At 72.3% G+C, this 57,671-nt stretch carries 45 protein-coding genes (1 of these 45 running past the window's edge); 15 read left to right on the top strand and 30 right to left on the bottom strand.

Features of this window, described 5'->3' with window-relative positions:
- Nucleotides 1-867: the 5' portion of an aldo/keto reductase gene (locus ACZ4FV_RS00225; RefSeq protein ID WP_465321460.1), read on the bottom strand. Its footprint begins 105 nt before the window's first position; 867 of the gene's 972 nt are visible here — the first part of the coding sequence; the start codon lies at nucleotides 865-867; its stop codon lies beyond the left edge, outside the window.
- 170 nt (nucleotides 868-1,037) lie between these two features.
- Here ACZ4FV_RS00225 and ACZ4FV_RS00220 point away from each other — a divergent pair, with 170 nt between their 5' ends.
- On the top strand, nucleotides 1,038-3,185 hold the full coding sequence (locus tag ACZ4FV_RS00220; RefSeq protein WP_395869322.1) for a RecQ family ATP-dependent DNA helicase: 2,148 nt from the start codon (nucleotides 1,038-1,040) through the stop codon (nucleotides 3,183-3,185).
- 201 nt (nucleotides 3,186-3,386) lie between these two features.
- Nucleotides 3,387-4,049: a hypothetical protein gene (locus ACZ4FV_RS00215; protein WP_402229427.1), complete on the top strand. Its 663-nt coding sequence runs from the start codon at nucleotides 3,387-3,389 to the stop codon at nucleotides 4,047-4,049.
- Between the two features lie 13 nt (nucleotides 4,050-4,062).
- On the opposite strand, the gene ACZ4FV_RS00210 is transcribed toward ACZ4FV_RS00215, so the two are convergent.
- The 7 genes from ACZ4FV_RS00210 to ACZ4FV_RS00180 all read right to left on the bottom strand — a co-directional run bounded on the left by ACZ4FV_RS00210 (nucleotide 4,063) and on the right by ACZ4FV_RS00180 (nucleotide 12,296).
- Entirely contained in the window at nucleotides 4,063-4,431 is a 369-nt protein-coding gene (locus ACZ4FV_RS00210; protein ID WP_395869326.1) for a hypothetical protein, read from the bottom strand.
- 96 nt (nucleotides 4,432-4,527) lie between these two features.
- Nucleotides 4,528-5,112 carry a hypothetical protein gene (locus ACZ4FV_RS00205; RefSeq protein WP_395869328.1) on the bottom strand — a complete coding sequence of 195 codons (585 nt, stop codon included), beginning with the start codon at nucleotides 5,110-5,112 and terminating at the stop codon, nucleotides 4,528-4,530.
- A 231-nt stretch (nucleotides 5,113-5,343) separates the two neighbouring features.
- Entirely contained in the window at nucleotides 5,344-7,911 is a 2,568-nt protein-coding gene (locus tag ACZ4FV_RS00200) for a TerD family protein (protein WP_465321459.1), read from the bottom strand.
- Between the two features lie 165 nt (nucleotides 7,912-8,076).
- Nucleotides 8,077-8,985 carry a DUF2510 domain-containing protein gene (locus tag ACZ4FV_RS00195; RefSeq protein WP_402229433.1) on the bottom strand — a complete coding sequence of 303 codons (909 nt, stop codon included), beginning with the start codon at nucleotides 8,983-8,985 and terminating at the stop codon, nucleotides 8,077-8,079.
- Between the two features lie 77 nt (nucleotides 8,986-9,062).
- Nucleotides 9,063-9,743, bottom strand: coding sequence for a ribonuclease HII (locus ACZ4FV_RS00190; RefSeq protein ID WP_395869594.1), 681 nt, complete (start codon nucleotides 9,741-9,743; stop codon nucleotides 9,063-9,065).
- Between the two features lie 321 nt (nucleotides 9,744-10,064).
- On the bottom strand, nucleotides 10,065-11,561 hold the full coding sequence (locus ACZ4FV_RS00185; protein ID WP_402229436.1) for a hypothetical protein: 1,497 nt from the start codon (nucleotides 11,559-11,561) through the stop codon (nucleotides 10,065-10,067).
- Between the two features lie 210 nt (nucleotides 11,562-11,771).
- On the bottom strand, nucleotides 11,772-12,296 hold the full coding sequence (locus tag ACZ4FV_RS00180) for a winged helix-turn-helix transcriptional regulator (RefSeq protein WP_395869336.1): 525 nt from the start codon (nucleotides 12,294-12,296) through the stop codon (nucleotides 11,772-11,774).
- 121 nt (nucleotides 12,297-12,417) lie between these two features.
- Here ACZ4FV_RS00180 and ACZ4FV_RS00175 point away from each other — a divergent pair, with 121 nt between their 5' ends.
- Nucleotides 12,418-13,794 carry an MFS transporter gene (locus ACZ4FV_RS00175; protein ID WP_465321458.1) on the top strand — a complete coding sequence of 459 codons (1,377 nt, stop codon included), beginning with the start codon at nucleotides 12,418-12,420 and terminating at the stop codon, nucleotides 13,792-13,794.
- Between the two features lie 70 nt (nucleotides 13,795-13,864).
- Nucleotides 13,865-15,481 (top strand): DUF2339 domain-containing protein, encoded by a 1,617-nt coding sequence (locus ACZ4FV_RS00170; RefSeq protein ID WP_402229440.1) that lies wholly within the window; start codon nucleotides 13,865-13,867, stop codon nucleotides 15,479-15,481.
- 69 nt (nucleotides 15,482-15,550) lie between these two features.
- Here the strand turns inward: ACZ4FV_RS00170 and ACZ4FV_RS00165 are convergent, their stop codons facing one another.
- Nucleotides 15,551-16,144, bottom strand: a complete 594-nt coding sequence (locus ACZ4FV_RS00165) for an LOG family protein (RefSeq protein WP_395869342.1) — start codon at nucleotides 16,142-16,144, stop codon at nucleotides 15,551-15,553.
- Nucleotides 16,145-16,502: 358 nt separating this feature from the next.
- Between ACZ4FV_RS00165 and ACZ4FV_RS00160 the strand changes: the two genes are divergently transcribed.
- The 3 genes from ACZ4FV_RS00160 to def all read left to right on the top strand — a co-directional run bounded on the left by ACZ4FV_RS00160 (nucleotide 16,503) and on the right by def (nucleotide 19,564).
- Nucleotides 16,503-17,057, top strand: coding sequence for a hypothetical protein (locus tag ACZ4FV_RS00160; protein ID WP_395869344.1), 555 nt, complete (start codon nucleotides 16,503-16,505; stop codon nucleotides 17,055-17,057).
- A 155-nt stretch (nucleotides 17,058-17,212) separates the two neighbouring features.
- Entirely contained in the window at nucleotides 17,213-18,832 is a 1,620-nt protein-coding gene (locus ACZ4FV_RS00155) for a hypothetical protein (RefSeq protein ID WP_395869346.1), read from the top strand.
- Between the two features lie 54 nt (nucleotides 18,833-18,886).
- Nucleotides 18,887-19,564 (top strand): peptide deformylase, encoded by a 678-nt coding sequence (gene def / locus ACZ4FV_RS00150; RefSeq protein WP_395869348.1) that lies wholly within the window; start codon nucleotides 18,887-18,889, stop codon nucleotides 19,562-19,564.
- A 129-nt stretch (nucleotides 19,565-19,693) separates the two neighbouring features.
- Here the strand turns inward: def and ACZ4FV_RS00145 are convergent, their stop codons facing one another.
- Nucleotides 19,694-22,546, bottom strand: coding sequence for a vitamin B12-dependent ribonucleotide reductase (locus tag ACZ4FV_RS00145; RefSeq protein WP_402229447.1), 2,853 nt, complete (start codon nucleotides 22,544-22,546; stop codon nucleotides 19,694-19,696).
- 118 nt (nucleotides 22,547-22,664) lie between these two features.
- Nucleotides 22,665-23,159: a transcriptional regulator NrdR gene (nrdR, locus tag ACZ4FV_RS00140; protein WP_395869352.1), complete on the bottom strand. Its 495-nt coding sequence runs from the start codon at nucleotides 23,157-23,159 to the stop codon at nucleotides 22,665-22,667.
- A gap of 629 nt (nucleotides 23,160-23,788) precedes the next feature.
- On the opposite strand from nrdR, the gene lexA reads away from it, so the two are divergent.
- The gene (gene lexA, locus ACZ4FV_RS00135) at nucleotides 23,789-24,499 is read left to right on the top strand and encodes a transcriptional repressor LexA (RefSeq protein WP_402229620.1); all 711 of its coding nucleotides are present in this window, start codon (nucleotides 23,789-23,791) and stop codon (nucleotides 24,497-24,499) included.
- Between the two features lie 95 nt (nucleotides 24,500-24,594).
- Here lexA and ACZ4FV_RS00130 read toward each other — a convergent pair whose 3' ends face one another.
- From ACZ4FV_RS00130 to ACZ4FV_RS00090, 9 genes are all read right to left on the bottom strand, one after another.
- Nucleotides 24,595-26,637: an ATP-dependent DNA helicase gene (locus ACZ4FV_RS00130; RefSeq protein ID WP_402229449.1), complete on the bottom strand. Its 2,043-nt coding sequence runs from the start codon at nucleotides 26,635-26,637 to the stop codon at nucleotides 24,595-24,597.
- 108 nt (nucleotides 26,638-26,745) lie between these two features.
- Nucleotides 26,746-27,696, bottom strand: coding sequence for an SGNH/GDSL hydrolase family protein (locus ACZ4FV_RS00125; RefSeq protein WP_465321457.1), 951 nt, complete (start codon nucleotides 27,694-27,696; stop codon nucleotides 26,746-26,748).
- Between the two features lie 117 nt (nucleotides 27,697-27,813).
- Nucleotides 27,814-28,671, bottom strand: coding sequence for a carbon-nitrogen hydrolase family protein (locus ACZ4FV_RS00120; protein ID WP_395869357.1), 858 nt, complete (start codon nucleotides 28,669-28,671; stop codon nucleotides 27,814-27,816).
- 87 nt (nucleotides 28,672-28,758) lie between these two features.
- Complete coding sequence (locus tag ACZ4FV_RS00115) at nucleotides 28,759-30,621, bottom strand: IucA/IucC family protein (protein WP_395869359.1); 1,863 nt, start codon at nucleotides 30,619-30,621, stop codon at nucleotides 28,759-28,761.
- On the bottom strand, nucleotides 30,545-32,014 hold the full coding sequence (locus ACZ4FV_RS00110; protein WP_465321456.1) for a lysine N(6)-hydroxylase/L-ornithine N(5)-oxygenase family protein: 1,470 nt from the start codon (nucleotides 32,012-32,014) through the stop codon (nucleotides 30,545-30,547). Before ACZ4FV_RS00110 ends, ACZ4FV_RS00115 begins: the two co-directional genes overlap by 77 nt.
- Nucleotides 32,011-32,688 carry a GNAT family N-acetyltransferase gene (locus ACZ4FV_RS00105; protein WP_395869363.1) on the bottom strand — a complete coding sequence of 226 codons (678 nt, stop codon included), beginning with the start codon at nucleotides 32,686-32,688 and terminating at the stop codon, nucleotides 32,011-32,013. The genes ACZ4FV_RS00110 and ACZ4FV_RS00105 overlap by 4 nt, the downstream gene beginning before the upstream one ends.
- 28 nt (nucleotides 32,689-32,716) lie before the next feature.
- Nucleotides 32,717-34,513: an IucA/IucC family protein gene (locus ACZ4FV_RS00100; protein WP_395869364.1), complete on the bottom strand. Its 1,797-nt coding sequence runs from the start codon at nucleotides 34,511-34,513 to the stop codon at nucleotides 32,717-32,719.
- A gap of 151 nt (nucleotides 34,514-34,664) precedes the next feature.
- On the bottom strand, nucleotides 34,665-36,230 hold the full coding sequence (locus ACZ4FV_RS00095; RefSeq protein WP_395869366.1) for a pyridoxal phosphate-dependent decarboxylase family protein: 1,566 nt from the start codon (nucleotides 36,228-36,230) through the stop codon (nucleotides 34,665-34,667).
- Nucleotides 36,227-37,795, bottom strand: coding sequence for a diaminobutyrate--2-oxoglutarate transaminase (locus ACZ4FV_RS00090; protein WP_402229460.1), 1,569 nt, complete (start codon nucleotides 37,793-37,795; stop codon nucleotides 36,227-36,229). The genes ACZ4FV_RS00095 and ACZ4FV_RS00090 overlap by 4 nt, the downstream gene beginning before the upstream one ends.
- A 211-nt stretch (nucleotides 37,796-38,006) precedes the next feature.
- Between ACZ4FV_RS00090 and ACZ4FV_RS00085 the strand changes: the two genes are divergently transcribed.
- Nucleotides 38,007-39,089 (top strand): trypsin-like serine peptidase, encoded by a 1,083-nt coding sequence (locus ACZ4FV_RS00085; protein ID WP_395869370.1) that lies wholly within the window; start codon nucleotides 38,007-38,009, stop codon nucleotides 39,087-39,089.
- Nucleotides 39,090-39,190: 101 nt separating this feature from the next.
- Here the strand turns inward: ACZ4FV_RS00085 and hflX are convergent, their stop codons facing one another.
- From hflX to miaA, 6 genes are all read right to left on the bottom strand, one after another.
- Nucleotides 39,191-40,696 carry a GTPase HflX gene (gene hflX, locus ACZ4FV_RS00080; protein ID WP_395869372.1) on the bottom strand — a complete coding sequence of 502 codons (1,506 nt, stop codon included), beginning with the start codon at nucleotides 40,694-40,696 and terminating at the stop codon, nucleotides 39,191-39,193.
- A gap of 224 nt (nucleotides 40,697-40,920) precedes the next feature.
- The gene (locus ACZ4FV_RS00075; protein ID WP_395869374.1) at nucleotides 40,921-41,634 is read right to left on the bottom strand and encodes a DUF4097 family beta strand repeat-containing protein; all 714 of its coding nucleotides are present in this window, start codon (nucleotides 41,632-41,634) and stop codon (nucleotides 40,921-40,923) included.
- 224 nt (nucleotides 41,635-41,858) lie between these two features.
- On the bottom strand, nucleotides 41,859-42,602 hold the full coding sequence (locus ACZ4FV_RS00070; protein ID WP_395869376.1) for an SCO6745 family protein: 744 nt from the start codon (nucleotides 42,600-42,602) through the stop codon (nucleotides 41,859-41,861).
- A gap of 111 nt (nucleotides 42,603-42,713) precedes the next feature.
- Complete coding sequence (gene dapF, locus ACZ4FV_RS00065; RefSeq protein WP_402229464.1) at nucleotides 42,714-43,568, bottom strand: diaminopimelate epimerase; 855 nt, start codon at nucleotides 43,566-43,568, stop codon at nucleotides 42,714-42,716.
- Between the two features lie 128 nt (nucleotides 43,569-43,696).
- Nucleotides 43,697-45,484, bottom strand: a complete 1,788-nt coding sequence (gene ggt, locus ACZ4FV_RS00060) for a gamma-glutamyltransferase (protein ID WP_395869598.1) — start codon at nucleotides 45,482-45,484, stop codon at nucleotides 43,697-43,699.
- 99 nt (nucleotides 45,485-45,583) lie between these two features.
- Nucleotides 45,584-46,492: a tRNA (adenosine(37)-N6)-dimethylallyltransferase MiaA gene (gene miaA / locus ACZ4FV_RS00055; RefSeq protein WP_395869380.1), complete on the bottom strand. Its 909-nt coding sequence runs from the start codon at nucleotides 46,490-46,492 to the stop codon at nucleotides 45,584-45,586.
- Nucleotides 46,493-46,725: 233 nt separating this feature from the next.
- Here miaA and ACZ4FV_RS00050 point away from each other — a divergent pair, with 233 nt between their 5' ends.
- Nucleotides 46,726-47,217: an antitoxin gene (locus ACZ4FV_RS00050; RefSeq protein ID WP_402229466.1), complete on the top strand. Its 492-nt coding sequence runs from the start codon at nucleotides 46,726-46,728 to the stop codon at nucleotides 47,215-47,217.
- 104 nt (nucleotides 47,218-47,321) lie between these two features.
- Here ACZ4FV_RS00050 and ACZ4FV_RS00045 read toward each other — a convergent pair whose 3' ends face one another.
- Nucleotides 47,322-48,041 (bottom strand): class III extradiol ring-cleavage dioxygenase family protein, encoded by a 720-nt coding sequence (locus ACZ4FV_RS00045; protein ID WP_395869383.1) that lies wholly within the window; start codon nucleotides 48,039-48,041, stop codon nucleotides 47,322-47,324.
- A 61-nt stretch (nucleotides 48,042-48,102) separates the two neighbouring features.
- Between ACZ4FV_RS00045 and ACZ4FV_RS00040 the strand changes: the two genes are divergently transcribed.
- Nucleotides 48,103-48,690, top strand: a complete 588-nt coding sequence (locus tag ACZ4FV_RS00040) for a histidine phosphatase family protein (protein ID WP_395869385.1) — start codon at nucleotides 48,103-48,105, stop codon at nucleotides 48,688-48,690.
- A 7-nt stretch (nucleotides 48,691-48,697) separates the two neighbouring features.
- Here the strand turns inward: ACZ4FV_RS00040 and miaB are convergent, their stop codons facing one another.
- The gene (miaB, locus tag ACZ4FV_RS00035; RefSeq protein ID WP_395869387.1) at nucleotides 48,698-50,176 is read right to left on the bottom strand and encodes a tRNA (N6-isopentenyl adenosine(37)-C2)-methylthiotransferase MiaB; all 1,479 of its coding nucleotides are present in this window, start codon (nucleotides 50,174-50,176) and stop codon (nucleotides 48,698-48,700) included.
- Between the two features lie 68 nt (nucleotides 50,177-50,244).
- Between miaB and ACZ4FV_RS00030 the strand changes: the two genes are divergently transcribed.
- A complete protein-coding gene (locus ACZ4FV_RS00030; protein WP_402229472.1) occupies nucleotides 50,245-51,246 on the top strand; it encodes a TAXI family TRAP transporter solute-binding subunit in 1,002 nt (333 codons plus the stop codon).
- A 211-nt stretch (nucleotides 51,247-51,457) separates the two neighbouring features.
- A complete protein-coding gene (locus ACZ4FV_RS00025; RefSeq protein WP_465321453.1) occupies nucleotides 51,458-53,374 on the top strand; it encodes a bifunctional serine/threonine-protein kinase/glutamate ABC transporter substrate-binding protein in 1,917 nt (638 codons plus the stop codon).
- Between the two features lie 30 nt (nucleotides 53,375-53,404).
- Here ACZ4FV_RS00025 and ACZ4FV_RS00020 read toward each other — a convergent pair whose 3' ends face one another.
- Nucleotides 53,405-54,820 carry a sensor histidine kinase gene (locus ACZ4FV_RS00020; RefSeq protein ID WP_395869393.1) on the bottom strand — a complete coding sequence of 472 codons (1,416 nt, stop codon included), beginning with the start codon at nucleotides 54,818-54,820 and terminating at the stop codon, nucleotides 53,405-53,407.
- Between the two features lie 36 nt (nucleotides 54,821-54,856).
- Complete coding sequence (locus ACZ4FV_RS00015) at nucleotides 54,857-55,534, bottom strand: response regulator transcription factor (protein WP_395869395.1); 678 nt, start codon at nucleotides 55,532-55,534, stop codon at nucleotides 54,857-54,859.
- 226 nt (nucleotides 55,535-55,760) lie between these two features.
- Between ACZ4FV_RS00015 and ACZ4FV_RS00010 the strand changes: the two genes are divergently transcribed.
- On the top strand, nucleotides 55,761-56,537 hold the full coding sequence (locus ACZ4FV_RS00010; RefSeq protein WP_395869600.1) for an amino acid ABC transporter ATP-binding protein: 777 nt from the start codon (nucleotides 55,761-55,763) through the stop codon (nucleotides 56,535-56,537).
- A gap of 136 nt (nucleotides 56,538-56,673) precedes the next feature.
- Nucleotides 56,674-57,624 carry a glutamate ABC transporter substrate-binding protein gene (locus tag ACZ4FV_RS00005; RefSeq protein ID WP_395869397.1) on the top strand — a complete coding sequence of 317 codons (951 nt, stop codon included), beginning with the start codon at nucleotides 56,674-56,676 and terminating at the stop codon, nucleotides 57,622-57,624.
- The last annotated feature ends 47 nt before the right edge of the window (nucleotides 57,625-57,671 follow it).

Here is a 57,671-nt window from a genome sequence, read left to right as displayed (position 1 = left end):
GGCCAGTTCGATCTCCGCCGCCGCCACGTTGTGCTCCAACTGCTCGATCGTGGACGCCCCAGGAATGGCCACCACCGGGCCCAGATGCAGCGTCCACGCCAACGCGATCTGCGCGGGCGTCGCGTCGTGCCCGACCGCCACCTCGCGCAGCAACTCCAGCAGCGGGCCTGCCCGGCGCAGGTTCTCCGGCCGAAACAGCGTGCTGCGCGCGCGGAACCCGGTCGGCCGGTTGTACTCGTCGTAGCGCGACCCGAGCAGTCCCCGGGCCAGCGGGGTGTGCGCGATCACCAGGCGCCGATTGCGCTCGGCCCACGGCACCAGATCGCGCAGCGGTCCGGGCGCCGCGAGGCTGAACTCGACCTGGTCGGAGAGCACCCGCCGGCCCAGCGCGTGCTCCGCCCGGCGCCACCGGGCGAGGTCGTGATTGCTCACCCCGACCTCGTCGACCACCTTCTCGTCCTGCAACGCGCCCAGCGCACTCATGACCGTGTCCATCGACACCAGCGGGTTGGCGACGTGGACCTGGTAGAGCGGGATCCGGTCCAGACCCAACCGGGCCATGCTGCGATACGCCCGGCCGCGCACCACCGGGGTCACCGGCAACACGGGCACGAACTTGGTGGCCACCACGACCCGGTCCGCGTCCGCCCCCAGCGCCTCGCCCAGGATGCGTTCGCCGCGCCCGAGCCCGTAGATCTCGGCCGTGTCGAACAGGGTCACCCCCAGTTCGAGGGCCCGGCCGACCAGCGCGTGGGCGGTCACCGACGCGTACGCGTCGCCGTAGCCCCACGCCCGGGAGCCGAACTGCCACGTGCCCAGTCCGATCCGACTCACCCGCGGGAATCCGTCCACTTCGAGGTAGCGCACGTCGCGCCTCCGTCGCCGTAGGGGTTTCGGTCCCTTCCACCATCGCGCGCCCGGCGCGCCCGGCCAAGGTCCCGACCCGGGCCCGCCGGCGGCGGTAGCCGATACGTTTATGCACAAACCACCTCCGCTTCCTTTTCGCGATGTCGCCGATGGCGGCTACAAAGGGAGACATGACCGAGGACCGCTCCACCACCCCCGACGCCCGCCTCGACACCACGACGGACCTGCGCGCCCGCGCCGACGCCGTGCTGCGGGACCTGGCCGGCGGCGACGCGCGGCTGCGCGAGGACCAGTGGCGGGCGGTCGAGGCCCTGGTCGCGCACCACCGCCGCGTGCTGGTGGTGCAGCGCACCGGCTGGGGCAAGTCCGCGGTCTACTTCGTGGCCACCGCACTGCTGCGCGAGCTCGGTGCGGGACCGACCGTGATCGTCTCGCCGCTGCTGGCACTGATGCGCAACCAGGTCGACGCCGCCGCCCGCGCCGGGATCCGGGCCCGCACCATCAACTCGGCCAACGTCGACGACTGGGACGCGGTGCAGGCCGAGGTGGCCGAGGGCAGCGTGGACGTGCTCCTGGTCAGCCCCGAGCGGTTGAACAACCCCGACTTCCGCGACACCGTGCTGCCCAAGCTGGCCGCCACGACCGGCCTGCTCGTGGTGGACGAGGCGCACTGCGTGTCCGACTGGGGGCACGACTTCCGCCCGGACTACCGCCGGCTGCGCACCCTCCTGGAGGAATTGCCCACCGGCGTCCCGGTCCTGGCCACCACCGCGACCGCCAACGCGCGGGTGAGCGCCGACGTGGCCGAGCAGCTCGACCCCGCGGGTGACGCGCTGGTACTGCGCGGCACCCTCGACCGGGAGAGCCTCTCGCTCGGCGTGCTGCGGCTGCCCGACCCGGCCGACCGGCTGGCCTGGCTGGACACCCACCTGCCCGAGCTGCCGGGCTCGGGCATCGTCTACACACTCACCGTCGCGGCGGCCGAGGAGGTCACCGCGTTCCTGCGCTCGCGCGGACACGCCGTCGCGTCCTACTCGGGCCGCACCGAGGACGCCGAGCGCCGGGTCGCCGAGGCCGACCTGCTGGCCAACCGGGTCAAGGCGCTGGTGGCCACCTCCGCGCTCGGCATGGGCTTCGACAAGGGCGACCTGGGCTTCGTCGTGCACCTGGGCGCCCCGCAGTCGCCGATCGCCTACTACCAGCAGATCGGCCGCGCCGGACGTGCCGTCGACCGGGCCGACGTACTGCTGCTGCCCGGGCGCGAGGACGAGGCGATCTGGCGCTACTTCGGCTCGCTCGGCTTCCCCGCCCGCGAGCAGGTCGAGCGCACCCTCGCCGCGCTGACCGGCGCCGGCCGCCCACTGTCCACACAGGCCCTGGAACCGCTCGTGGACCTGCGCCGCAACCGCTTGGAGTTGATGCTCAAGGTGCTCGACGTGGACGGCGCGGTCAAGCGCGTCCGCGGCGGCTGGATCGCGACCGGCCGCCCGTGGGAGTACGACGCCGAGCGCTACGCACGAGTGGCCGCGGCCCGCGAGCACGAACAGCAGTCCATGCGCGACTACCAGGCCGACGGCACCTGTCGGATGGAGTTCCTGCGCCGCTGCCTGGACGACCCGGGCGCCGCCCCGTGCGGGCGCTGCGACGCGTGCGCGGGGCCGCGGCACGACGCGCGGGTGGACCCCGCCTCGCTGGACGCGGCCCGCGCGGCGCTCGGCCGGCCGGGCGTCGAGGTGGAGGCGCGCCGGATGTGGCCCACCGGCATGGCGGTCGCCGGCGTCGAACTCAAGGGCCGCATCCCCGACGGCGAACAGGCCGCGGCCGGCCGGGCGCTCGGCCGCTCCTCGGACATCGGCTGGGGCAACCGGCTGCGCCCGATCCTGGCCCCCGGCGCCCCCGACGGGCCGATTCCGGACGCGGCGTTCGACGCCGTCGTCCAGGTGCTGGCCGCGTGGGGCTGGCAGCGCCGGCCCGGCGGCGTGGTGACCATCGCCTCGCACACCCGCGGCGCGCTGATCGACAGCCTCGGCGAACGCCTGGCCGCGGTCGGCAGGCTGCCCTGGCTCGGCCGGGTCGAGTACGCCCCCGGGGCGGGCGGCCCGGCGCCGCGCAGCAACAGCGCACAGCGCCTGCGCTCGATCGCGGACGCGTTCGTGCTGCCCGACGAGCTCGCCGAGCGGGTGGCCGCGCTCAACGCCCCGGTCCTGCTGGTGGACGACCGCACCGACACCGGGTGGACGCTCACCGTGGTGGCCCGGCTGCTGCGCCGGGCCGGCGCCGTCCAGGTGTTGCCCCTGGTGCTCACGATGGAGGGGTGACTTCGCGCCGGCGGACCCCGAACGGTCACGCGCACGTACCGAATGATCACCTGTACGTGTTGCCGAGTTCGCGGGCCTCACGCAAGAATCGACAAGGCGTTCTCTTCACATTCCCGTGCGGGCCCCGTCGGCGCCGCTCCGCCGCGAGCAACCCGTAGTCGGAGCGTGCGCCCGCTCTCCGTTCCGGACGGAAGGAGGACCGTGCACATCGCCACCACTGCCTCCGCCGCGCCCACTCGCACCGGCGCCGCGACCGCCGGCCCGTCCCGCTGGCTGGACCCCGAATCCTGGCGTGCGCGCGGGATCCCGCTGCTGCGCGACCCCCGAACGCTGATCAAACGGTTGTACGACCTGCACCGGCCGGTCGCCCGCACGGCGGTGGTAGCCGTCCTGGATCGGTCCGAACGCCCGGTGGCCAGCGCCTCCTTCGCCTTCGGCGAGGGGCGCACCGACGGCTGGCGGTGCCGCAACATGATCCTGGCGAACCTGCGCCTGATCGTCCCGGACGACCTGCGCCGGGGCACCCCGACACACACGACGGTGTTGGCGATCCACCGCGAGGGCGCGCGCGAGTGGGAGGCGGACGACGGCCGCTGGATGTGGGGGCTGCACGACGCGTGCGTGCTGCACGGGCTGCGCTGCGGCGCGTTCGCGGTGGTCGCGCGGGACGGCTGGCAGTTGGTGGCCGACGGGCGTTCCGGGCGCACCCCGGCGCTGCGCACGGGCCGCGACGGCGGTCCCGGCGGCAGTACGCCGATCAGGGCAGCGGGCATCGCCCCGGCCCGCCCCGCGGCTGGACTGCCGCACGTGCGTTACCTGCCGGAGGCGGGGCCCGCTCCCCTGGTCCGACCTTCCGCGTCCTGACGGACGCGTCCGATCAGGCGGTGAGGCCGCGCGCCGCGAGCCAGTCGACCAGATCGGTCGTGACCGTCAACGCGTGGTCCTGGACGAGCTCCGGGCTCTGTAGCCGAGTGCGCAGATGTTGCGCGTGGAACGGCTTTATCCCGGCGATCAACTTGCGCACCCCGAACACGTTGCAGAACGCCCGGTCGTCACCGGCCGAGAAGGCGCGGTCCCATTCCTGGCGTTCGGCCCCGATCAGGGTGATGTAGGCGTACCGGTTGAGATAGCCCGACAACATGTCGATGACGGTGCTACAGGCCCGGTACTGCTGTATTTTCAGCCGGTCCTCCTGGTCGCTGAGGAACCGGTCAAGGAGCTGCGCGATCGACGGCGATTCCGACATGGCAACGAACCGTAGCCGACCTTGGCGATTCGCGGGGCAGGGGGCCCGAGTTCGACCGGACCGGATACGGACGGGCCCCCTGCGTGCTACGACGTGCTATGCGACACCGGTGAGCGCCCGCACGCGCTCGATGTCGCCGCAGACCGTCACCGACGCCCCGGCGGTCAGCGCCGCGGTCAGGATCTTCGCGGCGTCGCCCTGGTCGGCGAATCCGTTGACCACGACGACGACCGCGGCCCGGCGCAGCGGACGCGAGGCGGGCAGCGACGCGTAGAAGACGTCCTTGCCCTCGTCGTACTGGCGCCAGTACTGCGCCGCGCCGAAGGTCTCCTCGTGCTGCTGCCACGGGTGCGGTCCACCCGTGGTCAGCACCAGGATCGACCCGGGCTCGGTGCCGGCCTCCAGGAGCGCGTCCACCGCGTCGTCTGCGGCGTCGAAGACGTTCTCCTCGGTCGCGGGGACCAGCGTGACGCGCGGCGCGGCCGGGGCGGGCCTCGCGGGCTTGCCGGGCTTCGTCGGGCCGGGTCCCGTGGCCGCGGTCGCCTGACGCGGCACGGCGGGCTTGGGCGGGCCCGGCTTCGGGCCCGGCCGAGGTCCGGGCTTGGGCACCGCGCCGGACGGGCGCGGCACGGACGGGGTTTCGGGTGCGGACTTGGCGTCCGCGGTGTTTTCGGCAGTCACCGGATTCACAGTCATGTCTGGGGAAGGCTCGGTTCGTTCGTGGCGGTACCGGGATGCCCGGCGGTGAGGAGACGCGGGGAGGGATCGGTGGAGTCCCGTTCCCCGGAGAACACGCGCGGCATGGTGGCAGTCCTATCAAAGCCGCGCGGGGCGTGCCCACCCAGGGTGCTCCTGGGGTGTGGCCCGGGCGTACGACGGCGCATCCTACGATGCCCCGTCAGCTCGGCCGGATCAATCGTCCACCACCACCCCGTGCTCGATCACCAAAGCTGCCAGGCCCTCCGCATAGCCCTGGCCGACCGAGCGCAGGCGCCAGGAGTCGCCGCGCCGATAGACCTCGGCCAGGATCATGACGGTCTCATCGCCTCCGCTCAACCGGAATTCGGCGAGTCGGCGGCAGGTCACAGGGTCGACGATACCGACGGTCACGGGTACCTGGGCGAAGGTGGTGCCACTCGTGGCGTCCAGCGCGAGCGCGACCAGGACTCGACTGCGGCCCGGAGGCAGCGTGGTGACGTCGATCTCGACCGAATCGGAGCCCGGTTCCACGTCGTTGGTGGTCCCGGTCTGCAACTTGCCGGCCAACCGCACGGCGCCGCTGGCGTGCACCGGTTGGTTGAAGAACACCAGGTCGCCGTCGTCACCCACTCGGCGGTCGTCGTCCAACACCAGGGCCACCGTGTCGCCGTCCGCCTGACCGGGCGCCCACCACGCCGCCTCGATCCGCACCGTGCCCGCGAACGGGCCCAGGTCCTCGATCGTGACGGCCTGGCCCCGGGTCAGCGCGCGCGGTGGCGCGTCCGCGGGCCGGGGCGGCACGACGGGCCGCGGCGGAACCGGCTCGGGCGTGGACGCGGGCGTCGACTCGGCGGCGGCCGGCGGCCGGTCCGGGACCGGCGGCACCGTCGGCATCGGCTGTGGCGGCGTCTCCGGGCCCGGCACCGGCGGCGGCGTGGTCGGCTGGGTGTCGTGCGTCGCCGGCACCTCGGGCGGCGGCGGGAGCACGTCCGGGACGGTGGCCTGGAGCACCTCGGCGGCCGAGGCCCCGGGCGCCACCGGCAGATCGGCGGCGGTCGGCGGCGGCGGGATGCTCGGCAGCGTGGCCCCGGTGCCCGGCACCGGAGCGGGCGTGGTGGCGGAGGCGGACCCGGACACCGGCGTGGCCGGCGTGGACTGCGCCTCGGTGACCTCGAACGCCTCGGTCGGCGCGAACGCCTCCGTGGGCGTGAACGCCTCGGTCGGCGCGGCGGCTTCGCCCGCGGTGAAGGCCTCGGTCGGCGCGAATGCCTCGGTCGGCAGCACGTCCGAGACGCCGTCCACGGGCGTGTCGTAGGGCCGGTAGGGACTGGGTGCGAAGGATGCGGCGGCCGGCGCCGAGGTGCCCGGCCGGGGCAGCAGGAAGCCACTGGTGGTGCGCGGCGCCCTGGGCACGGCGTGCGCGAGCGAGGCGGCGGCCACCTGGGAGGCCGCGTCTGCCGCGCTGCTGCGCCCACGCTCGAGGTCGGCGAGCAGCGCCAGGAACACCGGCTCGATCAGGACCCGGATGCCGCGCTGGCGCGCCCAGTAGGTCCGGTCCGCGGATTCGTCCGGGTCGGCCACCACGAGCACGTCCACCCGATCGTGGATGCCGGACGCCACGGACAGGTCGGCGCGGGCCATCCGGCGTTCCAACTCGCCCCGGGTGATCGCGAGATAGCCGTGGAAGAGCACCGCCAGACCCGACTCCAGCGGGCGCCCGCGGGCCAGGATGCGCGGCCCGCCGCGACCCTGCTCGACCGTGGATCGGGCCATCCCGACGATCTCGTCCAGCGCGATGCGCGGGATGCCCAACTGCGCGGCGACCCGGGTCAGGTCGGCCCGCTCCTCGCGGTCGACCGGTCCGGCCGCGACCATGGAAGCGGCCAGCGCGGTCACGTACAGCCGGTCCAGGTCCTTGCGCTGTTCCTCGGAAATGCCCAGGGACACCGCGAGTTCGGCCAGGTCGATGGCCTCCTGCGGGGTGATCACCCGGTCCTCCAGGGCCGCGTCGAGCACCGCGAGGTAGCTGTCCGGTCCCTCGCCCACACCGGTCGGCGGACCGTACGCGCGGGCCTTCTCCAGGTACGACACCGCGTCCCGGCGGCGCACCTGCTCGGCCTCCTCGCGCGCCCGACGGGCCATGTGCGCGTCGTCGCGGGTGAACACCCGCGACAAATCGGCGCTGCGGCGCGGCCAGTTCAGCGAGGCCGCCACGGTCCGGGCCTGCTGCCAGTGCCGGGCCTCGCCCGCGCCCTGGCGCAGGTAGTGCTCCAGCAGCCGCGCGGTGCCCATCGCCTTGGCCGCGGCGCCGTGCCCACTGTCCACCGGCACCTCGGCCGCCTCGCAGCACGCGAGCAGCGTGAAGCGCGGCGCCTCGGGCAGGTGGTGCGGCGCCTCGCGCATCGTGCACAGGGTGGTCAGCGGCGGCACGGTGGGCCGGCCCCGGCGTTGGAACTCGCGCTCGACGAAGCCGATGTCGAAGCGCGCGTTGTGCGCGACCACGACCCGTTGCCGGAACAGGTTCACCAACCACGGCGCGACCTCGGCGAACGTCGGGGCGCTGACCACGTCGTCGTCGAACAGGCCGTGCGCCTGGAAGTCGCCGGCCGGACCCTGCGGGTCGAGCAGGGTCGTGAAGAACTCGGTCACGCGTCCGTCGAGATCGCATTGCGCGACCGCGATCTCGATGATGCGATGTCGATGCGGGGACAAACCCGTCGTCTCCACGGCCACCACCGAGTAGCCGGGGCATGCGAGGCGATCACCGATGCGCACAGTCACCCCCCAATGATGATGTGCCCGATGCGGCCTCCTTCAGTCGCATCCCGGCAAGCCCGACCTGCGGCGCGCGCGTCCACGGTACGCGCTCGCGACCGATGCGGGGTACGGCGCGACCGATCGGGCGTACCGTACCGCTGGTGACGTCGCGTCAGATATGACGCAGGGTCAGGACGTACTCTCCGAGGGCTGCGGCGTACCGACCTTGATGCCCTTGAGCACGGTGTCGAGCGTGGCCTTGTCCGGTGCCGAGGCGGAGATCTCCATCTTGAGCAGCACGCACGGGTATTCGCCGTCCGCGTTCTTCGCGTCGATCACCACCGCCTGTGCCCAGGCGGTGTCCGAGTCCAGGCTCAGGTCCTCGGGCTTGCCGCTGACCTTGGCCCGCAGCACGTAGCCCGGGTGACCGTCCACCGTGATCGGTTTGTCCAGTTCCATGGTTTCCACCTTGATTTTGCCCTTGCTTCCGGTCACCTCCTTCTTCAGGTCGGCGATCACTTCGTCCAAGGAGTCGGCCTTGTGGGTCACCAGCTCCAGGCCGGCCCGATAGCACTTGCGCTCGGCCTGCAGCTTCGTCTCGGCTCCGGACCCGCTGCGGGTCGCCGACTTGCTGGGACAGGGGCGCTCCACCGCCTGGTCCGCGGGCGCGTCGTCGGGGTCGGGGGCGACCCAGCCCTTGAACCTGGGCACGGTGAGTCCGGTGGTGGGGTCGGTGACCGTGCCGTCCGTGGCCGCCGACTTACCGCCGGAGCCGCCGTCGTCCCCGCTCAGGACCACGATCAGCGCGGCGATGATGCCGCCCACCACGACCAGCGCCAGCGCGGTCAGGCCGATCGCCTTGCCGCGACCGGGCCGGGCGGCGCCCGGCGGCGGGCCCATCGGCTGGTAGCCGCCGGGGTATCCGCCCTGGGGGTAGCCCGCCTGCATCGCGGCCGGCGGGGCGCCGACCGGCGGCGGCGGGATCTCGCCCTGCGCGCGGGCCCGGGTCGAGGCGGTCCACTGCGCGCCGTCCCACCAGCGCTCGGAACCGGGCGAGGACGGGTCTTCGTACCAGCCGGGAGGAATCGAGGCAGTCACCCGCGTGACGCTACAACCGGCCCGTGCGGCGCACGAGCGCCCCCCGGCAAATGTGACCGTTCGGAAACCGACGCCGATCAGCCCAGGTCGAAGCCGAGTTGGCCGTCGTCGACGAGCTCGACCCGGGGTCGCTTGAGGTGTCGCCACGCGGGCAGGTCGTCCCAGTACGCCCAGGACATCCGGTGGTGCGGCGTGGGGCCGTACTCGGCCAGCGCGGCGCGGTGCACCGGCGCCGGGTAGCCGGCGTTGCCGGCGAAGCCGTACTCGGGGTACCCCTCGCCGATCCCGGCCATCATGCCGTCGCGGTGCACCTTGGCGAGCACCGAGGCGGCCGCGACGCTGACGCACGACTGGTCGCCCTTGATCACACAGCGCACCGACCACGGCGCGCCGAGGAAGTCGTGCTTGCCGTCGAGCACGATCGCGTCCGGACGCACCGGCAGCGCGGTCAGCGCGCGTTCGGCGGCCAGCCGCAGCGCGGCGGTCATCCCGAGCGTGTCGATCTCCTCGGGGTCCGCGGTCCCGAACGCGTACGCGCGCACCCACGGGTCGACCGCGGCGGCGACCTCCTCGCGGCGGCGCACGGTGAGCAGCTTGGAGTCGGTGAGCCCGGCCGGCGGCACGGACAGGTCGGTGATCGCCGCCGCGACCAGCACCGGGCCCGCCCACGCGCCGCGCCCGACCTCGTCCACCCCGGCGATCACCTGCGCGCCCCGGGTGATCAGTTCGCGCTCGACGTCGTAGGTCGGCGGCGCGATGCGACCGGCGGGCTTGCGCGGCCCGACGACCTTCTTGCCGGCAACCTTCTTCGCGGCGACCGTCTTCGCGGCAACCTTCTTTGCGACGACCTTCTTCGCGGCAACCTTCTTGCCTGCGGCCTTCCTCGCCGCGAGCTTCCCGGGTGCCGCTCGCGTCCCCAGTGCCGCCGGCTCGCCGGCGACGATGCGCGCGGCGGCAGCCGTCCCTTCGACGATTTGCCGCGTGGTGGTCGTGTGCGCGGAGCCCGGATCGGCGTCGATCCCGGGTACGTCCGCGTGCTCGGTGCTCGACTCGTTCACCCCACCACCGTAGGTCAACGATCAGCGCCTGCCGACCACCGTCTCCCGCTCGCCGACGGCGATCGACACCGGCGGTCGGGGCTCGTAGTGGGTCGAGACGCCCGCCGCCGCCAAGCGCTCGCGCAGCGCCCTGGCCCCGGCCGACCCGGCGAGCGCGGCCTCGGCCGAGGCAATCGGGTCCAGTTCGGCGCCGAGGTGGTCGGTGACGGTGTCGGTGCCGGTCCAGGTCGGCCGCAGCCGGCCGCGCCCGGACTCGACCCACGCGCGGGCGAGCAGCGCGGCCAGCGCGTCGGCGGCGCCCTCGCCGTGCGCGGCGATCAGTTCGTCCCCCCGGCCCTCGACCAGCAGCCCCAGCACGCCGCCCAGGGTCACCGGGTACTCCACGCCCGCACGCCGCGCGGAGATCCCGAGCGCGGCCGCCCGACGGGCCTGGGCGAAGCCGACCACGTGCTCCAGGTACGCCTCCTCGGCCAGCTTGACCATGCCGTCCAACGCCGCGAACCCGCGCGGGCCCAGGTGCCCGTCGTCGTCGGTGACCAGCAGGTACGGGTGTACGTGCGCGAGCAGGCGAACCGGCTCGACCAGCAGCGTGCCGCCGGCCAGGTCGGTGCCCCCGGGGGTGCCCCGGCCGTCCGACGGCCGCGCGCGCAGCCGTTCGATCCGCGCCGCCGTCGCCGCGTCGGGCGCCGACTCGGCATCGCCGAGGGCGGCCCGGAAGGCCCGGAAGCCGGCGATCGGATCGCCGGGCACACAGCCCGCCTCGATCCCCAAAGTCACCAGGTCGTCCCGGAACCGGCCCCAGTCCGCCCGGACCACCGCGAGTTCGCCCAGCGCGTCCGTCACCGCCGCGGTGCCGTACGCGCGGGCCGCGGCCTGGTCCGCCGCGCGCTCCTCGAAACGCACCACGGGTGCGCACACCCGCTGGTAGAGCGCCGCGTAACCGGCCGCCGCGCGACCTCGGCGACCGCGCCCGTCGAGTGCCTCGGCCAGCCCGACCACCGCGTCCACCCCGTGGCACGCGATCCGGTCCGCGAGCGGCGGACGGCGCCGGCGACCGTGTCCGAGCGCGTGCGCGATCACCACCCGCAGCCGCCGGCCGGTCAGCACGTACGGCAGCGCGGTGCCCAGCACCAGATGACGGTGCAGCCAGGTCCCGGGGCGGCGGACCGCCCGCACCTCGCAACCCGCGCCGCCGGTCAGCACGATCCCGTCCGGCACCGGCACCCGCAGATCGGCGGCCACGTCCCGAACCAGTTCCCACAACACCGGCTGCGCCTCGGCGTCCACCGCGAGCCCGGCCGGAAGCCGGCGCGGACCGGCGAGTTCCACCAGCAGCGCGACCAGCGCGACCGCGCCGAGCGCCCACAACACGGCGGCGCCCGAGGTGAAGAACCGCCCGTGGTCGACGATCGCGCCGACCACGAACGTCACGAACAGGAGCGGCAGCGCGAGCACGACGTACAACACGCCCAGGAGCACCACTCCGGCGAGTGCGCGAAGCCCCGTCCCTGCGCCCATGGATCCCCCTCGAAGCGATGACTCACCCGTTCGAGGACGACCCTAGAGCCTGCCTCTCGGCAACCGCCGGATCCCGTCGCGATCCGGCCGCACCGGCCGGGGTATCCGATCCGGGCACCGGGTCCGGGTCGCCGCGTCGCCGGCGCGAAGCCCCGGTCGCGGGTCCGCCCGAGTCGCCCGAGTGCACGTCGCCGGCCCCGGATCGCCTGCTCAGGGCAGCAGCGGCTCCAGCAGCCGGTGCGGCACCCGCATCGCGCGGGTGACCGCGTCGTCGCGGTGCAGCAGGTCGGCGCCGGGGCCCGGGGCCACCTCGGTCTCGCCCGGGGTGACCATCGCCGCGCAGACCGCGCAGACCCCGTTCGGGTCCACCGTCCCGCCGCAGCCTCGGTGCCGGAAGATTCGGCAGACCACCCCGTTCTGCACGTGCTTCTCGCCCCAGCGGGCCATCGTGCGGATGATCGGCCACAGGTCGACGCCGCGTTCGGTGAGTACGTACTCGTCCCGCGGCGGGGACTCCTGGTAGCGGCGCTTGTCGAGCACCCCCGCGTCGACCAGCGTCTGCAACCGGCCCGAGAGCACCGCCCGCGGGATGTCCAGATGGGCGAGGAAATCGCTGTAGCGCCGGACGCCGTAGAACGCGTCCCGCACGATCAGCAGCGTCCAGCGCTCGCCGACGAGTTCCAGGGTGCGAGCGAGCGCACAGTCCTGCTGCCCGTAGTCCTTGCCCAAAGCCATACGAGCACTTTAACCCCGGGTCGGTTCATTCACCGAACCATTAAGTGCTACGTTCTCCGGGCAGCGTTGGTTCATTCAACGAACCGACTCGGCCAGGAGTCACGATCCGGGGAGCACCGCCATGTCCATCGCCACATCCACCGCACCGCGCACCGCGTACCGGCCATCCGCACCCGTCGCCGGCGGCGGCTCGCCCGGCGCGACCGTCCCGGTGGTGGCCCTGGGCACGCTGCTGCTGCTGGCCACCTACACGATGCCGATCGCGATCGTGCCGGACACCGTGCGCGACCTGCACGCGGGCCCCGGCGGCCCGGCCTGGATCCTCAGCGCGATCGGCCTGGGCCTGTCCGCGGCCCTGCTGATCACCGGCAGCCTCGCCGACGACTTCGGTCGCCGCCGGGTCTTCACCGCGGGCACGCTCGGCCTCGCGCTGGCCTCGGCGCTGACCGCACTGGCCCCCTCACTGCCGCTGTACGTGGTCGGACGCGCCCTCCAAGGCGTCGCGGGCGCGGCGATCATGTCCGCCGGGCTCGGCCTGCTGGCCCACAACCACCACGGCGCCGCGCGCGGCCGGGCGATGGCCGCGTACGGCTCCTCGATCGGCGCGGGCATGGTGGTCGGGCCGCTGATCGGCGCCGGACTGGCACTGGCACACCGCTCCGCGCCCTACTGGTTCACCGTCGTCGCCGCCCTCGCGGTGGCCGCGGTCGCCCGACGGATGCCCGAATCGCGCGCCGAGCACCCGCGCCGGCCGGACGTGTGGGGCACGCTGACCCTGGGTCCGGGTCTGATCGCGCTGACCGCCGCGCTGATCGAGGGCCGGCAGGGTTGGCAACGACCGGTCGTCGACACGCTGATGGTGATCGCCGTGCTCCTGCTCGCGGGCTACGTCGCGACCGCCCTGCGCGGCCGGGCGCCGATGCTGGACCTGCGCATGTTCGCCCGGCCCGCGTTCGCCGTCGCCACCTTCGGCGCGCTGATCACTGGCGTCGCGGTGATCGCCATCGCCGCCTTCCTGGGCACCGTCTTCCAGGGCACCCTGGGCCTGAGCGGCCTGGGCGCCGCGCTCCTGCTCGGCCTGTGGTCGGCCGCCGCCGCGCTCACCTCGTTCGCGTTCGGCCGGGTGCACGTGCTACCCGACGCCCGACACCGCTTCGCCGCGGGCCTGCTCGTCGCCGTCGTCGGCTTTCTGGGCCTGTACGGCCTCACCCCCGCCGACTCGTGGTCGCGCGCGGTACCGGGCCTGCTGGTCGGCGGCTTCGGCGTGGGCCTGGTCAACACCGCGCTGGCCCGCCTCGCGGTGGAGAGCGTGCCGGCCGACCGGGCGAGCATGGGCTCCGGCGCCAACAGCACCGCGCGCTACATGGGCGCCTCGATCGGCGCGGCGCTGGTGGTCGCCCTGGTCGACGCGGGCGGCATGGACCTGGCGATCCTGGTCGCGGTCGGCCTGGCCGTACTCGGCGCCCTCGTCACCCTCACTCTTCGCCAAAGCGAATAAACCCACAAAAGCACCTATCCCGGACACCCGCCGGCGACGTCGAGCGCCGCGTCTGGAAAACTCGGGTCATGTGACGAGCGATGTGCAGAGCCCAACGACGGAACGACCCGCAGCGCCGGCGGGTCGCCGTCGTTTTCGGGCACTCGGGAACGCGATAGTCGAACGTCCGTACCTGATCACCGCCGGCCTGATCGGCCTGATCATCGTCACCGGCGTGAACGGCCCCGACTGGCCGGCGCAGTACTTCCGGACCTGGCTGATCCGCGACCACGGCACCTACCTGTGGAACAACCAGTGGTACGGCGGCCACCTGCTGCCGGGCTACAGCATCCTCGCGCCGGTGATCGCCTCCAAGATCGGCACCGCGACGCTGACCGCGCTGTCCTGCGTGACGTCCGCGTGGGCCTGGGACAAGCTCCGGGTCGGCGGGAACGAGTTCGCCCGCCAGGTGGGGAGCTGCTGGTTCGCGGTGATGTGCAGCGTCGACTACCTGATCGGCCGCACGCCGTTCGCGCTCGGTGTCGCCGCGGGCATGCTCGCGATACTGGCCGCCCGCCGCCGGCACCCGCTCTGGGCCGGCTTCGCCGCCCTCCTGTGCGGCCTCTCCAGCCCGCTGTCCGGCGCGTTCTTGATGCTGGTCGCGCTCGCCTGGGTGCCCAGGGAGCGGGTCTGGCCGACCCGACTGTGCTTCTCCCCCGCCGCGATCGGCCTGGTCGCCGCGCTCGCGTTCCCCAACGAGGGGATGTTCCCCTTCCCGTGGTGGCGGTTCCTGCCGATCCTGGCGTTCGCCGCGGTCGGCCTGCTGATACTGCCCAAGGAGCAGCAGAGCGCCCGGCGATTCCTGTGGTTGTACGCGGCGACCGCGGTGATCTTCTTCTTCGTGCCGACCTCGCTCGGCGGCAACCTGGCCCGGCTCGGCGAGCTGACCGCGGGGCCCCTGATGGCGGTCGTGCTGCTCTCGGTCGGCCGGCGCCGGCTGGTGGTGCTGCTGGCCCTGCCGCTGCTGGTCTGGCAGTTCCAGTCCGCCGCGCTGGCCATCACGCACGACATCAAGGACTCGCCCGGCGAGAAGCCGCAGTACTACACGGGCATGCTCGAATTCCTGCAGAAGAACAACACCCACCCCGTGGGTCGGGTGGAGATCCCGTTCACCCGCGGGCACTGGGAGTCGGTGTTCGTCGCCGAGAAGATGCCCCTGGCCCGGGGCTGGGAGCGTCAACTGGACCGCAACTACAACGCGGTGCTCTACCAGAAGGACCTCACGCTCCAGGAGTACCGCGACTGGATCGACGACACGGGCGTGCGCTTCGTGGCGCTGCCGGACATCCCGATCGACCCCTCGGCGATTCCCGAGGCGGACCTGATCCGCAACGGCATTCCGTGGCTCAAGCCGGTCTACACGGACGGGCACTGGAAGATCTGGGAGGTGGAGAACGCGACGCCGATCGTGATAGGGCCGGGCGAACTGACCGAGCTGACGCCCAGCCGGTTCTCCTTCGACGCGCACACGGCCGGCACGTTCGTAGTCAAGATCCACCCGACGTTCTGGGTGACCCCCGACCGACCCGAGATCGTGATCAAGTCGACCGCGGACGAGTGGAGCGAGATCACCGTCGATCGGCCGGGCCCGGTCACGGTGTCCGCGCGCGACGCCAAACTCTTCAAGGGCATGGGCGGCAAACCCTGATCGCACCCTGATCCGGTGCCGCACCCGCGGACCGGTCCCGGGGCGGTCCGCGCGGACCGCCCCGCCGGCTCACGGCCTCGGCGGCGCCGCCGGGTCCAGGCCGCCCACCCACTTGGGCGTCGGGGCCCGCCACGCCTTCGCCTGGCCGAGCAGGTCCGCGCTGTCCCGCGCGACCAGCAGGGTCGAGCGCAGCTCCGGCTTGAGGAAGCCGTTCGCGGTCATCGTGTCCAGCGCGTCCAGGAGCGGGCGCCAGAAGTCGCCCACCTCCAGCAGCGCGACCGGTTTGGCGTGGATCGCCAGGTGTTGCCAGGTCCACACCTCGAACAGTTCCTCCAGCGTGCCCGCGCCGCCGGGCAGCGCGACGAAGGCGTCCGCCCGGTCCGCCATCGCCGCCTTGCGCTCGTGCATGGTCTCGGTGATCAGCAGCTCGGTCAGGCTCCGGTGCGCGATCTCGCGCTCCACCAGCGAGCGCGGCATCACCCCGATCACCTCGCCGCCCGCCGCCAGGCACGCGTCCGCGACCGCGCCCATCAGACCCACGTGCCCGCCGCCGAAGACGATCCCGACGCCGGCCTCGGCGAGCCCACGACCGAGCTCGACCGCCGCCTCCCGGAACCCGGGCGAGGCACCCGACGCCGATCCCGCGAAAACCGCTACCCGCATGCCAGGCTCCCTGCGTTGCAGACCACCGAAGTGGTGTGTACCGAAATGGTTCGGTACGCAGTCTGCCAACCCGGCCCCGACACGCCGAGCCCGAATCCCGACACGAATCCGAGCCCGAACCCGAGCCGCGGACGCCGAGCGCCGGCCTCGGACCCGGCGGCGGACCACTCGCGCAAGCGTGTACCGCGAGGTCTCCGAGTCGGTGCCGAATCGATGGCGAATCGAGTCGATGAATCGCCTCTCTCGCGATATGGCGCCAGTACAGTCCCGGCATAGGCGGGCAAATTCGGCCAACGTCGGTGGTGGTCACGCAACCCGACGTTGACGGGAAGACCCCCCGCCACGGCAGAATGCCCGCGTGCCCGCCACCGAGCGCCCTGCCTCGGACATCCCGTTCGAGCGGCTGTTTCCCGATCTCGACGACCATGGCCGTGAACGCCTGGTCGCCGCCGCTCAAGCGCTCGATCTGCGCCGCTCCCTCGACGATCCCGCGCGCTGGTTCTGGAACGAACCGGACCCGCTGAGTCCCGAGCCCGAGCCCGAGCCGTCCCCGCACATCCTGGGCACCGCGCTGCTGCTGTACGAGGCCGACGGCGACTGGCTGGAACTGGGCCTGGACGTGTGGCAACTGGACGGCCCGTTCGTCAGCGTCACCGCCACCGTCGAGGTCGCGTGCTGGTGCGACACCGATCACAACATGCACGCGGTGCAGCGCGCCGAGTGGCCGGCATCCACCGCGCAGGCGTTCCTGGAGGCGTTCCACACCGCCGCGCTCTCGGTGATCCGCCGGATCGAGGGCCCGCGCGACCCGCGCGACCTGCGCGCCCGTGCGGGGCTGCCCAACCCGCCCGAGCCCCCCGAGGATGACCCGTCCGGCCCCCCGCCGGACCCCTCGTCCGGCCCCGTGGTCTGAGCCGGCGTTTCATCCGAACGAAGGATTTTTTCGCACCGCACCGGTGATTCCACGGTGGACATTGCGCCATGGCACGCCATACATCGGACAATCCGGTGTCCTACCTCAGTGCCCACCTGCACCTCATCGGCCCCGATCTGAAAAACTAGGCCGTCATGACACATGCTCTGGACGGCCGCATACCCCTCGGGGAGCCCACGTCGGATGCGGGCGGCACCGCTCGCCGCACCCGGCGGCGGCACCTGCGCGGGGTCCTGATCGCCGTCGCCGAGCATCCCTACGTGATCACCCTGGCCCTGGTCGGCCTGCTGACCGTGCTGGGCATCAACGGCGCCGACTGGCCCGCGCAGATCTTCCGTGCCTGGCTGGTGCGCGACCACGGCGCCGTGCTGTGGAACAACCAGTGGTACGGCGGACACCTGCTGCCCGGCTACAGCGTGATCACCCCGATCCTGGCCGGCGGGATCGGCACCCGCCTGCTCACCGCGATCTCCTGCGTCGCCGCGGCGTGGGCGTTCTCCCGGCTGCGGCTGGGCCGCGGCGACCTGGCCCGGCGGGTGGGCAGTTGTTGGTTCGCGGTGATAGTCAGCATCGAGTACCTGATCGGGCGGACCCCGTTCGTGCTCGGCGTCGCCGCCGGGCTGATGGCGATCCTGGGTGCCCGCTCCGGGCATCGCGCGTGGGCGGCGGTCGCGGCCGGGTTCTGCGGCCTGGCCAGTCCGCTGGCCGCCGCGTTCCTGCTGATGATCGCGCTCGCCTGGGTACCCGCCGAGCGGGTGTGGGCGACCCGGTTCAGCCTCGCCCCGGCCGTGATCGGCCTGGTGATGTCCCTGATCTTCCCCGGCGGCGGCGACTTCTCCTTCCCGCTGTGGCGGTTCGCCGCGATCCTGGGCTTCGCCGGAGTGGGCCTGGCCCTGGTCCCGCGCACCGAGGTCAGCGCGCGCCGCTTCCTGTGGTTGTACGCGCTGTCCTCCACCGTGCTGTTCATGATCCCCAGCGCGGTCGGCGGCAACGCGGCCCGGCTCGGCGAGTTGTGCGCCGGCCCGCTGATGGCCGTGGTGCTGCTCTCGCTCGGCCGCCGGCGCCTGGTGGTGCTGCTCGCCATCCCGCTGCTGGCCTGGCAGTTCTCCTCGGCCGGCAAGGCGGTGGCGTTCAACAACCAGGACAGCACCGGCAAGAAGGCCGGCTACTACACCGGCATGCTCGACTTCCTGGAGCGCGCCAACCTGCCGGTGGGCCGGATCGAGATCCCGTTCACGCGCGGCCACTGGGAGACGGTCTACGTCGCCGAGCACATGCCGCTCGCCCGCGGCTGGGAGCGCCAGCTCGACCGCGCGCACAACACGGTGCTGTACGGCCCCACCCTGGACGAGGGCCAGTACCACGCGTGGGTGCGCGAGACCGGCGTGCGCTTCATCGCGTTGCCCGACGTGCCGCTGGACCCCTCCGCCAAGCGCGAGGCGGAGATCCTGCGCGCCGGCGCCGACTGGCTGGTGCCGGTGTGGTCCGACCCGCACTGGGTGATCTGGGAGGTGGCCGACCCGGTTCCGCTGCTGGACGGCCCCGGTCAGCTCGTGGACATCTCGCCCAGTGGCTTCACCCTGCTCGCCCAGCAGGCGGGCACCTTCACCGTGCGCATCCACCGCACGAGCTGGTTCGTCGCGGACAAACCCAACACGAGCATCGGCGAGACCGAGGATGGCTGGACCGAGATCACCGTCACCGAGCCCGGCGAGGTCACCATCAAGGCGAAGGCGTCGGCCGTTCTGCCGTGACCGGGCCGGTAGGGTGATTCGGGTTCATGCCCTGGTGGAAAGGTAAGCAAACCGATGGCCGAGCACCACGACCACTCCAGCCACGATCACCACGATCACGAAGAAGGCCGGATCTTTGTGATGGGCCGCCCGGTGGACGCGTACCCCGCCATGGCGCCCGAGGCCGCCCGCGGCAAGGTCCTGCGCGTCACCGTGGTCGGCGAGGACGTCCTGCACCGACCCTGCGCCGAGATCACCGAGTTCGGCACGGAAGAGCTGAACACGCTGATCGACGACATGTTCCTGACCATGTACGTCGCCGACGGCGTGGGCCTGGCCGCGAACCAGGTCGACGTCGGCATCCGGCTGTTCGTGTACGACTGTGTCGACGAGGACGGCCACCGGCACGTCGGCCACCTGATCAACCCGGTCCTGGACGAACTGCCCGCGACCGAGCGGCACCTGGAGGAGGCGGGCGAGGGCTGCCTGTCCGTCCCCGGCCCGCACGAGGACCTGGCCCGCCCCGACCGCGCGATCGCGCGCGGGGTGGACAAGGACGGCAACCCGCTGGTGATCGAGGGCGAGGGCTACTTCGCCCGCTGCCTCCAGCACGAGACCGACCACCTCAACGGCTACCTGTACATCGACCGCCTCTCCAAGCGCGAGCGCAAGAACGTGCTCAAGGAGATGGAGTCGATGCGCGACGAGGTCTTCGCCAAGCGAGACGCCAAGGCCAAGCAGCTCGCCGGCTGACCCACCGCGGCCGACCGGCCCTTCGCGGGCGACCGCGACGGACACCGCACGAGCAACACCGAAAGGGGCGGGGAACCGGTATCACCGGTTCCCCGCCCCTTTCAGGCGTTCACCTCACCGACCTCGAGGTCAGCTGCAGCCGCTGGTCGAGCCGCATCCCTCGCACACGTAGCAGCTGCCGGCCGGGCGCATCTTGATCCCGCAGGAGAAGCACAGCGGGGCGTCCGCGCTGCGGCCCTGGCGGGCCTCCAGCAGTTCGGTCGAGGAGTGCACCGCGGCGGGGACCGGCTTGAGGTCCGGGGCCTTGAGCGCGGCGTCCACCGGCGCGGACTGCGCGAGGGTGCGCATGTCCTCGGCGGCGGCCGGCTCGTCCGGCTCGTAGGAGCCGGTCTCCAGGTGCCGGGTACGCTCCGCGGCGGAGTGGATGCCCAGCGCCGAGCGGGTCTCGAACGGCAGGTGGTCCAGCGCCAGCCGGCGGAAGATGTAGTCGACGATCGACTGCGCCATCCGCACGTCCGGGTCGTCGGTCAGCCCGGCCGGCTCGAAGCGCATGTTGGTGAACTTGGAGACGTAGGTCTCCAGCGGCACGCCGTACTGCAGGCCCACCGAGACCGCGATCGAGAAGGCGTCCATCATGCCCGCCAGGGTCGAGCCCTGCTTGGACATCTTCAGGAAGACCTCGCCGAGGCCGTCGTCCGGGTAGGAGTTGGCGGTCATGTAGCCCTCGGCGCCACCCACCGAGAAGGACGTGGTGATGCCGGGACGACCCTTGGGCAGGCGCTTGCGCACCGGGCGGTACTCGACGACCTTCTCCACCACGGTGGCCGCGGTCGACTTGCCGTCGTCCGCCTTGCCCTTGTTCTCGCCCTTGCCGGCCGAGAGCGGCTGGCCGACCTTGCAGTTGTCGCGGTAGATCGCCAGCGCCTTGATGCCGAGCTTCCAGCCCTGGAAGTAGATCTCCTCGATCTCCTCGACGGTGGCGTCCTCGGACATGTTGACCGTCTTGGAGATCGCGCCGGAGATCCACGGCTGGATCGCCGCCATCATCCGTACGTGACCCATCGGCGAGATGGTGCGCTCACCCATCGCGCAGTCGAACACCTCGTAGTGCTCGAGCTTGAGGCCGGGCGCGTCCACCACGTGGCCGTGCTCGGCGATGTGCTCGATGATCGCCTCGACCTGCTCGGGCTGGTAGCCCAGCCGGCCCAGCGCCCGGGCCACCGTACCGTTGACGATCTGCATCGAGCCGCCGCCGACCAGCTTCTTGAACTTCACCAGCGCCAGGTCGGGCTCGACACCGGTGGTGTCGCAGTCCATCATCAGGCCGATCGTGCCGGTCGGGGCCAGCACCGAGGCCTGCGCGTTGCGGAAGCCGTTCTTGTCGCCGAGCTTGGCGACGTCCTTCCACGCCTTGGTCGCCAGGTCCCACACGGGGGTGTCCAGGTCGTCCATGCGCTTGCCGGCGTCGTTGGCCTCGGCGTGCAGGCGCATGACGCGCTTGTGCGGCTCGGCGTTGCGGGCGTAGCCGTCGTACGGACCGACGATGCCGGCGAGTTCGGCGGAGCGCTTGTACGCGGTGCCGGTCATCAGCGAGGAGATCGCGCCGGCCAGCGCGCGGCCGCCGTCGCTGTCGTACGCGTGCCCGGTCGCCATCAGCAGCGCGCCCAGGTTGGCGTAGCCGATGCCCAACTGGCGGAAGGCGCGGGTGGTCTCGCCGATCTTCTCGGTCGGGAAGTCGGCGAAGCAGATCGAGATGTCCATCGCGGTGATGACCAGCTCGACGACCTTGGCGAACCTGACCGCGTCGAACGTGTCGTCCTCGCGCAGGAACTTCATCAGGTTCAGCGACGCGAGGTTGCAGGACGAGTTGTCCAGGTGCATGTACTCCGAGCACGGGTTGGACGCGGTGATCCGGCCCGACTCGGGGCACGTGTGCCACTTGTTGATCTCGTCGTCGTACTGGATGCCCGGGTCGGCGCAGGCCCACGCCGCCTCGGCCATCTTGCGGAACAGCGCCTTGGCGTCGACCGTCTCCAGCACGTCGCCGGTGAGCCGGGCGCGCAGGCCGAACTCCTTGCCCTGCTCGACCGCGTTCATGAACTCGTCCGAGACGCGGACCGAGTTGTTCGCGTTCTGGTACTGCACCGACGCGATGTCGGCGCCACCGAGGTCCATGTCGAAGCCCGCGTCGCGCAGCGCGCGGATCTTCTCCTCCTCCTTGACCTTGGTGTCGATGAAGTCCTCGATGTCGGGGTGGTCGACGTCGAGCACGACCATCTTGGCCGCGCGGCGGGTCGCGCCGCCCGACTTGATCGTCCCGGCCGAGGCGTCCGCGCCGCGCATGAAGGAGACCGGGCCCGAGGCGTTGCCGCCGGAGGTGAGCAGTTCCTTGCTGGAGCGGATCCGGGAGAGGTTCAGGCCGGCGCCCGAGCCGCCCTTGAAGATCAGGCCCTCTTCCTTGTACCAGTCCAGGATCGAGTCCATCGAGTCGTCGACCGACAGGATGAAGCACGCGCTGACCTGTTGCTTCTGCGCGGTGCCGACGTTGAACCAGACCGGCGAGTTGAAGCTGAAGATCTGGTGCAGGAGGGCGTGCGCCAACTCGTGCTCGAAGATCTCCGCGTCGGCGGGGCCGGCGAAGTAGCCGTTCTCCTCACCGGACTTGCGGTAGGTCTTGACGACCCGGTCGATCAGCTGCTTCAGGCTCCACTCGCGCTGCGGCGTGCCCACCGCACCGCGGAAGTACTTGCTCGTGACGATGTTGACCGCGTTCACCGACCAGGAGTCGGGGAACTCGACGCCGCGCTGCTCGAAGTTGATCGAGCCGTCGCGCCAGTTGGTCATGACGACGTCACGACGCTCCCAGACCACCTCGTCGTACGGGTGGACGCCGGGGGTCGTGTACACGCGCTCGATCCGCAGGCCCTTGCCGGGTCGTGACCGGCCGGAACCGCGTGCTGAGCCGCTCGTCGTCTCTGTCATGCCGTCTCCTCTTTTGAACAACGCCGTGGGCAGGCGGAAACGTCCCGGGGGATGTCCGCCGACCGGTCGGGTGGTCCGTCGTTCGTGTGCTACCGAAATTGATTTCTGGTGATCGCGATCAGTCCGAGGCGGGACTGTCCGCCGCGTCCACGGGCACCGCGGGCTCCGCGCGACCGGCGCGCAGCAGCGCGACCTCGGCCTCGAAGTCCTCCAGGGACTCGAAGGCCCGGTACACGGACGCGAACCGCAGGTAGGCGACCTCGTCGAGCTCCCGCAGCGGGCCCAATATGGTCAGGCCCACGTCGTGGGTGGTCAACTCGGCGCAGCCGGTGGCTCGTACCGCCTCCTCGACCCGCTGGCCGAGCAGGGCCAGCGCGTCGCCGGTGACCGGGCGGCCCTGGCACGCCTTGCGCACCCCGGCGATGACCTTGTCCCGGCTGAAGGGTTCGGTGACGCCGCTGCGCTTGATCACCGTGAGCGAGGCGGTCTCGATCGTGGTGAAGCGCCGTCCGCAGTCGGGGCACGAGCGACGACGCCTGATCGCGGCGCCGTCGTCGGTGGTCCGGCTGTCCACGACGCGGCTGTCCGCTCGCCGACAGAAGGGGCAGTGCATGCGGTTCCCTCTCCCCCTCGTTGAGACGCAGGTCGTCCGTGTTGCTCGTGCGCGCCGCGCGCGGTATGGCGAAGCGTGCCCGGGTTGTTGCCGCGCCCTCGCCCCGGGGTCTCCGCGTGGGGCCCGTCCGGTGCGCTCCGGGAATATGGTATATACGGCAACCACAACTTGTGGGTTCCTTTAGCGACCTCGACCACAAGATGTAGTGGCTACGGTAGACCGCGACCCCGAGCGCTGCAAGCCGACGCGCAGACACTCGGAGAGCCCGTGGTGACCTCTCGTCATCCCCGCAGGTCACCGCCCGACGTCCGGCGAAAATTAACCCGGCCGGCCGCGTGTCGTGGCACACGAGCCACGGATGCCACATATCGGGCAGTCGAAACGAGCGTTTTCCCCGAGCCGAATTCGAATGTATGTACGATTACTACAGCGGGAACCGAATGATCGCCACTGGATTGGCCTAAATTCACTCGAACGTGTGTTTGGCGCAACCTTTCGAACCCGACTACCGTTCTCCACGTGCGAGCAATCCGTCGAAAGGGCCAGCCGTGACCGGAGAAGCCACCGGAGCCATCCACCCCGGAATCCGCACCGAAAGTCTCCCCGTGAAACACCCGCACAGCACCACCGTGCCGCCTCCGGCGCCCGCCCCGGGCACCGAGAACGGGCAGGTCCAGGGTGGTTCGACGCGGCGTCCGGCGGGGGGGCTGACGCCGCGCCAGACCCGTGTCCTGGAAGTGATCCGCACCTCCGTGGAGACACGCGGATATCCGCCGAGCATGCGCGAGATCGGCGAGGCGGTCGGCCTGTCGAGCACTTCTTCCGTCGCGCATCAACTGATGGCCCTGGAACGCAAGGGCTATTTGCGCCGTGATCCGCATCGCCCGCGCGCCTATGAGGTGCGTTCGCCGGACGGCGGTCGCCCGCTCGCGCCGGCCGGGCCGCACGCCGAACGCGGTGCGCAGGCCGCGTCCTACGTGCCGGTGGTCGGTCGGATCGCGGCCGGTGGCCCGATCCTGGCCGAGCAGTCCATCGAGGACGTGTTCGCGCTGCCGCGCCAGCTCGTCGGCGACGGCGACGTGTTCCTGCTCAAGGTGAGCGGCGACTCGATGATCGAGGCCGCGATCATGGACGGCGACTACGTCGCGGTGCGCCGCCAGCCGGTCGCCGAGAACGGCGACATCGTCGCCGCGATGATCGACGGCGAGGCCACCGTCAAGCGTCTGCGGCACCGGGACGGGCACCGCTGGCTGATGCCGCACAACCCCGCCTACGAGCCCATTCCCGGAGACGAGGCGACCATCCTGGGCCGCGTGGTGGCCGTCATGCGACGGGTCTGAGATGACCGGGGACATCGACATACCGGCAGCGGGCGGTCGTACGGCGAGAGTTCGCCGTACGACCGCCCGTCTCGCGTTCGCGACACGGTGACGCTTCAGGCGCTGTCGTCCTTGTCGATCGCGGCCAGCGAGCGGCGCACCTGATTGCGGTCCTCGGTGTACCACAGCGGCGGCATCGAGGACCGGAAGAACCCGCTGTAACGGGCGGTGGCCAGCCGCGGATCGAGCACCGCCACCACGCCCCGGTCGTCCATCGCCCGGATCAGCCGGCCGGCGCCCTGCGCCATCAGCAGCGCGGCGTGCGTGGCCGACACCGCCATGAAGCCGTTGCCGCCGTTCTCCTGCACCGACTGCGCCCGCGCGCTCATCAGCGGGTCGTCCGGACGCGGGAACGGGATGCGGTCCATGACCACGAGTTGGCAGGACGGCCCGGGCACGTCCACGCCCTGCCACAACGACAGCGTGCCGAACAGGCACGTGCGCGGCTCGGCCGCGAATCGCCGCAACAGCTCCGCCAGCGAGTCGTCGCCCTGGCACAGGATCGGCATCTCGAGCCGCTCGCGCAGCGCCTCGGTGGCCGCCTCCGCGCCGCGCCGCGAGGAGAACAGGCCCAGCGCCCGCCCGCCGGCCGCCTCGATCAGCTCGGCGAGCTCGTCCAGGGTGTCCGCGCTCATCCCGTCCCGGCCCGGCGGCGGCAGATGCCGCGCGACGTAGAGGATGCCCTGCCGGGGGTAGTCGAACGGCGAGCCCACGTCCAGGCAGCGCCACGCCGCCAGGTCCGCGTCGGTATCCGGGTCCGCGTCCTCGTCCGGCTCCTCGCCGTCCCCCGGATGCACCGCGACCTCGGTGGGCACCGGCGCGGGCTCGTCGGTGAGCAGCCCCTCGGCGGTCAGCCCCAGACTGCCCGCCACGCCGCGGAAGTCACCGCCGAGCTTGAGCGTGGCCGAGGTGAGCACCACGGTGCGGTCGCCGAACAGCGCCTCGCGCAGCAGCCCGGCCACCGCGATCGGCGCCACCCGCAGACAGGCGCCGGTGCGCTCGTTGCGCTCCAGCCAGATCACATCGTGCGGCGAGCCCTTGAGGATGCGCTCGCAGGTGTCGTGGATGTGCTCGACGCCGGCCAGCGCCTGCCGCCGGGCCGCGTCCTCGTTGCTCAGCGACTTGTCCCGGACCTCGCCCAGCGAGGTGATCACGCCCCGGCTCGCGTCGCGCAGCGCGGACACCGTCCAGCCCAGATCCGGGTCCACCTCGCGCAGTCGGCCGGGCTCGCGCCCCTCCATGGTCTTCTTGAACGCCTCCGAGGCGGCGTCCAGGTTGTCCACCGCGCCCTCGTTGGCCAGCTTGCCCGCGCGGCGCGCGGCGCGGTCCACCGCGCTCAGGCTCAGCTCGGCGGTGGCCACCCCGGTGGCCCGGCCGGCGAACTCGTGCGCCTCGTCCACGATCAACAACTCGTGCTCGGGCAGCACCGGCGCGTCCTCCAACGCGTCGATGGCGAGCAGCGCGTGGTTGGTGACCACGATGTCGGCCTGCTTGGCCCGCTCCCGCGCGGCCTCGGCGAAGCAGTCGTCGCCGTACGGGCAGCGCGAGGCGCCCAGGCACTCGCGCGAGGACACCGACACCTGGGCCCAGGCCCGGTCGTTGACGCCCGGGCTCAGGTCGTCGCGGTCGCCGGTCTCGGTGTCGTCGGCCCACTCGCGCAGCCGGACCACGTCCTGGCCCAGCCTGCTCGTGGGCGCCGGGTCGAAGAGCACCTCGCCCTCGTCCGGCGGACCGTCGTGCAGCCGGTGCAGGCACAGGTAGTTGCCGCGGCCCTTGAGCGTGGCGAAGGTCGGCGAGCGGCGCAACATCGGCCGCAGCGCCTCGACCGTGCGCGGCAGGTCGCGCTCGACCAGTTGACGCTGGAGCGCGAGCGTCGCGGTGGCGACCACGACCTTGCGCCGCGCGGCGAGCGCGGGCACCAGGTAGGCCAGGGACTTGCCGGTGCCGGTACCCGCCTGGACCAGGAGGTGTTCGGCACGGGCCACCGCGCCGGAGACGGCCTCGGCCATGGACACTTGTCCGGGCCGCTCCGCTCCGCCGACGGCGGCAACGGCGGCGTGCAGGAGTTCGGTCAGCTCGGGACGGTCGGAGTCGCTCATCGGGCGACAAGCCTAGATGCTCCGACCGACATCGCCGACCGCGCGGCCCGCTTCGTCCGGCTTCTCCCGCGAGGTCGTGTCCCGGTGTCGGGCCCGCCCGGACCCGGGTCAGCCGAGCTTGGCGAGCACGGCCTTGGACATGCCCTCCTGGCCGAGCGCGTTGGGGTGCACCTGGGCGCCGGGCGACTCGGGCTTGATGCCCTCGATCCACTTGGTGCCGACCGGCCGGCACACGTCGTGGCCGGCCGAGCCGGCGTAGGTGTCCACGTACTCCGTGCCCTGCTTGGCCGCCTCCTTGGCGATCATGTCGTTCAGCGCCGGCACCACCTTGCGCAGGTAGGGCAGGTCGCCCTCGGCGACCGGGACCTGGGCGGGGCACGAGGGACCGCTCTCCGGCAGGATCGTGGGATAGCCCACGACCAGGATCCGGGCCTTGGGCGAGCGCTCCTTGATCCCGGCGATGGTGGCGGCGATCTTCGGCGCGGTGTCCGCGATCCGCTTGGCCAGCTCGTCGTTGCCGCCGCCGGCGTACTTGTCGGTGCACGGCTGGGTCGAGGTGGTGCTGCGGCTCTGGATCACGCACGTCGTGACGATCTCGGAGAAGCCGATGTCGTTGCCGCCGATGCCCAGGGTCACCAGCGCGGTGTCCGGGCGCAGCGCGTCGAACTGCGGCGGCGGCGAGCCCTGGGTCTGCTGACCCGCCGTCATGTCCGGGGTCCTGGCGCCGCCGCAGGTGACGTCGACGAAGCCGGCGATGTTCTTCTGCTTGGCCACCAGGTGCGCGTAGTTGCTCTCCGAGCGGCTGCACCCGGGCGGCGCGGTGGGCACGATCACGGGTATCTTCACGCCCGCCGCGTACGAATCGCCGAGCGCGACATAGGTGGCCCCGCTCGCGGCAACCGGCAGCGCGCTCGGCGCGGTGCCCTTGTCCGCCGCCGGCACGCCGGCCTTCTTGTCGGCGGACGCCGCCTTGTCGTCGGAGTCGTCCGAGCAAGCGGACAGCGCGACGAGCGCCGTCAGCGCGGCCAGACCCGCGATCGCCCTGCGAGTTGTGCGCACGTGCGCTCCCCTCCGTCGTGCCGGCTCCCGTTACCCGTCGGTAGGTCCCGGTCCGGTGAGACTAGGGTTTCCCGCGCGCGGTTTCCAGCATCCGCCGGTCACGAGCCGGTGCGGGTTTCAGTCCAGCTTGATCGTCTCGCGCCGCTGACCGGCCCCCGGGCGCCGGGACGCGGGCAGGTCCTCCAGCATGGTCAGGCACTCGCGCGCGGCGTCGATCTCGATGTCCTGGAAGGTCGCGGCGACCACGTCCACCCGTTCCCCGTCCGCCTCGATCACCACCCGTCCGTCCGGCCCGTACACGCCGCTGCGGCCGCACGCCGGGCCGAGCACGGTGTCGCCGATGTGGTTGGCGACCACGGTGTAGCAGGTGTTCTCCAGGGCCCGGGCGGCGAAGTACAGATCGCGGCGGTGTTCGCCGTCGCCGCGCGTGTAGACCCCGGGGCACAGGTACGCGTCGCATCCGTCGTGCACGGCGGCGCGTACGTGCTCGGGAAAGCTCACGTCGTAGGCGCTGCCCAGGCCCAGGCGCCAGCCGGCGATCTCGATCGTGCAGCCGTGGTCGCCCGGGAGGAACAGTTCGCGTTCGTCGTGCCACAGGTGCTGGCGGTCGTAGGCCACGTGCGCGTCGCCGTCGCGGCCGATCACCACGAGCGAGATGGTCCGCCCGCCCGCGCGGCGCACCGCGGCGCCGACCACCGCGACCGTACGGGTGGCGTAGCAGGCGGCCTGGAGTTCACCGAGCCGGGTGTCGCCGGGCACGATGTCGCACGGTTTGACGTCGGGTCGGAACAGGTCGAGGTCATAGCCCGACAGGAACAGTTCCGGCAACACCACGACATCGGCACCGGCCGAGGATGCGAAGCGCACGAGTTGCGCGGCCGTGGCGACATTCGCGGGGATGTCACCCGGCCGCGCCTGGGCCTGTGCGGCGGCGACCCTCAGCGGTTGCCTCGCGTTTTCGGCGACGTCGGTCACCCGCCGCATTCTGGCATCGTGATGGGGATCACACCATCGGCAAACCGGACAGGTTGTTCGCGACCCGGTCGCGGCGTGCGGTGCGCCTCACATGCACAGCGCGTTGGGCACGCTCCCGTGCGCGCCCACGTGCGGACGCGTGGGGCGGTCCCGGTAGCCGTCCAGAAGCAACCGATTGCGGTTCAGGCACAGCCGCTCGATCCGCGGGGTGAGCAGGTCGAACAGCTCATGCCGGTCCTTGAGTTCGGGGAACGCCGCCTGGTGGTCCAGGATCTCCTCGCGCACCAGCGCCCAGAAGCCCTCCTGCGGGACGCCCAGGTGTTGGGCCGCGAGATCGGCCAGGTAGCGGTGGTGGCCGACCAGCAGCGCGGCGTGGATGAACTGGCACAGGTAGTCCGGCCGTTCCCGAAGCAGCACCGCGGCGACCTCGACGGGCAGTTCGGCCAATTCGGGCAGCGGCTGATCGCTGATGTTGACGTCGTCGACGAAGTCCTTGATCGCGAGCCGGACCGGGACGTCGTGCTCGTCGAAGACCACGATCGCGTTCTCGCCGTGTGGGGAGAACACCAGACCGTACTTGTACAGGCAGTGCAGCAGCGGCGGGAGCAGCGCGTGGAAGAGCCGGCGCAGCCACACCCGGGGCGCCAGTTGCGAGCGTTCGATCAGTTCGGCGACGAACGGCCGGCCGTCCGGGTCCACGTGCAGCAGCGACGCCAGCGTGCGGGCGCGTTCGCCCGGGTCCAGGCGCGGGGCCAGTGGTTCGCGCCAGATCGCGCCGAGCAGTTCGCGGTACTGGTAGGGCACGCCCGGCAGTTCCTCCAGGACCGGGTGGCGCACGGTGACCGACGCGGTCTCGCCGAGCATGATCACCCGGCACTCGTCGCGCAGGAACGGGTCCGCGTCGCGCAGCCCCAGCACCCAGTCGGTGACGGCGGGCGCGGCCAGCGTGCGTTCGCTGGGCAGGCCGCGCCACACCAGTGTGTTCAGCACCGACAGCGGCAGCTTGACGGTGCGCCGGGCGGGCCGGTCCAGGTTCAGGAAGGTGCGCACCGACTGCTGCGCGAGGTGGTGATCCTCCGCCTCGCCCAGTGCGATGATCGCACCGGCGGCGATCTGCGGCGCGAACAGCGTCGCGATCGTCTCGTCCCACTGCCACGGGTGCACCGGCAGCCAGTGGAAGTCGTCCGGGTCCCAACCGTGCGCGGCCGGCACCCGACGAAAGCGCTCGATCGTCTCCGGGTCCAGTTCCTCGGCGTACAGCCGCGCCCGGTCCAGCCCGGGCACCGCGCGGTAGACGGCCAGGTCCCGGTGCACCGCGATCCACGGCAGCCGCAGCGGACGTCGCGCCTCCGGCGGGTATTCGCGCGCGTCGCTCGCCGAGAAGCCGACCCGGCCCTTGTTCGGCACGATCCACGGATGGCCGGTCTGGTGGCCCTCCAACTCGGCGTAGCCCAGGTCGGCCAGTGTCGCGGCGCTCTCCGCGCTCGCCGCGCTCGCCGCGTCGGCGGCCAGCGTCGCGGTCAACTCGCGCACCAGGTGGCCCGCGGTGTCCCCGCTCAGCCCGATCACGGTGTGCGCGTCCAGCAGGAACTGGAGCATGTCCTCTGCCGGGTCGGCGCCGCCCTCCCATTCGCGCACTACCGAGGCGGGGTCCACGTGCCAGGCGTCATAGGCGCCGCGCCGGGCCCGGAAGCGGTAGTGCACGTCGCCGGAGACGTCCACGGTGTAGGTGTCGCCGTCGGCGACGGGGCCGAGCAGTTCCTCGTAGGCGAACTCGGCGAGCGCCTTGGCGATCATGTCCCGGTTGACCCGGCGCCAGAGGTCCCGGTCACCGGCGGCGCCCGGTCGCGCGCCGGGGACCCGGGACGCGGGCTCAGGCGCGGCGGGTCGGGTGCCCTGGTGCGGCAGTTCGGCCTCGATGGGCCCCGCTGCCGGGTTCGACTGCGACATTGCGTACCTCTGCGGGGTCGGTCGCGCTCCGTCGGTGCGGCCGGCGCACGGGCTCGGTGTCGCCCGCGGCCAGGCCGAACGTGGTGAACGCGGTGCGGATCGGCAGCCGGTAGACCGCGCTGCCGCACACGGAGTTGAGAATGGTCGCGGCCCGGTGCGCGCCCAGGCCCAGGTCGGGTGTACCCACGCCGTGTGTGTGCAGCTCGGCGTTTTGCGCGTACAGCCCGCCGGTGACGTGCTCGGCGAGCTCGACGCGATGGTCCAGGTCGATCAACGGCCGGCCTGCGTCGTCACGCGCGATCAGGTCCTTGAGCGGATCCAATATCGCCGGATGCCGCGGCGCGTACCCGGTCGCCAGCACGACCCGGTCGGTGCGCACGGTGAAGGCGCGGTCCTGTTCGCCGTGCCGACAGCCCAGTTCCACCCCCTCGCCGGTGGTGCGCGCGGCGGTCACCGTGACATCGGGCATCAAGGTGGCGCGCACCCGCCCGCCCGCGATCCCGCGCTCGTAGAGCTCGTCGTGGATCGCGGCGATGGTGTCCGCGCTGATCGCCTTGTACAACTGCCACTGCTCGGGCACCAGGCGGTCGCGGACCGGCTCGGGCAGCGCGTGGAAGTAGCGCGTGTAGTCGGGCGTGAAGTGCTCCAGGCCGAGCTTGGAGTACTCCATCGGGGCGAACGCGGGCGAGCGGGTCAGCCAGGTCAGGCGCCGGTTCGGTCCGCGCCGGCGCAGCAGGTCCAGGAAGACTTCGGCGCCGGACTGCCCCGAGCCCAGTACCGTGACGTCCTCGGCGTCGGTGAGGTCGGCCCGGTGGCCGAGGTAGTCGGCCGCGTGCAGCACGCTCTCGCCGAGCAGGCGCGCGAACGGCTCCGGCACCACCGGCTCGGTTCCGATGCCCAGCGCCACGTGCCGGGCGTGCACGTGATGCCGCACGCCGGTCCCCATGTCGCGGAACTCGACCCGGTACAGGTCGCCTTCCCAGCACACCGAGGCCACGTCGCTGCCGAACCGGCAGGCCGGCAGCGACTCGGCGACCCACCGGCAGTAGTGGTCGTACTCGCGGCGGGGCACGTGCAGCCGCTCGGCGAAGTAGAACGGGAACAGCCGGTCGTGCGCGCGCAGATAGGCCAGGAAGGACCACGGGCTGGTCGGGTCGACCAGGGTGACCAGGTCGGCCAGGAACGGCACCTGGAGCGTGGTGCCGTCCAGCAACAGCCCGGGATGCCAACTGAACGCGGGGGCCCGGTCCAGGAACAGCGTGCGCAGCGGCTCGACCCGGTCGGCCAGCGCGGCGAGCGCGAGGTTGAACGGCCCGATGCCGACGCCGACCAGGTCGTACACCACCGCGCCGGGATCGGGCGCCCGGCGCGGGGCGGGCAGGCGTTCGGTCACCGTCGGGCACCCGATTCCCGCACGCTGCGCGCTCGCATCATCAACGCGGCGGTCTTGTCCGGGAGTTCGACGTCGCCTGCGTGCCGGAAGCCGGCCCGGGCGAAGGCCGCCAGCGACGCGTGGTTGCGCACGTCCGGTTCGCCGACCACGCGCATCGTGTCGGGGGCGGCGCGCAGCACCAGTTCGGCGACCGCGCGCAGCAGCAGCGAGCCGATCCCGCACCCGCGCCGGGCCGCCGGGCCGACCAGCAGGTGGATCCCCACGTCGTGCGGGCGCGCGGGGTAGTGCCGGGCCAGGTCGTCCAGGTCGGCGCGATACAGCTCCCAGTAGCTGATCGGCTCGTCGTCCAGGCAGCCCAGGTAGGCGTTGGTGTGGGTACCCGCGGCCTGGGTCGCCAGGTGTCGGCGCACCACCTCCTCGTCCCCCGCCAACTCCCACCAGGGGGCGATGGCGGGGTCGTTCATCCACGCGTGCAGCAGCGCCAGGTCGCGCTTGGGGTGGATCTCGTGCAGCGAGAACCGGCCCACCGGAAGCGGGACCGCTCCCCAGCGCGCCGCCTCGGCGAGCGGTCCGGTCAGCCCCGCGCGCGGGTGCCGGGTGGCCAGGCGCACGGTCTCCGCCTCGGCGAGCGCCGGCTGATCGGTGGTGCGGGACGACAGGGATGACGGGCTCATACGGGGACGGAACCTCCTGGGACCGGGCTCACGCCGGGGCGTCGGCGAGCGGGTTGCGGATGTGCACGTAGATCGACTGCGTCGCCACGGGACCGACGAGTTCGTCGAGGCCGTGCAGTCGGGTCATCAGGTTGGCCTTGCAGCGCGGCCTGGGATCGGTGAGCAGCGAGCGCGCCGCGCCGGAGGTGGACGCGTGGCCGGCGAGCAACGCGCGCAGGCGGGCCAGCAGCACCGACTCCTCGACCAGGCCCTGCGCGCCGAACGCGCCGATCAGGCCGAGCAGGTTGTTCACGCCCAGGTAGTAGGCCAGCCGCTCGTCGGCGATCTCGTCCGCCACCACGGTGTCGCTGGCCACCCCCGCGGCGGGCAACCGGCGGGCCAGGTCGCCCGCGCGCGAGGCGCGGAAGTAGTAGCCCTGGTTGTCCCGGTAGCGTCCGCCCACCGGCAGGCCGTCCGCGTCCAACAGGACCAGGGTGTTCTGCTGGTGCGCCTCCAGCGCGATGCCCGCGTGCCGGTCCAGCCACAACACCGGTTCGGCCACCACCGCCAGGTAGCGCTCGAACCACTCCTCGGCGACCGAGGCCGGTGCCCGCCCGGTGCGCTCGGCGAGCGCGTGTACGTATCCGGCCAGCCGCGAGGGGCCGATCCCGGGCCGTTCGGCCACCAGCGCGGCCACGCACGAGACCCGCTGGTCGACCGCGAACGGATTGGCCCGCAGCACCAACTCCAGGCCGGCTGCGGGTCGGTCCTGGCGCGGGTACGACTCCGGCGGCGCCACCGAGATCCAGGCCGGATCGCGGACGATGTCGAAGGCGGGGTGCACGGACCGCAGTTCGTGCTCCAGGCCGGAGCGCAGCAGGCGGTGCACCTCGATCCCGCGCAGCAGTTCCTTGGGCAGGTTCTCCCGGCGCGAGTTGGTGATCCGCAGGCCCAGCGAGAGCTTGAGCATCACCTCGGCGTCGGGCCGATAGACGGTGCGCACCGACGAGGTGGGATGCCACGGGGCGCCGGCCGGGCCCAGCGCGCGCAGCCGACCCGCGTCGAACAGCGCCCGCAGATGCGGGCGCTCGGGCAGGTCCCGGGCCTGCCACGGGTGGGCGGGCACCAGCACGGTGCCCGCGGGCGCGCGCAACTCGCCGGCGAACTCGGCGAGCACCTCGGCCGCCTCGCGCTCCAGCGCGCTGTCCTGCGCGACCAGGTCGGCGTCCGCGGCGAACCAGTGCAGCGCGAAGGAGCCGCGCAATTCCGGCGACCACGCGGCGTCCTCGTCCGGGTCGAGCCGGTCTCGGCTCTTGGGCGTGGGGTGCATCGGATGGCCCAGCACCAGTGACTGCTCGGCGGCCAGGAACGGCGCCGTACCGGGCGGGTCCTCGGGGTGCGCGCGGCGGTAGGCGATGTAGCGCTCGGCGCGGGTGACCGAGTCGGCCACCCGGATCGCGGTGTCTCCGCACGCCCCGCCGGCCTCGCGCGCCCCCGCGCCGGCCTCGCGCTCGCTCGCCTCCTGCGCGCTCGCCTCGTCGCCCAACAGCAGCGTCAGCGTGACCGCGTTCAGCGGGCCCTCGTCGATCAGGCGCGGGGCGCCGAAGCGGTGCCACCCCGAGGGCGACCAGTAGTGCACCGGCACCGTCAGGGTTCGGCCGATCGCGGGCAGATCGATGGTCAGCATGCTCGACTCCGGCTCGGGCAGCGCGCGTTCGCGCACCCAGCAGCGGAGCAGGCATTCGACCGTCGCCCCGTCGGCGGCCCGCCGGGTGTCCGGCGCGTCGAGATGGTCCGTTTCGGGATCCGTCCGCACGGCGGACGGATCGGGACCCGCGATGGTCATCGCTGCTCCGTGTGGTGTCGATCGACCCGGTGGTCGATGCCCGTGTATGGGCGTGCTGTCGGGATATGGAGATTTCGACCCGTGTCGATTGTTTGGCGCGAAAGGTCGCAAACATGCGAGGCGCGCGGAACCGAGGATTGTTGACGGAGCGTCAGCCCACCGGGGCGCTTTCCGCGCGCCCCGCCTCGACCACTGCCGCGAGCAGCGCCGCCAGGTCCGTGCCGGTGGTGTTCGGGTTGAGCAGGGTGAGCTTGAGCCGGATCGCGCCGGGCCCCTCGCCCAGTTCGGTACGGCCCACCACCGCCCGCCCCTCGTGCAGCAGCCGACGGCGCAGCGCCGCGTTGACCCGGTCCGCCTCGGCCCGGTCCGCGGGTCTGCGCCCGTCGTACCGGTCGGGGAGGTAGCGGAAGACCACCGAGGTGAGTACCGGCTCCGCGACCAGTTCCAGGCGCGGGTCGGCGCGAATCAACTCCGCCGCGTGCCGGGCCAGATCGTGGCAACGATCGACCAGCTCGCCCAGCCCCGAGCGGCCCAGCGCGCGCAGGGTGACCGCGATCTTGAACACGTCCGCGCGCCGCGTGGTGCGCGGCGAGTTGCCCAACAGGCTGAGGTAGCCGGCCTGTTCGTCGTCGTCCGGATTCAGGTACGCGGCGCGCTGTGCGAGCGGGCCCAGCAGCGCCGCGTCGCGCACCAGGAAGACCCCGGCGGCGATCGGCTGCCAGCCCAGCTTGTGCAGGTCCAGACCCACCGAGTGGGCCCGATCCAACCCGACCAGCAGCGGCGCGAGCCGGTCCGAGAACAGCGCGCCGCCGCCGTAGGCCGCGTCCACGTGCAGCCACGCGTGCAACTCGCGGGCCACCGAGGCGATCGCCGGCAGCGCCTCGATCGCACCCAGGTCGGTGGTGCCCGCGGTGGCCACGATCGCCGCGATCCGGTCGTTGCCCGCCAGCACCCGCCGACCGGCCGCGGCCAGCGCGTCCGGGTCCATCCGGTGGTCGGCGCCGGCCGGCACGGTGACCACGGCGTCCTCGCCCAGGCCCAGCAGGCCCGCGCAGCGGCGCACCGAGAAGTGCGCGGCCTGCGAGCACAGGATCCGCCGCCGGCCCACCCCGGGCCCGGCGGTGTCGCGCGCGAGCAGCAGACCCATCAGGTTGGCCTCGGTACCGCCGCTGGTGATCGTGCCGCCGGCCACGCCGGGGGTGAAGCCGACCAGGCCCGCGAGCGCGGCGACCACCTCGACCTCCAGAGCGCTCGCCGCCGGGGCCTGGTCCCACGAGTCGAGCGAGGGGTTGAGCGCGGCGGCGACCAGGTCCGCCGCCACCGCGACGGCCAACGGCGGGCAGTGCAGATGCCCCGCGCAGTGCGGATCGGCCGGATCGGCCGTACCCCACGCCAGCAGCGCGGACAACTCGCGCAGCGCGGCGGACTCGCCCACCCCGATCACCGGCAGCGGGCCCGGACCACCGCCGGCCGCCCCGCGTGCGGCCGCGAACGCCCCTGCCGCACCCGCACCCAACGCGCCCGGGCCCAGTACCCGGGCCACCTCGGCCGCGACCGCGCCCGGACCACCCGCCGGCAGCGGCCCGCCCCGCGCGCCCACCCCGGCCTCCAGCGCGGACAGCGCGACCTCGACCAGCGCCCGCAGCTCGTCGGCTCCGGTGACCCCGCCCGCGAGCGCGGCCCCGACCGGATGTCCGACGTGCCGCGCGCCGCTCACGCCGACCCCGATCCGGCCGCCGTGCCCGAGTGGCCGGAGCGGGCCGCCTCGATCGCGTCCGCCAGCCGCTCCAGCACCGCGTCCGCCTGCACGTCGGTCATCGTCAGCGGCGGCAGCAGCCGCACCACGCTGTCGTGACGCCCGCCCAGTTCCACGATCAGCCCCCGGGCCAGCGCCTCGCGCCGCACCCCGATCGCCAACCGCGGCGCCGCGGGACGGGCCCCGCACGCGTCCGGGGCGGCGTCCGGCTCGACGATCTCCACGCCGAGCATCAGGCCGCGTCCGCGCACCTCCCCGATCGCGGGCTGATCCGGCATCAGATCGCGCAGCGCGCCCGCGAGTCGGGCCCCCAGCAGGGCCGCACGCTCGTGCAGTCGGTGCTCGCGCACGAACGCGATCGTCGCGGTGCCTGCGGCCATCGCGAGCTGATTGCCGCGGAAGGTGCCCGCGTGCGCGCCGGGCCACCAGCGGTCCAACTCGGCGCGGTAGACCACCACCGCCAGCGGCAGGCTGCCGCCGATCGCCTTGGACACGACCATCACGTCCGGCACCACGCCGGCGTGGTCCACACCCCACATCGCGCCGGTGCGGCCCAGGCCGGTCTGGACCTCGTCCGCGATCAACGCGATCCCGCGCTCGGCCGTCAGCCGACGCATCTCGCGCAGCCAGCCGTCCGGCGCGGGCAGCACCCCGCCCTCGCCCTGGACCGGCTCCACGATCATCCCGGCGGCGGCCGGCACTCCGCCGCCCGGATCCGTCAGCAGCGTGCGCGCGTAGTGCGCGGCGATCCGCTCGCCCTCGGCGCCGCCGGTGCCGAACGGGCAGCGGTAGTCCTGCGGGAACGGCAGCCGTACGGTGTCGCCGGTGCCCGCACCGATCGCGTCGCGGATCGCGGTGTCGCCGCCGACCGCGAGCGCCCCCTCGGTCATCCCGTGGTAGGCGCCGGTGAACGCGACCACCCCGCGCCGCCCGGTCGCGGTGCGCACCAGTTTCAGCGCCGCCTCCACCGCGTCGGTGCCGGCCGGGCCGCAGAACTGGATCCGGGCGTCGCGCGCCAACTCCGGCGGCAGCGTGGCGAACAGTTCCTCGACGAAACGGTCCTTGACCGGCGTGGCCAGGTCCAGCACGTGCAGCGGTGCGCCCGTGTCCAACACGCCCCGGATCGCGGCGAGCACCACGGGATGGTTGTGGCCGAGCGCGAGCGTGCCGGCGCCGGAGAGGCAGTCCAGATAGCGCCGGCCGTCGGCCCCCTCGACGGTCATCCCGCGCGCCCGCACCGGCACGATCGGCAACGATCGCGCGTAGGTGCGGGCCGAGGACTCGCGGGCTGCCTGCCGGCGCAGGATGCCCGGCCCGTCGGCGACCGGCGTGCCGGAGCGCTGCCGACCGATCCGCCCGGCATCCGAGGGCACGGTGTCGGCATGAGCGGTGTCGGCGGGTGCGGTGTCGGCATGAGCAGTGTCGGCGGGCGTGGTGTCGGCAAGCGTGGTGTCGGCGGGCGGCGCGGGTGACGCCGGGTCCTCGGTACCGGAGCGGTCGTCCGGCCTGGTCAGGGCGGCGGTCATGACTGCGGCACCTCCACAAGGGCGATCGGAATTAGGTAAGGCTTACCTTTAAATTATGACGGAAGGCAAAACCATCATCACAACGAGTGACTATCGCCGGATCGACGGCCCCTGCTGAAACAACGACCGAACCGCCGCCCGATCACGGCCGGCGCGCCCTCCGATACTGTCGGGCGGTCGAATACGGGGGCGCACACGGGGAGGTAGGCGCTTGACGCGCGGCGTTCGCACGCTGTTCGTCACGCTGACGGTGGCGGTGTCGCTGCTGGTGACGGGCACCGTCATGGCACTGACACTGGACGGCGCCGGCAACGACGACGGCAATGACAGGGCGCCGGGGGCGCTCGCGGATCCGGGCGATCCCGCGCACTGGACCCCGGAACGCATGAGCCGGGCCAAACCCCGGGACCCCAAGAGCGACGAGGGCCCACCCGCACCCGCCGCGGCCCCCGAGGAGCCGGACCCGCAGGCCACCGGCGGCCCCCTGCCCGACGTGCTCGCCGAGGCCAAGCCACCGCCCGTACAGGCCCGACCGATCGCCCGCCCCTACACCGGCGAGGCCGGCACCGTCGCCGTCGGCAAACTCTTCTTCGAGGCCCCCGACGGCCCCTCGGTCTGCTCCGGCACCGTGGTCGCCGACCCCAAGCGCCCCGGCCGCAGCAACCTGGTCTGGACCGCCGGCCACTGCGTCCACGCCGGCCGCGGCGGCACCTGGTTCGCCAGCCTGCAATTCGTGCCCGCGTTCAACAGCAGCGGCCAGGCCACCCTGGCCAACCTCGGCAACCCCGGCCCGGTCGCGCCGTTCGGCCAGTGGCCGGCGACCTCGGTCGCCACCTCCGAGCAGTGGCGCGCGGGCGGCACCGGCTCCACCTCACCGGCCACCGCCCACGACTACGCGGTGGTCGAGGTCAAGAACCCCGACCGCGGCACGCGCAGCCTGGAGGAGGTGGTCGGCCGCGCCCTGCCGGTCTGGTTCGACGCCCCGCGCGACCTCCCCGCCGCCAGTGCGTACGGCTACCCCCAGGACGCCCCCTTCGACGGCCTGACCATGTTCGGCTGCACCCAGGCCCCGCGCCGGGTGACCGTCGACCCGAACGCGCCGCCGCTGCTGCGGATCGGCTGCACCATGACGGCCGGCGCCAGCGGCGGCGGTTGGTACGCCACCGCCCCCGACGGCACCCTGCGGCTGATCGGCAACAGCGCGCTCAGCGGCGCCGGACACACCTGGATCGCCGGCCCCTACCTGGGCCAGGAGGCCCGCCGCATGCTGGAGGATCTGGGCGGCAAACGCTGAACGGACCACCGCACCCCGCGCCACAGCCGCACCCGGACACGACGAAGGCCCGGGCCACACACCGATGTCGGTGTGCGACCCGGGCCCGAAGGCTCCGAGGATCAGCGCTTGGCGACCACGAACCGCTCCAGCTCGGCCGCGAGTTGCCGGCCCACCCGGGCGTGCAGCCAGGTCCCCTCCTCGCGGTGCTCGGTGGCCAGCAGCTCACCGCTGCCGTGCACCTTGGCGACCAGATCGCCGCGCTCGTACGGCACGACCACCTCGACCTCCACGTCCGGACGCGGCAGTTCCTCGTCGATCAGCGCGAGCAGCTCGTCCATGCCCTGCCCGGTCCGGGCGGACACCACGATCGCGTGCTTCTCCCGACGCAACAGCCGCGCGAGCACCTCCGGATCGGCCGCGTCGGCCTTGTTCACCACCACGATCTCACGCACCTTGTGCGCCTCGACCTCGGTGAACACCTCGCGTACGGCCGCCAGTTGGGCCTCCGGCGTGGGGTCGGAGCCGTCCACCACGTGCAGGATCAGGTCCGCGTCGGCGACCTCCTCCAGGGTGGACCGGAACGCCTCGACCAACTGATGCGGCAGATGCCGCACGAAGCCGACCGTGTCCGCCAGCGTGTACCCGCGACCGCTGGGCGTCTCGGCCCGGCGCACCGTCGGATCCAGCGTGGCGAACAGCGCGTTCTCCACCAGCACGCCCGCACCGGTCAACCGGTTCAGGATCGAGGACTTGCCGGCGTTGGTGTAACCCGCGATGGCCACCGACGGGATGGCGTTGCGACGCCGCTCCTGCCGCTTGGTGTCCCGGGCCTTCTTCATGTCCGCGATCTCGCGGCGCATCTTGGCCATCTTCTCCCGGATGCGCCGACGATCGGTCTCGATCTTCGTCTCACCGGGACCACGCGTGGCCATCCCGCCACCGCCGCCGCCACCCATCTGGCGCGACAGCGAGGCACCCCAGCCGCGCAGGCGCGGCAGCATGTACTGCATCTGCGCCAGCGAGACCTGGGCCTTGCCCTCTCGGGACTTGGCGTGCTGCGCGAAGATGTCCAGGATCAGCGCCGTGCGGTCCACGACCTTGACCTTGACCACGTCTTCGAGCTGGATGAGCTGACCCGGGGTCAGCTCACCGTCGCAGACCACGGTGTCCGCGCCCGTGGCGATCACCACGTCGCGCAGTTCCCTTGCCTTTCCGGACCCGATGTAGGTCGCCGGGTCCGGCTTGTCACGGCGCTGGATCAGTCCGTCCAGCACCTGCGAGCCCGCGGTTTCCGCGAGCGCCGCGAGTTCCTTGAGCGAGTATTCGGCGTCGGCCGCGGTCCCGTCGGTCCAGACCCCGACGAGCACGACCCGTTCCAGGCGAAGCTGCCGGTATTCGACCTCGGTGACATCGGTCAGCTCCGTGGAGAGACCGGCGATTCGGCGGAGCGCGCTGCGCTCCTCGCGGTCGAACTGGTCGCCGTCGTAGTCGAGCGGACCGACCCCGACGTCATCGCCCGTTCCGAATCCGTCGAAGGCCGCTCCGTCGTCGAAGCCGTCGGCGTCGTCGAATGGGGGAGTCGAGTCCGTGTCGTCGTGTCCGGCGCGGTGTGAGCGAGAAGTCATATCGTCCTGTTCAACGTAGTCGGCGGGCCGCTCCATTCCCCGGGGCGGCCGTCACGATGGTCCCACGGCGGCCACCGCACGGGCATCCGGGTTTTCGGCCGGTTCGTCACGCGACATCCGCGAACCCGGCCGGCTCCGGCCCGCCAGAGCCGCGGCCGCGCCCCGGGCGCCCACTCGAGGCACCCTCTCGGATCCGCCATGCGGGTCCACCGCGCGCCGCGACCTCACGAGGTGAGCAGTCGCGCCTGGCCCGCGTCGGTGTGCACCTTGATCTTGTGCTGCGACTGGTCGTTGCGCGAGACCTTCACGTCGGTGTCGCCGAGGGTGGTGGACACGTCCGCCGCGTACTGCTGCCCGCCCGGGACACGCACCGTGGCCCGGCCCGCGTTGGTCTTGGCGTCCACGTCGGTGGGCGGCTTGGTGAAGGTCAGGTCGATCGACCCGGCGCTGGTCTGCGCGGTCACCTTCGCCGAGGTGACCCCCTCGCCGTCGATCTTGCCCGCGCTGGTGTGCAGGTTGAGCGTCCCGGTCACATCGCGCAGGGTCACGTTGCCGGCGTCGGTGCGGATGTCGAGCGCGGCGCCCCCGCGCGGGATGGTCACCTCGTACGCCACGAAGCAGGCCTTCTTGTTCGCGCAGTCGTAGTCCAGGACCAGTTGGCCGTTGCCGTCCACGTTGTGCGTGGTCGTCGGGGCCGTCTTGTCGTAATGCTGTTTCTCCGTCACCTTGACCGTCTTGACGTCGGCCTCGGTCACCTTGACGTTGCCCGCGTTGCTGTCCACCTTGATGGAGCGCACGTTCTGCGTGACGTCGTAGGACGTGGTCTTCTTCTCCGCCTCGTGGTCGTCGGTGTCCACGTTGAATTCGCACGCGGTGAGCACCAGCGGGAGCGCGACCAGCGGGGCCAACAGGGTCAGTCGGCGGGTGCGGGCAGACATGGAATCTCCTTGGGTCGGGGCGGGGTGCGCCGCCCGAACGCACGACCACTCCCCCGCTTTCCTGGTACCTCCCAGGCTAGGAATACCCGCCTCGTCCCGCGTCGGTCCGGCGTCGGGTAAGGCGGGTCCTTCCCTGGCAGGAGAGAGCCCCGAGGCGCTCCACCTCCAGGAAGGACCCGCCTAGGGGTTCTCCCGGACCCCGGTACCGGGACCCACCGCCCGCGTCAGTGCGCCAGGCGCGCGCCCAGGGCCGGCTCGAGGGCGGCGAAATCGGCCGCCTCGGCCTCGTCCAGGACCGCGTAGCCCGCCGCCACCAGCTCGTCCGTGAGCTCCTCCGCGGCCTCCCGCCGGGCCCTCAGCTCGGCCGTGACCTCGGGAAACGGCTTCCGGTGCCCGTAGAACTCCAGATACGGGCTTGCCTCGGCCGCCTGGGCCTCCACCGGTGCGAGACGATGCGCGGCCAAGGCCAGGATGTGCAGCCCGCCGCGGTGCTCGCGCAGCGTCTGGAGGTTCTGCGCGAGCGCGGCGGGCGCGTCATCCGGAAGAGGTACACCGCGCCAGGCCGAATAGAGCGGAGCCAGCCCACCCAGATCGTTGGCCCGCACGATCCGGGTGGTGATCGCGGCGAGTCGCTCCACCTCGGGCAGGTCGGCCAAGTGCTCGCGACCCCAAGCGCGCACGCAGTCCGCGTACAGCTCGCCGATCCGCGCGGGCGGCGCGACCTTACGGCCCGCCTCCCACAGTGGGATCAGGGTCTCGGCGGTGAAATGGTGGAAGGCGCGCACCACCGTCTCGTCGTCCGCGTCACCGAGCACCCCGCCGCGACCGGTGATGTACAGGGTCACGCCGTCCAGGCCCAACTCCGCGCCGCGCGCCACCGTGTTCGGCGCGAAGAAGAAGGCCCCGCCCGCCTGCACCGTCTTCTTCACCGCGCGGGTGGTGGCGCGTGCCGTGTCCAAGCTGCTCATGTCGGTGTCTCCCCATGACGGTATTGCTTGACCAGGTCATGCAAGACCTATCACGGGGCGCCGGGCGTGCACAGGTGCCCGATGGCGCCGGCGACATCGCCGGCCCGGATGTCACAACCGGGCGAGGTCGACCCGCCCCTCGGCGACGATCACGGCCGGGCCGGTCATCTCGATATGGCCGTCCACCCGCTCGGTGATCACCAGCCGACCACCGGGCACGTCCACCGTGTAGGTGACCGGCTCACCGGTGACGGCCGGCTCCGCACCGTCCGCCCGCGCCGCGGCGACCATCACCGCACACGCCCCGGTCCCACACGAGCGGGTCTCCCCGGATCCGCGCTCGTGCACCCGCATCGCCACGTGCCCCGGTCCCCGACGCACCACGAACTCGACGTTGACCCCTTCGGGGTAGGCCCCTTCCGGGGATACCGCGGGCGCCGTGTGGAGCGGGCCCGCCTGGGCCAGGTCCTCGACGAACACCACGGCGTGCGGGTTGCCCATGTCGACGTTGGTCGCGGGCCGCACCCGCCCCTCGACGTCCACCCCGATGCCCCCGGAGCCGGGCAGCCGGGCCACGCCCATGTCGACGGTGACCGCGCCCTCGCTCGGTACGGTGACCACCTTGATCCCACCGCGGGTGGCCACCCGCAACTCGCCCGCCTCGGCCAGGCCGCGCTCGACCAGGTGCCGGGCGAACACCCGCACGCCGTTTCCGCACATCTGCGCGATCGACCCGTCGCTGTTGCGGTAGTCCATGAACCACTCGGCCTCGCCCGCCAGATGCTCGGCGGCCGGGTCCTTCGCCGCGCGCACCACGCGCAGCACGCCGTCGGCGCCGATGCCCGCGCGCCGATCGCACAGCGCGACGACCTGCTCGGCGGTCAGGTCCAGCTCGCCGTCCGCGTCCGGCACGATCACGAAGTCGTTCTCGGTGCCGTGGCCCTTGAAGAAGTGCAGAGTGCTCACCGCACCATCCTAGGCCGTGACCGCGAACGCCCCCGGCGGGTTTCCACCGGGGGCGCTCGGGCGTGGGAAGGGGGCGGGTCGGCGAGATTGAGGCCCGTTATCGAATGCCTCCCGCCCATCGGGCCCGATCAGTCGGGCCGGACCACACCCGCCGCGCCACCACCCCTGCGGGTCGGTTCCGCCACCGCCTGGACCCGGCCGCCCGGGAGGAACTCCAGTGCCGCGGCGGCGCCGATCTCCGGATTGGCCTTGAGCACGTGCCCGCGTTGCTCCAGGGCCGTGCGCAGCGAAGCCGGCACCCCGGGTTCGACTTCGGTGGCCGCTCCGTTGCGCTGGGACAGGCGCGGCGCGGCGACCGCCTGCGGCAGGGACAGCCCGCGGTCCAGCCGCCCGGTCAGCACCTGGAGCACGGTGGTGATGATGGTCGCGCCGCCGGGCGAGCCGACGGCGATGAACGGCCGACCGTCGCGGAGCACGATCGTCGGCGACATGCTGCTGCGCGGGCGCTTGCCCGGCGCGGGCAGGTTGGGGTCGAACACGCCGGGGGTGAGCGGCGCGAAGTTGAAGTCCGTCAGTTCGTTGTTGAGCAGGAAGCCGCGCCCGGGCACGGTGATCGCGCTGCCGCCGGTCTGCTCGATGGTCAGCGTGTAGGACACCACGTTGCCCCAGCGGTCGGCGGTGACCAGATGGGTCGTGGACAGCCCCTCGATCGGCTCGGCCGCCTCGGGCGTGCCGGTGGGCCGGCAGCTCCGGTCGTACGGCGCGGTGGGATCACCCGGCGGGACCGGGCTCACCGCGGCGTGGTCGGGGTCGATCAGGCACGCGCGCTCCCGGGCGTAGCCGTCCGCGAGCAGGCCCCGGAGCGGTACGTCCACGAAGGCCGGGTCGCCGACGTAGCGGTTGCGGTCGGCGAAGGCGAGGCGGGACGCCTCCAGGTAGTGGTGCGTCGCGACGACCTCGTCCTGCCGGCGCGGGTCGGTGGTCTCCAGCATGTTGAGCGCCTCGCCCACGGTGGATCCGCCCGACGAGGACGGCGCCATGCCGTAGACGTCCAGCCCGCGGAAGTCGACACGGGTGGGCCGCTGGTCCAGGACCCGGTAGCGGGCGAGGTCACCGGTCTCGATCAGGCCGGGCCGGAAGACCCGGTCCGCGCCGGGCGCCATCGGTGGTTGTTGGGCGGTGCGCACCACCTCGCGACCGAGCCCGCCCCGATACAGCCAGTCCACGCCGTTGCGGCCGAGCTGCTCGTAGGTCCGGGCCAGGTCCGGGTTGCGGAAGACGCTGCCCACGACGGGCGGCTGTCCGTTCGGCAGGAACAGCTTCGCGGTCGGGGCGATGTCGTCGAACCGACTCGCGTTCGCCGCGGTCTGGTCGTGGAAGGTCTGGTCGACCACGAACCCGCGCTCGGCCAGTGCCCGGGCGGGCTCCAGGGCCGCGCGCAGGTTGGTGGTGCCCCACTTGCGCAGCGCGGTGTTCCAGGTCTGCGGGGTTCCGGGCACACCCACCGAGAGCCCCGAGTTGACCCCCTGGTCGAAGGGGATCGGCAGCCCGGTGGCCGGGTCGAGGAACGCGCCCTCGCCCATCCGCGCGGGTGCCGTCTCCCGGCCGTCCAGGGTGCGCACGGTGCGGCTGCGGGCGTCGTAGTAGACGAAGTAGCCACCGCCGCCGATCCCCGACGAGTACGGCTCGGTGACGCCGAGCGCGGCGGCCGTGGCCACCGCGGCGTCCACCGCGTTGCCGCCGCGGCGCAGCACGTCCAGACCGATCCGGGTGGCGTCGGGGTCGACGCTGGAGACCGCACCGCCCCATCCCGTGGCCACCGGCTGCTTGGCCGGCGGGCCGCCCGACTCACCGGGGTGCGCGGACGCCACTCCCGGAATGGTCAACGCGAGCCCCAGCGCCGTACCCAGCGCCATGGCGCGACGAACAGAGCGGATCACGACCGCCTCCCCCGAGCAGGTTTGGGTGTGCCACGGACCCCCCACCGTGCCACGTGGGCCCCACCCGCAACACCCCTACGCGGGTCGGATCACCCGTTCGAGTGCGGCGTCCAGCAGATCGGCCCGAGAGTGCTCCAGCCATTCGATCCGGGGATCGCGCCGGAACCAGGTGTCCTGCCTGCGGGCGAACCGGCGGGTGGTGCGCACGGTGTCCTCGCGGGCCTCCTCGTCGGTGCACTCGCCCGCGAGCAGCCGCAGCACCTGCGCGTAGCCCAGCGCGCGCGACGCGGTCCGGCCCTCGCGCAGACCGGCCCTCTCCAACTCGCGCACCTCCTCGACCAGACCCGCGGCCCACATCCGGTCCACCCGCGTGGTGATCCGCTCGTCCAGCACCGGGCGGGGCACGTCCACCCCGATCTGCACGCTGTCGTAGAACGAGCGGTGGGTGGGCAGCGTGGCGGTGAACGGCCGCCCGGTGAGCTCGATGACCTCCAGCGCGCGCACGATCCGTCGGGCGTTGCCGGGCAGGATCGCGGCGGCGGCGGGCGGATCGGCCGCGGCGAGGCGCTCGTGCAGCGGACCGGGGCCCACCCGTTCGGCCTCGGCCTCCAGCCGGGCCCGGATCGCGGGGTCGGTGCCGGGGAACTCCAGGTCGTCCAGCACCGCGCGCACGTACAGCCCCGAGCCGCCGACCAGGACGGGTGTCCTGCCGCGCGCCAGCAGGTCCTCGACCAGCACCCGCGCGTCGCGCTGGTACTCGGCCACGCTGGCGGAGACGGTCACGTCCCACACGTCGAGCAGGTGGTGCGGGACGCCTTCGCGCTCGGCGACGGACAGTTTGGCGGTGCCGATGTCCATGCCCTTGTAGAGCTGCATGGAATCGGTGTTGATCACCTCCCCGTCCAGCGCACGGGCCAAGGCGACCCCCAGATCGGACTTTCCGGCCGCAGTGGGACCGACGACGGCGATGACACGGGGACTCACCCCCCAAGTCTGCCGGATCACCGCCCCCGGTCGTGCCGGGCGCGGCCCCGGGTCGCCGCCGCCACGCGTGCCGTCGCTCGTTGCGGTACGGCCGCCCGCGTGGTCGTGACCGGCACCGTTCGCTCTCGTTGATCTCCCGCGACCCATGTACTCCGGGCGGCTCGGCGCGACGTCACCCGCGTTGCCGCCGAAATGCACGACAACGACCACAGACATACGGTCTAGGAGAAATTGTGAGTGTTTTCGACTGGTTCAAGCGGCGTCCGAGCACGTCGGAGGAAAGCGGCTCGTGCTGCTCGCACAACGCGGCGGGCACGGACACCGCCACGCTGGTCGAGGACCGGCCCGCGACGCCGGCATCGCCCGCCGCCGAGGCCGAACCGGTCGAGGCGACGGCCACGACGCCCGCTCCCCGGACCCCCGGGGACGCGGCCGGTGAACCGGTCGAGGCGGGCGTATCCGAGGAGGAGCAGGACATGGGTGTCTTCGACAACATCAAGGCCAAGGCCGAGGGTCTGCTGGGTCAGCACGGCGACAAGGCCGACAAGGGCGTCGACAAGGCCGCCGAGATCGCCGATCGAAAGACCGGCGGCAAGCACACCGACAAGATCCAGGGCGCCTCGGGCAAGGCCAAGGAGGCACTGGGCAAGGCCGGCGGCGGCGCGCCCGACGCGACCACCGAGGCGACGCCCGAGAGCCGGCCCCCGGCGGGACCCGGCGCCTGAGTCGCCGGCGGGCGGTGGTCACCGGATCCCGGTGACCACCGCCCGTCGTCGTGTCCGGGCCGCACGGCCGCCGCCGTCGTCGTCGTCGGAGCGCAAGCGCGCGGTCAGGACCAGAGCGCCACGAAGTAGCCGACGCCGTAGGGCGCCTCGGCATGGAGCAGCCGGCCGTGCCGCCCCGGGCCCGCCGCGCCGGCCAGCACCTGGAGCGCGGGCCGACCCGCCACCCACAGTTCCCGTGCGAGGGCCGGGTCCAACTCCGCGAGCGCCACCTGGTCGGCCGCCTCGAGCGCCGCGCCGAGCGCGAGGTCGTACGGCTCGGCGCGCGCGTCGAAGTAGCCGGGGGCCTTCTCGGTCCGGCACGCGGATCCGTCCGCCACCACCAGGAGCGCGACCCGATCGGCGCCCGCGACCAGTTCGGCGCCCCGGGCCGCACAGCGCGCGGGCTCGGCGTCCGCGGCGATCTCCGCGCCGGTCACCGGGCTCGGCGCGGTCCCCGACGCGATCCGCTCGGCGGCCCACGGGGAGCGGCCGAGCAGCCACGCGCCGACGGTCAGCGCGGGCGACAGGCGGGCCGCGGCGCCCGCTCCCAGCGTCACCTCCAGGTCGACCCCGTACCGCGCGAACGAGCCGGTCCCGCCGGCCTCCAGCGTCGCGTCCGCCTCGCCCGCGCCGAGCACGATCAGCCGGTCGGGTGCCGCCTCGGCCAGCGCGGCCAGGGCCTGATCACACGCGGCGCGCAGGCCGTCCAGCTCGGCTACGGCCCCGCGGGCCAGCTCGGGCACGATCATCGGGGGGCACGGGACTACCGCGGCGGCTACGAGCATTCAGGGAGAGTACTAAGCGCTCGCCGCGACGCCTCTCGGAGCGCGTGATGGGATGGATCACATGCCAGAACTGATGTTGGTGCGACACGGTGAGACCGAGTGGAGCAGGTCCGGGCGGCACACGGGGCTGACCGACATCCCGCTGACCCCGGAGGGCGAGGCCCAGGCGAAGGCGGTCGCGGACCTGCTCGCCGGGCACACCTTCTCGCTCGCCCTGACCAGCCCACTCGTCCGGGCCCGACACACCGCGGAACTCGCCGGGATCACCGGCGCGGAGGTCGAGCCGGACCTGGTCGAGTGGGACTACGGCGGCTACGAGGGCATCACCACGAACGAGATCCGCGAGCGTGTGCCGGGCTGGTTCCTGTGGCGGGACGGGGTGCCCCCCGGCGACGCGGAGCACCCGGGCGAGTCGATCGCCGACGTGGGCCGCCGGGTGGACCGGGTGCTGGCGCGGGTGCGTCCGGTGCTCGAGGGCGGCGAGGACGCGGTGCTCGTCGCGCACGGCCACCTGCTCCGCGTGCTCACCGCGCGCTGGCTTGGTCTGCCGCCGCAGGACGGCCGGCTCTTCAAACTGGAGACCGCCCGGCTGTCCACGCTCGGCTACGAGCGCGAACAGCCGGTCCTGCTCGGGTGGAACGTGACCTGAGCGGAGTTCAGTCGCAACAGGCGACCGCGGTCGGTGCGGCCTCGACCGCGGGTGCGCCGATCTGCGGCATGCCGAGCAGTACGCCGGCCTTGGCCGCGGGGGCCGCGTTGCGCCGCTCCCACGCGTCGCCCGCGGGGGTGCGCCGGATCGCCAGGGTCGGCTTCTCCGCGAGCAGGTGGTGCGGCGCGGCGTAGGTGATCTCGACCGAGACCATGTCGCCCGGTCGCACGCCTTCGGCGGGGCGCTCGAAGTGCACGAGGCGGTTGTCCGGGGCCCGCCCGGACAACCGCGCGGTGTCGTGATCCTTGCGCCCCTCGCCCTCGGCGACCAGCACCTCCAGGGTGCGGCCGACCTGGGCGCGGTTCTCCGCCCAGGAGATCTCCTCCTGGAGCGCGAGCAGTCGCTGGTAGCGCTCGGTCACGACCTCCTTGGGCACCTGGCCGTCCATCGTGGCGGCCGGCGTGCCGGGGCGCTTGGAGTACTGGAACGTGAACGCGGCGGCGAACCGGGCCTCGCGCACGGTGTGCAGGGTCTGCTCGAAGTCCTCGTCGGTCTCGCCGGGGAAGCCCACGATGATGTCGGTGGAGATCGCCGCGTCCGGCATCGCCGCGCGCACCCGCTCGATGATCCCGAGGTAGCGGTCCTGCCGGTAGGAGCGGCGCATCGCGCGCAACATCGCGTCCGAGCCGGACTGCAGCGGCATGTGCAACTGGTGCATCACGTTCGGCGTCTCGGCCATCGCCGCGATCACGTCGTCGGTGAAGTCGCGCGGGTGCGGCGAGGTGAAGCGCACCCGCTCCAGGCCCTGGATCCGTCCGCACGAGCGGAGCAGCTTGGAGAACGCCTCGCGGTCGCCCATGTCCGAGCCGTACGCGTTCACGTTCTGGCCGAGCAGGGTGACCTCGATCACGCCCTCGCCGACCAGCGTCTCGATCTCGGCGAGCACGTCGCCGGGGCGGCGGTCCTTCTCCTTGCCGCGCAGCGCGGGCACGATGCAGAACGTGCAGGTGTTGTTGCAGCCCACCGAGATGGCCACCCACGCCGCGTACGCCGACTCGCGTCGGGTGGGCAGCGTGGAGGGGAAGACGTCGAGCGACTCCAGGATCTCGACCTGGGCCTCCTGCTCGATCCGGGCCCGCTCCAGGAGCACCGGCAGCGAGCCCACGTTGTGCGTGCCGAAGACCACGTCCACCCACGGCGCCTTGCGCACGATGGTGTCCCGGTCCTTCTGCGCGAGGCAGCCGCCGACCGCGATCTGCATGCCGGGGCGTTCGGCCTTCGCGGGCGCGAGGTGGCCCAGGTTCCCGTACAGCTTGTTGTCCGCGTTCTCGCGGACGGCGCACGTGTTGAAGACGACCACGTCGGCCGGCTCCCCCTTGGGCGCGCGGACGTAACCCGCGTCCTCCAGCAGACCGGACAGTCGCTCGGAGTCGTGGACGTTCATCTGGCACCCGTAGGTGCGGACCTCATAGCTTCGCGCAGTCATAACACCCGACAGGGTACGGGGTTTGCCTCCTGGCGTGTGTGGGCGTCCGCCATGGCAAACTCGCCGCCGTGCCCTCCTTGTCGTTCCTCCCCGTTTCCGTGCGCGACGCCTGCGCGCGCCGGCCCCGCCTGGTCCGGGCCGGGCTGGCCACGCTCGTGCTGCTGTGCGTGCTCGGGGGCTACGCGGTGCTCTCGACGGACGAGCGGCCGACCCCGGGCGGGCCGGTCTCGTTGGCCACCGGGGTGCCGACCGGGGTGTACCACCGCTACGGCGAACTGTTGCGGCCTCGGCTGTCCGCGGACCTCAAGGTGCGGGTCGCGGTGAACTCCAGCGGGGGGTCGGTGGAGAACCTGCGCCGGGTGGTCGACGGCGTCGACACGTTCGGCATCGCCACCTCGGACGCGGTGGCCGACCTGGGGCCTGCCGAGCGGGACGGGTTGCGCGCGGTGGCCCGGTTGTACGACGACTACGTGCAACTGGTGGTGCCCGCCGATTCGCCGGTGCAGCGGATCACCGACCTGCGCGGGCGCCGGGTGGTGGTCGGGCTGCCCGGATCCGGGGTGGAGTTGATCACCCGCCGGCTGCTGAGCGAGGTGGGCATGAGCGACATGGAGCACGCCATCACGCCGGTCCGGATCGGCATCGGCGAGGCCACCCAACGGTTGCGCGACGGCACGGTGGACGCGTTCTTCTGGTCCGGCGGGCTGCCCACCGGGGCGGTCTCCGACCTGGCCGGGCACTGGTCGGTGCGGCTGGTGCAACTCGGCGACCTCGCGGGCAAACTGCGCGATCGCTATGGGCCGGTGTACCGCGAGGCGGTGGTGCCCGCGGACGCCTATCCCGGTGGCACCGAGACGCCGACCATCGCGGTGCCGAACCTGTTGGTCACCCGGGCGTCGCAGGATTCGGTGCTGATCAGGCGGGTGACCGAGACGGTGATGGAGAACCGGGAGGCGATCGGACGCGAGGTGCACGCCGCGCAGTTGGTCGACCCCCGGACCGCGATCTTCACCGATCCGCTGCCGCTGCACGCCGGCGCCCAGCGCTGGTACCGATCGGTGAAACCCTGATCGGACAGATCGTGATGCCCAGGGCGTCGCGCGAAGCGGTCCCGATGGCACATGCTGGGTTCGTGTCATGGTGTTCGGGACCGACATCTACGCTCTGAGCTTGAAGGCCAGACCGTGCGCGGTCCCCGAACCGACGCTGTGAGCCGACCGGGGGGAAGGCCGCAATCATGGTCAGGGAGGCCCGCTTGCTCGGGAGGAGGGTGCGACCGCGGTGTCCGAGGGGGAGATCGGCCGAATACTGAACAATCGTTACCGCCTGAGCCGCAGTCTCGGCCGAGGCGGTATGGGCGAGGTCTGGCTGGCCGTGGACACCGCCCTCGGCCGCGAGGTCGCGGTCAAGGAACTGCTGCTGCCGAAGTCCCTGGACGCCGGGTCGCAGCGGTCCTGGCTGGAGCGCAGCAAACGCGAGGCGATCGCCGCGGCCCGCATCCGCCACGAGAACGTGGTGACGGTGCACGACGTCTTCGAAGAGGACGGTTTGCCGTGGATCGTCATGGAATTGGTGATTTCGCGCTCACTGGCCGACGTGATCCGCGCGGAGGGTCGACTCGACCACGCCGAGGCGGCCCGGATCGGTCTGGACGTGCTGCGGGCACTGCGGGCCGCGCACGCCAAGGGCGTGCTGCACCGTGACGTGAAGCCGGCGAACGTGCTCCTGGGCATGGACGGCCGGGTGGTGCTCACCGACTTCGGCATCGCCACCTTCGCCGACGCGCCGCAGGTCACCCAGTTCGGCGAACTGCTGGGCACCCCCGGCTATCTCGCGCCCGAGCGCGCGGAGCACTTCGCCCGGGCCCGGCCCAGTGTGCTCACCGACGACGCGTCGGGCGAGCACACACTCGCCGACCATCCGGACGCGCTGGATCCGGCGTCCGACCTGTGGTCGCTGGGCGCGACGCTGTACGAGATGGTCGAGGGTCTCGCGCCGTTTCGTCGGGCCTCTCCCGTGGAGGTCGTGGACGCGGTGGTCAACGCGCCGCCCGCGCCGCCCCGGCACGCGGGTCCGCTGGAGCCGGTGATCATGGGCCTGTTGCGCAAGGACCCGACCCGACGCCTGGACGCCAAGGAGACCGACGCGCTGCTGACCCGGGTCGTGCAGGACTCGGTACCGGTGACCTGGGGCGGCGACCCGCTGCCCCGGCGCGCGGTCGAGGAGTGGGACGAGGGCACCGAGGCGACCTACGCGGGCGGGCCGCCGACCGACGAGCCGGCCCCGCGCCGCCTCGGCCGCGCCCGGTGGTGGCGGCGCACCCGGATCGCGCTGCCCGCCGCGCTGGCCTTCCTGCTGGTCGCGGTGGGCGCGTCCTGGCTCGCGGTGGAGAACAACCGGGCCGAGGGCGGCACACACGCGCCCGACCCGTTCGCCGATCTGCGCGAGAAATCGCCCACCTACCGGGCGATGGAGGCCCGGGGGCGGATCATCGTCGGGGTCAAGCCGGACCAGCCGGGGTGGAGCGTGCGCACCGGCGATCAGGCGTATCAGGGCTTCGACGACGACGTCGCCCGGATGATCGCGGACGACCTCGGGTTCAAGGACCGCGTCACGTTCATGGACGTGGAGACGCAGAACCGCGAGTACCGGATCACCAGCGGGCAGGTCGACCTGGTCGTGGCCAGTTACACGATCAACGCGGCCCGGTCGCAGAAGGTCTCGTTCGCCGGGCCGTACTTCATCGCGGGCCAGGACTTCCTGGTCCGCACGGACGAGCCGGGCGTCGACGGTCCCGAGGACCTCGCGGACAGCGCGGTGTGCGTGGTGCGCGAGTCGACGTCGGCCGTCCGCATCCGCAGCGAGTTCCCGACCATGAAGGTCCAGGAGCGCGGCAAGTACTCCGAGTGCGTGGACGAGTTGCTGGCCAAGAACGTGCGCGGGGTCAGCACCGACGACGCGATCCTGTCCGGTTTCGTCGCCCAGCACCCGGGCACGCTGCGCATCCTGGGCCGGCCGTTCTCGGACGAGCCGTACGGCGTGGGGCTGAGCAAGGGCGACGTCGCACTCGCGGAGGCGGTGTGCGGGGCGCTGAACCGGCACATCGCCAACGGTGACTGGCAGCGCGCCTACGACGTGCGACTGCGTCCGCTGGGCCTGCCGCAGCCGCGCGCGCCGCAGTGCCGGGTGGCCGAATAGCGCGGGTGTGTCGGCCGCGGCCGGCGGCGCTCAGTCGGCCCTGGGCACGATCAGCGTGACGGTCAGCCCTCCGCCTTCGCGCGCGGCGAAGTCGATCGTGCCGCCGCTCGCGCCCAGCAGCGTGCGGGCGATCGACAGGCCCAGGCCCGAGCCGTCCACGTTCTGGTGCCGCGGGCTGCGCCAGAACCGGTCGCCCACCCGGCGCAGTTCCTCGAAGGTCAGTCCCGGACCGCGGTCGCTGACCCGGATCTCCACGCGACTGCCCACCGCCGAGCACGCGACGGTGATCGTGGTGTCCTCGGGCGCGAACTTGAGCGCGTTGTCCAGGATGGCGTCCAGCGCGCTGCCCAGGGTGACCGGGTCCACGTTGCCGGTCAGCGCGAGCGGGCCCTCCTGCTCGAACCGACGACCGCGCGAACGGGCCAGCGTCTGCCACGCGTCGACCCGCTCGTGCACCAGGGCCGCGACGTCCACGGCCCGGGCGGACGGGCGCGCGTTCTCGGCCAGCGCCAACTCCAGCAGTTCGTCCAGGACGTGGGTGAGCCGGCGGCCCTCGTCGCGCACCCCGTCCAGCGTCTCGCCGTGGCCGGGCGGCAGCGACAGGCCCAGTTCCTCGATCCGCAGCAGCAGCGCGGACAACGGGTTGCGCAGTTGGTGCGAGGCGTCCGCGGCGAACGCCCGCTGCTGGTCCACGACCGTCTCCACGTGGTCCGCCATCTCGTTGAACGACCTTGCCAGGCGCCGGAGTTCGGGTGGTCCCTGGGCGCCGGCCACGCGGGCCCCGAGCCGGCCGGTGGCGATCTCGTGGGTCACCGAGTCGAGCACCCGGACCGGGCGCAGCACCCATCCGGTGAGTCGGGTCGCCAGCAGCAGCGCGGCGAGCACCGCGACCACCTCTCCGGCGAACAGAATCAGCCACACCCGCTGGATCTTCGAGCGCATCCGACCGGTCGGCGAGTCGGTGAGCACGACCGCGACCACGTCGCCCCGGTGGATCACCGGGACCGCGACCACGATGCGATCGCGCTGCCAGGGCCACACCTGTCCGGGGTCGTCGCTGCGTCGCCCGGCCAGCGCCTCGGTGAACGCGGGCGAGCGCGGGTCGATCCGAAATCCCGGACGTGACACGGCGATCGGCTGACCGCGCCGGTCGAACGCGCCCACCCGGATGCCGTAGACGGCCTCGTAGCGCTCCAATTCGGAGCGCAGCATGTCCAGGTCGGCGGCGTCCGGACCGGGCCGCGCCCCGCCGTCGGTCTGCGCGCGCACGGTGTCGGAGACCACGGTCAACTGGGTGTCCGAAACGAAGCGGGTGAGATCGTCCACCCGGTCCCGGATCAGCTCCTGCTGATGGGCGGACGCGCGGGAGATCGCCAACGGGATGCCGAGCGCGATCAGCACTGCGGTCATCAGGGCGAGGAGCAACGCGAGCAGGCGGGTGCGCACAGGAACCGGTGACGATCCTTCGGGAAGCCGGTGGGATCAGGCTTCGGGGACGACACGGTAGCCCACGCCGCGCACCGTCTCGACGATCGCGGGATTGCCGAGCTTGGACCGCAGCGACGCGACGTGCACTTCCAGGGTGCGGTTGTTGCCCGCCCAGCTCGTGTGCCAGACCTCGCTGATGATCTGCTCACGCCGGAACACCACGCCCGGGCGCTGGGCCAGCAGCGCGAGCAGGTCGAACTCCTTGCGGGTGAGCACCACGTCGATGCCGCCGACGGTGACCCGCCGGGTGGCCGGGTCCAGTTCGATGCCGCCGGGCCCCTTGGCGGCCGGAGCACTCTCCGCGGCCGGCGCGTCACTGCGCGTGCGTCTGCTCACCGCGTGTATTCGGGCCAGCAGTTCGCCGATGTCGTAGGGCTTGGTGACGTAGTCGTCGGCACCCAGGTTCAGGCCGTGTATCCGGGACCGGATGTCCGCACGCGCGGTGACCATGATCACCGGGACGTCGCACAGCCGCCGGATCCGGCTGCACACCTCGAATCCGTCGTGGTCGGGCAACGACAGATCGAGCAGCACCACGTCGGGGACGTCGTCGATCGCGGCGAGGGCTTCCTCGCCGGTGGTGGCGTGCCGCACGGTGAAGCCGTGCCGACCCAGGACCGCGCGTAGCGGCGCGGCGACACGCAGATCATCCTCGACGAGCAGGAGGCGCACGTGGTTCCTCACATCTGACGGTCCGTTACCGACTCTTGACCTCAAGACAAGCTCAAGTGCACTGACTCGGGGGGTGCTGCCTGCCCTAGTGTCACGCACCACCCGGCGTCGCCGGGAGACTCTCGAACCCACCTGCCACCCGGTCGCGCAAAAAGATACGGGACGACTCTGGACGGAGCCCGCCATCGTGACGACGGATGCCTCTGACATCGCACCGAAGCCGCCGGTGCTCGCCAAGAGCGACACCACCAAGGACGCCCACCCCGGCGAGCCCCTCGTCGTGTTGGAGAACGTCAACAAGCACTTCGGCGCCCTGCACGTGTTGCAGGACATCGACCTGACGATCCACAAGGGCGAGGTCGTCGTCGTCATCGGCCCGTCCGGATCGGGCAAGTCGACTCTGTGCCGCACGATCAACCGCCTCGAGGCGATCGACGGCGGCCGGATCACCATCGACGGGAACCTGCTCCCGCAGGAGGGCCGCGAACTCGCCCGGCTGCGCTCGGACGTCGGCATGGTGTTCCAGTCGTTCAACCTGTTCGCGCACAAGACGGTGCTACAGAACGTGACGCTCGGTCCACTCAAGGTGCGCCGGGAGAAGGCCGACGTGGTCACCCGTCGGGCGCACGAACTGCTGGACCGGGTCGGCGTGGGCAGTCAGGCGGACAAGTACCCGGCGCAACTCTCCGGTGGTCAGCAGCAGCGCGTCGCGATCGCCCGCGCGCTGGCCATGGAGCCCAAGGTGATGCTCTTCGACGAGCCCACCTCGGCGCTCGACCCGGAGATGATCAACGAGGTCCTCGAGGTCATGCGCGACCTGGCCCGCGAGGGCATGACGATGGTCGTGGTGACCCACGAGATGGGCTTCGCGCGCTCCGCCGCGAACCGGGTGATCTTCATGGCGGACGGCCGCATCGTCGAGGAGAACACGCCCGAGGAGTTCTTCAGCAACCCGCGCAGCGACCGTGCTCGGGACTTCCTCTCCAAGATCCTGCATCACTGAGTCCGTCCCGCCTCCCCGAGTCGCATCGGGCGCCTTCGGCGCGCCCGGTCCGATCGGCGGCACGACTCGCGCTTCGCCCCACGAGTTTCTGTTGTCCTCAGGCCTGTTTCGCCTCATTCACGCAAGGACGTTGATCATGAAGATGCGCTCATCCGTGGCCGTCGCCGGCATCGCCGTGCTCGCCCTGTTCGGTACCGCGTGCGGCAAGGACGGTTCGCCGGAGGCCAAGACGCCGGGCGGCACCACCGGTGGTTCGCAGGGCGCGCCCGGCGCTCCCGGAGCCTCCAAGCCCGAGCTGCCCACCTACACGCCCAAGACGGACGTCGCGCTCACCGGCTCGAAGACCTTCGACAACGCCAAGAAGCGCGGCAAGCTGGTCGTCGGCGCCAAGGAGGACCAGCCCTTCCTCGGCTCCAAGGACCCGGCCACCGGCAAGTACTCCGGCTTCGACATCGAGATCGCCAAGATGATCGCGGCCGACCTGGGCTTCGGCCCGGACAAGATCGAGTTCAAGGCCATCGCGTCGACCAACCGTGAGAACGCGCTGGTCAACGGTGACATCGACTACTACGTCGGCACCTACAGCATCACCGACAAGCGCAAGGAGCAGGTGTCCTTCGCCGGTCCGTACTACATCGCCGGCCAGTCCCTCCTGGTCCGCAAGAACGAGACCGCGATCACCGGCAAGGACACCATCAAGGGCAAGACGGTGTGCTCCGCGAAGGGCTCCACGCCGCTGCAGAACCTGCAGACCAAGTTCCCCGACACCACCACCCGGGTGTTCGACACGTACTCGCTGTGTGTCGAGAGCCTGCTGTCGAACCAGGTCGACGCGGTCTCCACGGACGACGCGATCCTCAAGGGCTACGCGGCCAAGGACCCGGGCGCGCTCAAGGTGGTCGGTGAGCCGTTCACCACCGAGAACTACGGCGTCGGCCTGAACAAGGACGACGCGGTGTTCCGCAACGCGGTCAGCGACGCCATCGAGGCACACGAGAAGAGCGGCGACTGGAAGAAGGCGTACGACGCCACGCTCGGCCTGTCCGGCTCCGCCGCCCCGGCCATTCCGGCGCTCGTCCGCTACTGACCGTCGATCGTCGCGCGCCGACCGGTCCCGGCTCCCCCGGGACCGGT

Source organism: Embleya sp. NPDC025285 (assembly GCF_055558835.1).
Note: the sequence above shows the minus strand (reverse complement) of the source record. Positions and strands in the feature narration are given on the sequence as shown.

What these genes read in the sequence shown, in the direction of transcription:
- ACZ4FV_RS00070 (WP_395869376.1), bottom strand. Translation starts at nt 42,602, where the DNA reads ATGAGCAGCTTGGACACGGCACGCGCCACCACCCGCGCGGTGAAGAAG.
- ACZ4FV_RS00155 (WP_395869346.1), top strand. Translation starts at nt 17,213, where the DNA reads ATGACACATGCTCTGGACGGCCGCATACCCCTCGGGGAGCCCACGTCG.
- ACZ4FV_RS00075 (WP_395869374.1), bottom strand. Translation starts at nt 41,634, where the DNA reads ATGTCTGCCCGCACCCGCCGACTGACCCTGTTGGCCCCGCTGGTCGCG.
- ACZ4FV_RS00045 (WP_395869383.1), bottom strand. Translation starts at nt 48,041, where the DNA reads ATGCTCGTAGCCGCCGCGGTAGTCCCGTGCCCCCCGATGATCGTGCCC.
- ACZ4FV_RS00040 (WP_395869385.1), top strand. Translation starts at nt 48,103, where the DNA reads ATGCCAGAACTGATGTTGGTGCGACACGGTGAGACCGAGTGGAGCAGG.
- ACZ4FV_RS00220 (WP_395869322.1), top strand. Translation starts at nt 1,038, where the DNA reads ATGACCGAGGACCGCTCCACCACCCCCGACGCCCGCCTCGACACCACG.
- ACZ4FV_RS00115 (WP_395869359.1), bottom strand. Translation starts at nt 30,621, where the DNA reads ATGTCGCAGTCGAACCCGGCAGCGGGGCCCATCGAGGCCGAACTGCCG.
- ACZ4FV_RS00090 (WP_402229460.1), bottom strand. Translation starts at nt 37,795, where the DNA reads ATGACCGCCGCCCTGACCAGGCCGGACGACCGCTCCGGTACCGAGGAC.
- ACZ4FV_RS00100 (WP_395869364.1), bottom strand. Translation starts at nt 34,513, where the DNA reads ATGACCATCGCGGGTCCCGATCCGTCCGCCGTGCGGACGGATCCCGAA.
- ACZ4FV_RS00145 (WP_402229447.1), bottom strand. Translation starts at nt 22,546, where the DNA reads ATGACAGAGACGACGAGCGGCTCAGCACGCGGTTCCGGCCGGTCACGA.
- def (WP_395869348.1), top strand. Translation starts at nt 18,887, where the DNA reads ATGGCCGAGCACCACGACCACTCCAGCCACGATCACCACGATCACGAA.
- ggt (WP_395869598.1), bottom strand. Translation starts at nt 45,484, where the DNA reads ATGGCGCTGGGTACGGCGCTGGGGCTCGCGTTGACCATTCCGGGAGTG.
- ACZ4FV_RS00105 (WP_395869363.1), bottom strand. Translation starts at nt 32,688, where the DNA reads ATGAGCCCGTCATCCCTGTCGTCCCGCACCACCGATCAGCCGGCGCTC.
- hflX (WP_395869372.1), bottom strand. Translation starts at nt 40,696, where the DNA reads ATGACTTCTCGCTCACACCGCGCCGGACACGACGACACGGACTCGACT.
- ACZ4FV_RS00185 (WP_402229436.1), bottom strand. Translation starts at nt 11,561, where the DNA reads ATGGGCGCAGGGACGGGGCTTCGCGCACTCGCCGGAGTGGTGCTCCTG.
- ACZ4FV_RS00175 (WP_465321458.1), top strand. Translation starts at nt 12,418, where the DNA reads ATGTCCATCGCCACATCCACCGCACCGCGCACCGCGTACCGGCCATCC.
- ACZ4FV_RS00005 (WP_395869397.1), top strand. Translation starts at nt 56,674, where the DNA reads ATGAAGATGCGCTCATCCGTGGCCGTCGCCGGCATCGCCGTGCTCGCC.
- miaB (WP_395869387.1), bottom strand. Translation starts at nt 50,176, where the DNA reads ATGACTGCGCGAAGCTATGAGGTCCGCACCTACGGGTGCCAGATGAAC.
- nrdR (WP_395869352.1), bottom strand. Translation starts at nt 23,159, where the DNA reads ATGCACTGCCCCTTCTGTCGGCGAGCGGACAGCCGCGTCGTGGACAGC.
- ACZ4FV_RS00210 (WP_395869326.1), bottom strand. Translation starts at nt 4,431, where the DNA reads ATGTCGGAATCGCCGTCGATCGCGCAGCTCCTTGACCGGTTCCTCAGC.
- ACZ4FV_RS00130 (WP_402229449.1), bottom strand. Translation starts at nt 26,637, where the DNA reads ATGAGCGACTCCGACCGTCCCGAGCTGACCGAACTCCTGCACGCCGCC.
- ACZ4FV_RS00165 (WP_395869342.1), bottom strand. Translation starts at nt 16,144, where the DNA reads ATGCGGGTAGCGGTTTTCGCGGGATCGGCGTCGGGTGCCTCGCCCGGG.
- ACZ4FV_RS00180 (WP_395869336.1), bottom strand. Translation starts at nt 12,296, where the DNA reads ATGGCTTTGGGCAAGGACTACGGGCAGCAGGACTGTGCGCTCGCTCGC.